Raw genomic sequence first — 55,848 nt, forward strand, 5'->3', positions numbered from 1 at the left:
CCCCCGAGCCCGAAGCGACCTGGGAACCCGAACCCACCCCCGAGCCCGAACGGATCGAGGCCGCGACCCCTCAGGCGTACGCCGAGCGGCAAGGACAAGAAGCCGTGCGGCCGATCTTCCACGAACCGGTAGCGGCGGAGCCCGGCGCCGGCCGGTGGCGGTTGCGCAAGCGACCGGCTCGTCCGGCTGCGCTGCGTCAGGAAAGCGTCGACGCGCCGCTCGTCCAGCGGCTCAAGATCGCCGCGGCGCACGCCCAAGAGCTCGAGCATCTGGTTGCGCAGCTTCCCTTCCTAGCCGACCTCGCAGCGATGGCCGACGGCCTCATCAGCGAGATCGACCGGCAGTTCGTATGCGCGATCGCCTCGGTGTCGGTCCGCCGCGAGGACGGCTACCAGGTCGTCGCCCATCGTGGCCTCAGCCGGGTCGAGGCGGGGATGGTCATCCCCGAGACCCAGTCACTCTTCAGCGACGTGCTCAAGACCGGCGAGGGGATCCTCATCCAGCCGATCGACTTGGCTCAGGGGCTCGTTGCCGGCATCGGTGGCGCCCGAACGGAGGCGATGATGGTGGTCCCGGCCCTCGTGAACGATGAGTGCGTGGCGATCGTCGTGGTCGGCGGGGATCAGTTCACCGAGCTCGACCTCGACCACCTGTCCGATCTCGCGGCCGAAGCTGCGCCGGGTCTCGCGGTGGCGCAGTTGCTCGACCGCCTCCGCGGTACGTCCTCGGACTAACTCCTCGGGAGAGGGAACCGCTCGCACCCAGACGCCGGCGCGTTCCGCACGAACGTGACCGCCATCTCTTCTTCGCGCTCGACACGCCAGTCGTCGGACCGACGGAGAAGCTCGGAAAGCGGATCGCTCGTCGGGCGGATGAGCACGTGCGTCGTGCAGGACTGCTCGAGAGACTCCTCCCACCCGGGCAGGCCGGCGATCGTCCGCGCGTAGCGCAGCGTCTGCTCTCTTCCGTACATGTCGACGCGAGTGTCATGATAGACACGGACGTCAGGCCAGGCCGTATCGATCAGGTATCCCGCCCAGAAGTCGTACGCGAACACGCGAACGCCCGGGCGGTTCAATGCCTCCAAGGAGTCGAAGGGGTATTCCTCGGCGTCCACGATGTCCTGAGGACGGTCCGAGCGCGGGAAGTCCGCAGCGACGACCATGACGAGCGCGCCGAGGGTCACGACCAGAGCAACGGCGCCGACCAGGGGGGACGCCTGCGATGCAGGTCTCGGCGGGCGCTCAGGACGCATCGCATCGAGCGCGCCGGGAAGGTAGCGCGCTGCCACCATCCCGAGGACGATGGCGGACACGGCCAGGTTCCGCGCAGCCTGGAGCCCGAGGACGGTGAACGAGAGCGCGAGCGCGAGATCGGTCGGGTCCGGCCGGGTCGGATGCATCGCCAACGCCGCGACGGTGATCAACAGCAGGACCATCCAAAGGATCGTCGTGATCTCGTGGAAGTCGGGCGAGGCCCACTCGGTTACGAGTTGGCTCACGTCCCGCACCAGGCGGAATGCGTGCGCGATGAGTTCCGGCCCTCGCGGATTCGCGAACGTCGCGACCGAACTCGCGAGTGCGACCAGCCCGAGACGTTTCGCCCAGTCCCGGTCTGCCCCCTCCCAACGCGTCGCCGCCTTGAGCGCCTCGGCCACGCATACCACGGCAACGGTTCCCACTCCGAGGATCACCATCCCGTGCAGGTTCGCCCACACCGCCGCCATCGGTACGAACCACCAGATGGAGCGATCGTGCCGATCCAGCAGGCCGAGCAGCACGACGAAGAGAAGGAACGAAAAAAGGTTCGGTCGCTCGGTCCAGTTCGCGCCCCCGGCGTAGGCGACGAGGCCGAACAAGGCCCACGTGCCCATGCCCTCCCCCATGCGCCGATGGATGAGTCGCGCGACGAGCACGTAGACCGCTGTAAGCATGACCGCGGACCAGAAGAAGATCCCCCACAGTCCGAACAGATCGCGCAGCGCGTGGAGGATGACCTCCGAGCCCCACTCCTGGACAACCCACGCCTTTCCCGGGACCGAATACGAATACGGGTCCGCATGCGGGATCGCGTCGGTGGCGAGGATCAGCCGGCCGGTGCGGATATGCCACCACAGGTCCGGGTCGGCGAGCCGCTGGGAAAGCATCTTGGCGGGCACCGAGGCCAGGACCGCGATCGCGACCACGCGCGACGGAGTCAGCCGGCTGGCGGCGCTGTCGTTCATGCAGCTTCCGATGCGGGTGTGAACAGCGGGGGGTCCGCCGGAGCGAGGCGACTTCCGATCGCGAGCATGATCGTCGCGACGAAGGCTACGCCGACCAGGAGAGTGAGTCCCGGAAGCGGATGATGCAAGACGTTGTCCCACGCCCGTCCGATCGACGTGTCGGCGAACGTAGTGGCGAACAGAACCGCGTCCCAGCGGTCCCGGCTCTCGACCGCGCCCCAGGTCATGGTGAGGATCGAGACGGCCCCCAGACCTATCGCGAGCGGGCGGAGTCTCGGGAGCTTCGCGAGCGCGTACGCGCCGAGGACGACGAGGAACGGAACGATCTCGAGCTGGAGGCGATAGCCGAATTGGTTGATCCCCCCTCCCCAGTCGTCCCACTTCGAATAGAAGAGGAGCGTCGCCAGACAGGAGAAGCCGAGGGCCGCCAGACGGAGCTCTGTGTCACCCGACGCCTTGCGGAGCGCAAGGATCCATCCAACGACCCCGAGCGCGAGTACCGGGGAGTAGACGAACAGCCCGCGCCACCAGCCGACGGTTAAGCCGACGAAAGACGTCGGCGCATCGGCGTTGAACCCGATCCCGGTGTGCGAGTACCCGCCCGAGAGCCACGTGCCCCAGATCCATCGGTTCGACACCAGGAACGCGGCCATCGGAACGAACGCGCCCGCGGCGTATGAGACGAGACCCCTTCGGTCCCGCGCGAGGTAGACGAGGGCGATCACGACGAAGGGGATCGCAAGCGTCGGACGTACGAAGGCGGCTGCGCCGAAGCCGGCTCCGGCGATCAACGGCCCTCTCTTCGTGCGAGAGAAGAGACCCGCGATTCCGATACATTCGAGGAAAATGGCGGGACCCTGTTGGAAGAACGCCATCGAGGCAACCGGCCACATCGTGGTGCCGAACGCGAAGGCGATCGCGGCCGCGATCGCCAAGCGCTGCGGGACCAATCGAAGAAGGACGAAGAGAAGAACGACCACCGACGCGGCGACGAACGAGATCCCGACCGCTCCCTGAAGGAGATCCTGCGATGCTCCGGCTCGTACGAGCCAGACGTACAGCGGAGCCGTGATGAGGCTGATCCCAACGCCGTAGATCGTGTACACGTGCCCGTCCCGTTCGACCACTTGGGCTCTCCGCCCGGGGTTCTCCTCGTACCGAGCGATATCGATGTCTCCGTGGAGAACGAACGACCGGGTCTGGAGGCTGTTCAAATCCGTGTCCGTGATCGCTCGCCGCGAGTACGTGATCGCGTAGAAGGCCACGAGCACGCCGAACAGCGCCAAGAATCCGAGCACGCTCCGCCGGCGCAAGCTCTTCACAACCGCGCGGCCGGCTTCTCGGTTTCCTGCCGTCCGCTGACGGGATCGGCCGCGAGCGCCGGCGTCGACCCGAACAGAGGCGTGCCGGTCTGAGCTTGGATGCCCTTCGTGAGCCATGCGAAGAGTGCGCAGACCCCGGCCACTCCACCCAAGCGCAACAAGCTGTTGAGTGGCTGGTCCAGAAAGACGATCCAGGACTGACCCAGCGACGACTCCTCGAGGGTGTCCGCGTACAGGACGCCGTCGAAACCGAACTTGTGGGGGCCGGCCCCGAACGTCATCGTCATGATGGATAAGGCCGCCAGCGGCATGGCGATCGTTCTGACCCGCTCGCTCCGCGACACCGCGTAGGCGGCGAGGACGACGAGCAACGGAACGATGTCGAGCAGGTAGCGGTAGCCGAACTGGTTCAACCCGTTCCACCACGTGCTCCATTTCGAGTAGAAGAGGAATGTCGCGATCGCCGACAACGCGAGGACCACAAGGCGCTGCTCGACGGGACTGCGGAGCCGCCTGAGCGCCATCACCGCCCCGACGAATCCGAGGATGAGCACGGGCGAATAGACGAACATCCCTCGCCACCAGCCGAACGAAAGGCCGAACAGGGCGCTCGGCATCTCGGCATCGAAGGCGATCCCCGAATGCGCGTAGCCGCCCGTCAGCCAACTCCCCCAGATCCACCGGTTCTGGATCAGCATGCCGGCCAGGGGCGCCACGCTTCCTAGCGTGAAATAGCCGACGGGACGCTTGCCGCGCACGAGGTAGTAGAGGCCGACGAATGCGAACGTGATCCCCGTCGTCGGCCTGATGAAGGTCGACGACGCGAACGCGAGCCCGGCCACAGCGGGCGCCCGCGGCTTCTCCGAGAAGAGCGCGATGAGGCCTATCAGTTGGAACATCGCGACCGGGGCATGCTGATACATGGCCATCGACGCCAACGGCCACATCGTCGTGCCGAAACCGAAGACGATCGCTCCGGCGATCGCGAGCCTGCGCTCGACCAGCCGCGACAGGAGCACGTACATAAGGATGATCGCGGCGGCAACGGACGGGATCGCGACGGATGCCTGCAGGAGAGAGGTGGACGCGCCCATGCGCGTGAGCACCGCGAAGATCGGCGCGGCCACCAGGCTGACCCCGACGCCGTAGATGGAGTACAGATGCGACCCGCGCTCACGGGCGAAGTATTCCGTGTCGTTGAAACGCGGATACCGGTCCAGATCGATGTCCCCATGAAGGACAAGGGCACGGGTCTGGAAGCTGTTGAGCTCGGTATCGGTGATCTGACGGAACGTGTACGTGGCCGCAAGGAACCCGACCAGGACGACGAACAGGAGCACGAACGCCGAGCGTGGCCGAACCGCCGGCGCTCTCATCGGAGTGAATCGTATCCGCAGGTCGAGGAGCTGGATGGGAGGACGGCCGACCCATATCGCAGAGGGCCCGAACTCCTACAGACGGGGAAAAACCCGCCGATACACTTACTGATCCTTGGGGGTCGGTGATCGATGGCGCGCACGGTGCGTTCAACTCTTACGCCTACGTCGGCGGCGGGGAAGCTCTTCCTCGCGAGCTTCCTAAGCCTGTTCCTCGAGCTCGCACTCATCCGGTGGATCCCCGGCACCGTCCACATCGTGGGCTTCTTCACCAACCTCGTCCTGATCGGCAGTTTCCTCGGTTTGGGTATCGGCATGGCCCGCCCCGCCCCCGAGGGCGATGCCGCCTGGAGGACGTTCTTCCGACTGGCGGTCGTCGTCGGCGTGCTCGGACTGATCCACGTGCTCAACCCCGAGGTGGCTCTCCCCCAAGGCGGGGATTACGGCCTGAACGAGGCGTTGCTCGACGTGGGCATCTCCATCCCCTTGCCGTTCGTGTTGATCGCGGTGTTCGGGATGGTCGCATGGTCGATGATCCCGCTGGGACAACTCGTGGCCTCGCCGTTCGACAAGCTCGAACGGATTCAGGCCTATTCGATCAACATCGGCGGGAGCCTTGCCGGGGTCGTCGCGTTCTCGATCCTGGCGTGGGCGCAGCTGCCCCCCGAGGTCTGGTTCGCGGTGGGCCTCGGCATCCTGTTCCTGATCGACCGAAGGGTCGGCAATCTGGTCCCTGCGCTCGTCGTCGTCGCGGTCCTTTTCGCGTTGCTCGTGAGCGACACGAACCGGTTCGCCAACGACGTCAAGTGGTCGCCGTATTACAAGGTCATCACGCGACCGGTCGTCGAGGGGGGCACGCTCGACCAGGGATTCGTGATCGACGTAAACGATCAGTTCCTGCTCTCGGGTCTCGATCTACGCCCGGAGGCGTCGCTCGACATGCGCGCGCCACTCAACGTCGCGGCCGACGTCGAGATGCTCAAGTCCTATTACTCGCTCCCCTTCCAGCTACGGCCGGTGAAGCGAGTGCTCGTGCTCGGGGCCGGCGCGGGGAACGACGTCGCGGCTGCTCTGCGCAACGGCGTCGAGCACGTGACGGCGGTCGAGATCGATCCGCTCGTGCTGAGCCTCGGGAAGGCGCACCATCCGGAACGGCCGTACTCCTCCCCCAAGGTCGAGACGGTGCTCAACGACGCCCGCGCCTATCTGAACCGGACGGACGAGAAGTTCGATCTCATCATCTTCGCGACGCTCGACGCCCACGGGCTCCTCTCCGGCGCAGCCAACGTGCGCCTCGACAGCTTCGTATACACGCGCGAAAGCCTCGAGTCCGCGAAGGAGCACCTGACCGACGACGGGCTGCTGGTGCTGTCGTTCGGGCCGTTCCGCGACGACATCCAGCTGCGTCAATACGCCATGGTTCGCTCCTTGTTCGAGCAGGATCCGATCTATCTGAAGCATACGAACCGTCACCGCACGATCGTCGCAGGAGACATCGACGCCCTGTCCCCGGCGGAATTGCCTTCGGAGTGGCGGAGGATCACCGACGACGAGATCGCGCGTGACCTCGAGCGCTTCCCGTACGCGTTGCGCCCGGCGACCGACGACTGGCCGCACCTGTACATCCGCGACAAGCACGTGCCGACGGAGTACCTCGGCGTGTTCGCCGGCATCCTGTTGCTCTCGCTGCTGCTCGTTCGCCGTAGCTTCCGCGGGACGCGCCGGCTCGATGGGCAGTTCTTCTTCCTCGGGGCCGGCTTCCTGCTGATGGAGACGAAGAGCGTCACCGAGTACGCGCTTCTCGTCGGCTCGACGTGGCAGACGAACTCGCTGGTGTTCACCGTCATCTTGACGACCATCCTGGTCGCGAATCTCCTCGTCCTCACGCGCGTGCGCAAGCCACCGATCGGCGCGCTCTACGGTCTCGTGATCGCCACGCTGGCGATGACCTACCTATGGCCGATCTCGCGGTGGGGTCTGGCGCCGGGCATCGGCGCGTACGCCGCGGCGGCGGTCTATCTCGGCGTGCCCATCTTCCTCGCGGCCGTGATCTTCGCTACCGCGTTCCGCAACGTGCGGCTCGGCAGCGAGGCACTCGCCAGCAACCTACTCGGGGCGGTGCTCGGTGGCGTGCTGGAGTACCTGTCGCTCGCGCTCGGCATCCGCGCGCTCAGCCTTCTCGCAGCCACGATGTACCTCGCTGCGTTCGCGTTCTGGGTGAGGCCTCGACGCCCGAGCACTCCGGGCCGCGCTCGATCCGTCGTCCGCTCCGCAGCCCACCCTGGCGGATCGGTAGCTCGCGCCACCCCCACACGCCACGCCGGCGCCGTAAGGATTCGGCGGCGGTGACCCCGGCCAGGCGGGTTGCGCTCTCGTGTGCTACAGCGGCCGTCGCCATCAGCGCGGTCGCGGTACTCGCGACCCTTTCCGTTCGGGACTGGCGGGTCAGCACGCTCGTACGCATGTCGGCCGAGGAGCCGATGGCCCGGCTCGCCCGCGAGACCGATCCCGGCTTCGCGTTCGTCCACTTCGAGGCCCACTACGACGGCGTCTACTTCTACGCGATCGCGAACGACCCGTTCGCCCGCGGAGAAGCGCACCGTCTGATCGATGCCGCTCCGTATCGCTACGGCCACGCCGGCTACGGCTGGCTCGCATGGATCGTGAGCTTCGGACGGGCGAGCGCGGTGCCGGCGGCACTTCTGGGATTGGGCCTCGCGGGCATGGCGATCGCTGCGTACGTGTCGAGCCTCCTCGCGCGCGAACTCGGATGGTCCGGCTGGTGGGGGCTCGTCGTCGGGCTCTCGCCCGGAGCGATCTTCGCGGTCACCGTCGACACCAGCGAGCCGGTCGCGATGGCGGCGACCGCGCTGGCGCTGCTTGCGTGGACGAGACGCCGGTGGGGATGGGCCGGGATCGCGCTCGTCGCGGCGTGCTTGATCAAAGAGCCGCTGCTGCTGGTTGCGGCTGGACTCGGCGTTTGGGAAGCGCTGCGCGTGCTGCGGGGGCAGCGCTCTCCCGACCTGCTGCGGCGAGGGCTCGCGATCGTCGCGGGGCCCGTGAGTTTCGGGGCGTGGGCGATCTATCTGCGAGCCACGTTCGGCGAGTGGCCCTTCAGCCATCCATCGAACGAGTTCCTGGTATTCCCGTTCACGGGATGGGCGGACAGCCTCCGCAAGGCCGCCGATCTGGCCATGGGGTCTTTCGACCAGTCGCAGATCGGAAACGCCGCCGTGGCGTTGCTCCCCGTCACCGGCGCGGCGCTGCTGATCGGCATGGTGCGAGCAGGACGGCTGCGGTCCGAGCTGGATCCGATCTTCCTGCTCTACGCGCTGCTGATCTTCAGCTTGAACTGGCTGGGACTGCTCTACCCGAAGGACCTCATCCGGGAGACGACGATCCCGATGGCCCTCCTCCCGGCGGTGATCGCCTCGGTCCGCCGGTCCGGGCCCGGGGAGGGATAGCCGCCTCAGGCCCCGAACCTACCTCGTACGGATCCGGGGGAGGGCGCTCACGTGCCGAAACGAACCTTCATCGCGGTCGCGCTGATGCTTGCCGCCGTCGCTCCCGCCGCCGCCGACGAGCCGCAGTCGATGAGCGACGCCGACGTGTACGCGAGCGTCGGGGAGACCGAGGTGGTGCTCGGCAACGCGACCGTCGAGCGCCGCTGGCGGCGAGACGCGCTCGTCACCACCGCGGTCGTCGACAAACGTCCCGGCGGCCGGACGTTGGGCGAGCATCCCGATTTCTCGCTGCTGCTCGACGGCCTGTCCGTCGCCAGCGACCGCTTCACGATCGAGGACGTGACGCTGTCGACGCTGTCGCGAGGCGGACTCCGCATGACGTTCTCGCTGACGCTCGCGGGACTCGTCGGATTCGAGCGCGTCGTCGAGGCGTACCCCGGCGTGGCCGGATTCTCGAGCCGCACGACCGTCACGCCGCTGTTGCCGCTCGCCGTCTCCGGCTACACGCTCGACGAGGTCGCGGCGGGAGCGGGCCTCACGCCGACGATCCACGCGTTCAGGGCCGGCGCGGACTGGCGAGACGAAGGGTGGAGCCCGTTCTCGATCGGCGACGCGCACCTGGGGGACTGGCACGTGTCCGAGACCACAGGCGCCGGACAGGCGCTGAACGCGCCGGGCGAATGGCTCTCGGCGTCCGGAGCCGACGGTCGCACCGTGTTCATAGTGATGGAGCGGCACGACTACGCCTCCTCGCGCATGGCCTACGAGGGTGGCACCGCGAGCGCGGTGGTCGACCTATCCCGCGACATCGTCTACACGGGCCCGTTCGAGGAGTCGATCCACGTCGAGAACCCCACTCCCCGGCCGGCCCGTCACCGCGTTCTCGTTCCGGGCCGCACGGTCGAGCTCGAGCGCGCCTTCACCGGCTTCGGCTCCGACCTCGACGACGAGCCGTGGCAGTTCTACCGCTACCTAACCGGCCACCGGCTGATCCCCTATCAGAAGGCGGTCACGTTCAACACGAACCAGGTGGACGACAACGCCATCTCGACCGGCGCCAAGGACGACGTGGACTTCGCACGCTTCGAAAAGCTCGCCGACGCGGCGCGAGAGATGGGTGTCGAGACCTTCATATTCGACGACGGCTGGCAGGCGACGTCGGGCGATTGGTGTCCCGACTCGCCAGACTGTCCCGAGCCGCGCTCGCCGCGGTGGCCACCCCGCTTCCCCGACTCGACCTTCACCGCGGTGCGGCAGGAGCTCGCCGGCGATCCTTCGACCGGCGCCGACGACATGGCGCTTGGACTGTGGATGAATCCGATGGAGTACCACCCGGCCTCGGCCGCGTTCGAGAACAGCCCGAGCTGGGCGTGCCTGCCGGTCGGGCTCGGCACGGGGGTCGTCAACCTCGCGCAGCCCGACGACGGCTCGAACGAGGCCGGGATCGGCGTGTGGAACCCCGAGGCGCTCGGCCTGCACCCCGATACCCGCGCGCCGACGAGGTTGATCGACTATATCGAGGAACGGATCCTCCGCATGATCGAGTCCTACGGCGCGCGCTACTTCAAGTTCGACTTCTTGGTGTGGCTCGACTGTCTCGGCGTGGAGCCGGTCGACATGTACGGCTACCGCGAGTCGTTCATCGCGCTTCTCGACCGGCTGCAGGCCGCACACCCCGAGGTGACGTTCCAGATCGACGAGACCAACGACTACCGCCTGTTCCCGTTCGAGTCGGTCGCGCGGGGGCCGTCGTGGTTCCAGAACGGCGGCCCACCGACGCCGCAGCTGCTGCACAACATCTGGAACCTGGCGCCGTACGTGCCGGGCTTCTCGCTCGGCCAGCATGCACTCGGAAACGCCGCCGAGATCGACGAGCGTGGCATCGACTCACTGATGGCCGCGGCGCTCGGCTCGCACATCACGTTCTGGACCGAGATCGGCGAGCAGCTCAGTCCGGCTGAGCGCGCCCAAGTGAAGCTGTGGACCGATTTTTACAAGGCGAACCGCGAAGGGCTCGCGACGTTCACCTATCCTCTGCTCGCCGACCCGCTGGCTGAGGGCTGGACGGCATTGCAGCCCTGGAACCCGGACACAGGGACGGGCTTCCTGCTCGCGTACCGCCAAGGAGCGACCACGGCCACGCAAACGATCGCGCTGCGGGGTGTGCGCGGCGAGGGTTCGTTCGTCCTGACCGCCCTCGATCCCGCGACCGGAACGCAGTCGGGACTCGGAGCCTTCTCTGCAGACGCGCTGCGAGCAGGGATCGGCGTGAGCATCGCTCAGCCGTACGGCTACGCGATCGTTCAGATAGTGCCGGCGTAGCTCCTACGCGTTCGGATCCACGCCCAGCAGGCGCTCCCGATTCACGGCCGTCCGTCCGCGGATGAGTCCGAGCAGCGCCCCCAGCCACGCGAGCAAGCCCAGGAACCACCCGGCCCCCGACGCCCCCAACAGCGATCCGGAGGATTGGCCGGCCGCCAGCAGGATCAGCGGCAGGGTGATCAAACCCGACGCCTGCTGCGCGGCCGCCGCACTCTTCACCTTCGAAGAAACACGAACGACGAAAGACAGTGCGAGCGCGATGAACGGAGGCACTATCCAGAACATCAAGAGCCACCAATCGGCGGTCGGGAAGAACCACCCACCGACCTGTGGGCCGACGATGATGTTCACGACTAAGGCATAGATGCTGAACCCCACGAGCGTCGTCAAGTAGCCGGGGATGAACGACGCGATCAGCTTGCCGAGGTAGATCTCCCGCTCGTCGGCCGGTGAATGCGCAAGGAACTCGCCGGTGCCCTTCTCTCGCTCGCCGACGATCGCGTTCGCGGCCACCGCCGAGGAGATCGTCAGGGGAACGACCACCGCGAGCGGTGCGAACAGGTAGACGGCCATCGCGAACGAGGCTCGCGCGGCCGGCGTGTTCCCGCGAACCGTATCCTGCACGCTCTGCGGGAGGACATCGAGGGTCTCCCCCACCTTACGGATGATCTCGACGTTCTCCAGACGGGAGATCGTGAACAGCAGCACCGTCGGGATGATCACGAAGAACAGCCCGGCCATGATCATCATCGGGATCCAGAAGTCCCTGCTGTCCCGAAGTTGCTTCAGATCGGTGCGAGCGATCACCCACGCGCGGCGCCAATTCACGATGCGTCCTCCTCGATCTCCGCGCCGCCGATGTCGACCGAGTCCCCGTGCTCGCCGCGCTGAACCGCGAAGTACAGCTCCTCGAGCGTCGGCGTGCGCGGCTGGACCCGCGTGAGACGCACGCCGGCCTTGGCGAGCGCCGCGATGATGTCGGGCACGCGCCCGATCTCGTCCAACTCGACGAGCGCGTGGCCGTTCCGCTCGAAGGACACAACGCCCTTGAGACGCTCGACCTTGGCGAACAGCCGGTCGCGGTCCTCCGCGTCGAGCAATACCTGAGGGGGCCAGTAGCGAGCGGCGAGCTCGGCCGGTGAGCCGGCGACGACGCTGCGGCCGCGTTCCATGATCACGACCTGATCCGCGATCCCTTCAGCCTCGAGCAAGAGGTGGGTGCACATGATGACGGTCTTGCCGGTCGTCGCCATCCAGTCGATGTGCGCGAGCACGGAACGCGCGGCTTCCGGGTCGAGCCCGGCGGTCGGCTCGTCGAGCAGGAGTAGATCCGGATCGTGCAGGACCGCTCGCGCGAGGGCGAGGCGGCTCTTCATCCCCGTCGAGTAGCCGCCCACGCGCAGATCGAGCGCGTTGGAGATGCCGAAGCGCTCGGCCGCTTCAGGGATCCGTCCCTGACCGACGCCGAACAGGTCGGCGGCGTAGCGGAGATTGTCCCGGCCGGTGAGCCGGTCGTAGAGCGCCGGCTTCGCGGAGACCACCCCGCACCGCTGGCGGACCGCTTCGCCCTGTAGGAGCGGATCCATCCCGAAGACCCGAACCGTCCCGTTCTGCGGCCGGAGCGCGCCGGTGATCAGGCGGACGGCGGTGGTCTTCCCGGCCCCGTTGGGGCCCACCAGAACGGCCACGGAGCCCGGAGGGGCGACCAGGGTCAACTCGGCTATGGCGAGAACCCGCCCGAACGAGCGGGCGACGCCTTCTAGCTGGACGACGGGGGTTTCGCTCACGCGCAGACGGGTCCTCGGTTCGGGCCTCCGAGCGTACCATCGGCCTCTTAGGGCGGCCTCTCAAGGGCCGGATCGCCGGAGATTTCGCGTCCTAACGGATCAGCAAGACGCCCTGGAGCGGGATCGGGGTGACTCGATCCGGGTCCGGCTGCATGCGCAGGACGCCCTGACCGCTCACCTCCAGCCGGAAGGTCACGAACTGGGCCTTGGTCTGGTACTGAAGGCCTTGCCCGGCGAACCGGAAGGGGAAGGCGAAAGGCGTGAAGAAGGTGCCCTCGATATCGAGCAGAGCCTGCCCCCCGATGAGGTGCTGGGTCTCACGCTCCGACCACAGGGCAAGGTCCTCGAAGAACCCTGCCTCGGGCGCGATCCACGTGAGACCGCCGCTGCCGGCGCCGAGATCGACGCGACCGTTGTCGACGTACACCATCGTTCGCATCAGGTTCAGCGTCGCGAACGAATCCTTCTCGAAGTTGCCGACCGCCTGGCTCTGCTCGGTATCGCCCTTGCGGAAGTAAACGTAGCCGTCCCACGACCCCGTTGTATCGGCGCAGGAAGAGACGTTCACGCAGAGCTTCCCGGTGCTCGATCCGACGTTCACGGTCCCTTCGAACACGACGTTCGAGGGCGCTTGGAAGATGACTTCGTTCGCGAGGTCGAGCTGGCCGCAGCTCACGTACCAGTTACCAGGAGGTATCACGATGCTCGGCGAGCTCGGTTGGGTCTTGCACGTCGGGAAGTAGGAGTCGGCCGAGGTGAACCCCGCCGGGATCCCGGTCGCTCCGATCGCGTTTCGAAGATTGTCCATGTGCGGAGCCTCGGTCGCTGCGTCCCGGCAAGGAGCGACCGCCACACCGTAGTACGCCGGATAGGAAGACTTGCAGTTGTACCGGTGGTCGATCGGCGCTCGCGTGATGCGATGGCCTGCGATCGGGCGCGGTACCAGCCGGCATCCCGTGACGTCGATGTCCTCGAAGGCTTGGCCCGGGTTCTGACCCGGCATGAGGGCGAAGCTGAAGATGAGCCCGTTGTTCACGTTGCAGTCGAGCTCGCTGACGCCTCCGGCCTGGATCTTGGAATTCTGGGTGCCGAACGCATCGATGGAGAAGTCCTGGGTTGCCTGGGTGCACTTCCGCTCCGTGGGGGTGCCGCCGCTCACCTCCGACGCGCTCGAGTCGACGGTGATGATGCCGGGGAAGTTCCCGACCGGCATGACGAAGACCTTCGCCTGTCCCGAAGCGACCAGGGCCTTACAGCCGGTCGGATCGAGAAGCACGAGCGAAACGAGGCCGTCCAAACTCTTGCCGGCGGTCGCTCGCGCCACGGCCGGCGGCCTGCTCGTGCCCTGCGTGGCATTGAGGACCCCGCCGAACAGGTACGTCCTTGTTCTTTGGACCTCTACGGCGATCCGCTGACAGGGTGAACCGTCGATCGCGACGTCCAGTCGTCCTTGCATGTACGGAGAGCCATCGGGCACAGGATTGATGATCGTCACCTGATACGGCGGAACTTGCACCACGGCGGCTGTCTCGGGCGTCGTGGCGCCACAGAATGGGACAGAGGCGAACGCCGCGCACGCGCTGGCCGGGGTCGGTACATTGCCGAGGCCGCGCGTGTTGGCCACGAAGTACTGATAGGCCGCGACGCATCCTCCGTAGGGATTCCCGCCTCCGACCGGATCGAGGGCCATCGCGCCGGCCATCGCTGCGAAATCCCCCGTCGCCTGACCCGCGCGCGCGTCCGCGCGCAACGCCGCGATGTCGATGACCAGGGCCACGAGGGTGAACATCGCGACCAGCAGGACGGTCACGAGCACGGCACTCGCTCCCCGTTCCTCGCCCAAACGAGCGAAGATCCCGCGCCTGCTCATGACGGCGGCACCGACTCGTAGCGCGCGACCGCCTCCGAGGTGAGCGTGAGATCGGTGCTCCACAGCAAGGCGTCGAATTGCGAGTTGCGCCGCACGACGACCTGGACGCGTCGCTCGTTGCCGTCGCTTCCTCGCCCGTCGTCGAAGCACCACGTCGCCGGCGTGCCCGTAGAGCCGTTCGTGTACACGGCGGCGCCGGCACCAGATTTCTCGCGCTTGCGCGTCTGATCGGTGGACGAGCTGATGGGCGACCCGTACCCGATATAGGCAACGCAGATGTACTGACCCGGCCACGTTTCGGCAAGGTCGCCGGCGGCCGAGGCCATAGCGCGTTGGGCCACCGACTCGAACCAAGAGTTCGGGACGCCCGCGCTCCCCGTCGGAAGCGTGGCGGCGTGGCGGACGCCCTCACGCGCGGCGTCCGTCAGCGCGATCTTCCGCGCGTAGGCCAACCCGCCGGAGAACATCCCGAGCACCACCATCAGCAGCAACGGGGCCAGGAGGGCGAACTCGACCGCAGAGGCCCCTCGCTCGCTACTGAGGAGTCGTTCTCCTCGGCGGCGGCCGGCAAACGTCGCGTGTGGCGTCCGAGCCGACATCGGCACATTCCCCTGCTCTCGAGGACTCGCTTTTCCGCTTCTTCAACGTTCGTCATCCACCGATAGTGACGGCCTTCCCGCTTTCCGTGGGGACTGCCGATCTATCGGACGGGACGAAGCGTCGCGAATCCCCCAGGGTTCGTCGACTCCCGTTGTTCTCTCAACGAAACGACCGAACGCAGCAAGTGTCAATGGCCACACACCAAGTAGTGAGGTTGCCGTGCGTGGCCTTCGCCGCTTCTACCGCTTTATCCTGGTCGGCGGCCTATGGCGACGACGCTCTGCCCGAAGGGCCGGAACCCGATCCGATCGAGGGCCCGGCCGATGGGGACCGCCACCCATTCCGATAGCCGGATCGTCATCCGGGTCAGCCGGGTCCGCCCGAGCAGCCGGATGAAGACGAACCACCCGACGGCACCGATCGGGTTGAAGTAGCGGACCTGGTCCACCTCGATCCCGGCGCGGGACATGACCTGCGATAGCTGCCGGCGCGAATAGCGGCGCACATGGTGATACCGGCGGTCGAGCTTCCCATAGAGAGCTGCGTGCGCGGGGACGAGGATCGCGATCCTCCCGCCCGGTTTCACGAGGTCGCGGATCGAGCGCAACGCGGCCTCGTCGTCCTCGATGTGCTCGAGCACGTTCATCGACACCGCCATGTCGAAGGCCTCGCGTCCGGCCAACGTCTCCACCCGCGAGCGAACGACCTCGACCCCCGGGAGCGCAAGCTTCTCGATGCGATCGGCCAGCCCGCTGTGCGGCTCCACGGCCACCACCTTGGCGGCGCGGGTCGCGAGGAAACGCGTGAAGTTCCCGCTGCCGGCTCCGACCTCCACGACCGATCCGCCGACCGGCTCGAAGGCCGAGAGCACCCACCGCTGATACCGCACGGCGCCGGCCAAGAGCTCCAGATCGAACTGCTCGTCGCGCGAGATCTTCTGATCCACGGGCGGGATTGTACGGGCTGAACGGCGAACCTCGGCGCCGACCGGTGAACCCCTTGTAGGGTCGAACCGTAAGCTCATGCCGAAGGGGGATGGGAGGGTGATGCGCAGACGATGGATCCTTCCGGTGCTCGCTGCCGCGGTCGTGTTCGCGCTCCCGATACTCTCCGCGACCGCTGGTTGCCATGCCTTCTCGTTCACGGAAACCACCTACACGGTCAACGAGCAGGCAGAATCAGTAACCCTCACCGTTGAACGCGACAACAACGTTGCGGACAGCAGCGTTAAATTCCATACGGTCGACGGCACCGCGAAAGCGCCCCAGGACTACAGCCAGGACTCCGGAACGCTCGAATACACGGGCCAGGATCTCCAGAAACAGTTCCAGATCAACATCGTGGACGACGCCTCGGATGAGCAGAACGAAGTCTTCACCGTCGACCTGGACGGTGGAAGTGGCTGCGGCGCCGTGAACTTTCAGTACGACACCGCCACGGTGAGGATCCTCGACAACGACGAGAAGCCGATCGCTCAGCCAACGCCGACGCCTACCCCGACTCCGAAGCCGACACCGACCAAGACGAGCACTCCGACGCCGAAGCCTTCCACGGCGAGCGCATCGCCCTCGCCGACACCGAGCTCACCCAGCCCGACCGCGACCGGCTCGCCCATCGCCGCAGCCGGCCCCGGCGACGGGGGGCTGTCCGGCGGAGCGCTGGCCGGCATCGTGGCCGCAACGGTCGCACTCGGTGGGGTCGCGGCGTTCTGGGTTCGCCGCCGTTTCCTGATCTAACCTTGCTTTTTGGGTCCCCTTCTCCCGTATCCTGAAGGCTCGGGGTCGGGGGCGGGGGTCCTAACGATGCGAACGAATCGACGGATGCTTGTTTTCCTGGCAGCTTCCGTCGCTGCCCTCTCGCTGGTCCCGGCGGGTCCCGCGTGGGCATGCGGCAAGGCTTCGTTCTCACCGCAGAGCTACACCGTCGGCGAGAACGACGGTTCCATCACGCTGACGATCGCCTTGGTTCTGAACAACCCCGAGTCACGCACGCGCACGATCGGTTATCAGACGAAGACGGGAACCGCGAAGAGCGGACAAGACTTCTTCGCTAAGACGGGTTCGGTCACGTTCTCGCCCGGCGACCACTCGAAGACGTTCACCGTCAACATCAAGAACGACTCCACGAACGAGCCCACCGAACGCTTCGAAGTCGAGGTCAAACCCGGGCCGACCAACGGCTGCATCGAGCCCGGCCCCGACGCGACTGTCACGATCCAAGACGACGATCCAAAGCCGAAGCCGTCGCCGACGCGAGACGAAGGATCGGACCCGCCGCCTTCCGATCCCGAGCCCGATCCGTCCACGGGATCCGCTCCGGATCCGGTCGTTGCCGAGCCGTCGGTCACGGCCTCGGCTTCGCCGACACCCTCGCCCACTCCGTCGACATCCGCATCGAGCACCGCGTCACCAGCGGTGTCCGCTTCTGGTTCCTTCGGCAGCGGAGGTGGCCTGTCCGCCTTCGCGCTCGCCGGCATCGCGCTCGGCGCGATCACGATCGGTTCGCTCGCGGTGGCCGGGGTGCGCCGGCGATTCCTGGTTACTCAGCCGCCGAGCTGATCGTCGCCTCGATCTCGCCCTTGCGGGCGTCGAGCTCGTCCGCGAATCGCTCGTCGGCCGCCGACGCCTCGTCGGGATCGATCGCTGCGAAGTCGATCACGCCCATCTCGGCGTAGGCGCGCTGCACCTTCGGGCCCCACAGCCCGATGTCCTTGATCGTAGGCACGATCCTCGTGAACAGAAGCTTGCGGAACTCGACCATGATCGGCGCGTTGTCGACGTATTCTTGGAAGTCCTCGTCCGGGAAGCCGAGCCGCTGCCAAACCTCTGCGGCTTGGAACCGATCGCGCATCAAGAACGAGGCTTCGACGACGAACTCCTCGCGCTCGTCGCGCTCCCTCTGCGTGAGCTGCGGATAATAGTCCTTGAGCGAGAGGCGGCCGAACGCGACGTGCCGCGCCTCGTCCTGCATCACGTACGCGTTGACCGCGCTCGCCAGCGGGTTCGCCGAGAAGTCGCGGATCAAGCCGAACGCGGCGAGTGCGAGCCCCTCGATCAGCACCTGCATACCGAGATAGGTGAAGTCCCACCGCGAGTCGCGGATGACTTGCTCGAGCATCTCCTTGAGCGGATCGGTGATCGGGTACGCGAGCTCGAACTTCTCGTGCAGGAGCCGCGAGTACACCTCGACGTGCCGGGCCTCGTCGATCACTTGCGTCGCTGCGTAGAACTTCGAGTCGAGGTCCGGCACGGTCTCGACGATCTTCGCGGCGCAGATCAGCGCGCCCTGCTCGCCGTGAAGGAACTGAGAGATCTGCCAGGCCTGGCCGTGGTGGCGGAGCTCAACGCGTTCCTTCGATGTCATCTTGTTCCACAGATCGGTCCCGTAGATGCCGAGGTACTCGTCCGCGAGCTCCATCGGGTTCTCGGGATCGAGATCCTGCGACCAATCGATCCGGACCTCGGCATCCCACTGCTTCTGCTTTCCCTTCGAATACAACGTGATGAGACGGTCGCGCATCTCGTCGTACTCCCAGTTGAAGACGGTCTCGAAAGAACCGTTGACCGCCCACCCCGTCTGCTCCACCGGAAGCGTGTAGATGCGCCGCGTCGTCATGGGGCCCTCCCGCCGTGATCCTCAACGGATGATACCCCGCCTCCGTCGTGGACCTCCTCATATCCCCTGCGCCCAGCCTCTCTCAACGCTTTCGCTACGGCGCGCCCTTCTTTCGTGATCCGCCGACCGCTCGCGGAAACGAAGTCCGTAAGTCCCTTGGCGTCGAGGTCCCTCAGCGTTCGGAAGAACCCACCTTGATCGGCCAGGAACGCCGAGCCCGGCGCGTGCCAATAGCCCGTTGGCGTCGACGCCGCGTCGATGAGGAACTCACAGGCGAGCTCGCTCAAGTCCAAAGCGTCGAGATCGACGTCCGCTTCCGGTTGCCGTCGTCCCGCGCTCGTAACCGGAGCCCGTTCTTCGAACTCGATGATCACGTGCTCGGGGAGCGGCACCAAGAGAGCGACCATGCGTCCGCGTCTACTCACGACGAACGCCTTCCCGTCGCGTTCCACCTCGTCGATCAACTCTCCAGTCGAGCGCGAGAGCTCGCGGATCGCCACACACCTCGCGGCCGAGGTCACATCCACCATTTCGTTCCTCCTCGTGTGTCTCCGAAGGATGTCTGACAACACGACGTCGTTCTGTCAGACAACGGCGGAGAGTACATGGCCCCACCGACACGGATGAGTATTCCGCGGAGCCGGTTGAGGGCATTGCTACGATGAGCCGGTTCCGCTCGACCGGGAGGACTCACGCATGCCTGCGGTAGAAGCGCGCGGTCTTGCGAAGCGCTACGGCGACTTCGAGGCCGTGCGCGGGATCGACTTCAGCGCCGAGGAGCGCACGTGCTCCGGCTTCCTCGGCCCGAACGGGGCCGGGAAGACGACGACGATGCGCATGATCTCGTGCATCTCGCCGCCGAGCGCGGGCACGCTGGAGGTCCTCGGCATGTCGGTCACGGAGCGCCAGCGCGAGATCAAGGCACGCATGGGCATCGTCCCCCAGGAGAACAACCTGGACGACGAGGTCTCGGTTATCGAGAACCTCCTGATCTACGCGCGCTACTTCGGGATCCGGGCGCGTCAGGCGGAGCCTCGCGCGACCGAGCTGCTCGAGTTCGTCCAGCTCTCCGACAAGCGCGACTGGAAGATCCCGCGACTTTCGGGAGGGATGAAGCGGCGGCTGCTGATCGCGCGGGCTCTCATGAACGAGCCGGAGATCCTCATCCTCGACGAGCCGACGACGGGACTAGACCCCCAGGCGCGACACCTCGTGTGGGAGAAGCTCCGGACGCTCAAGCGCGGCGGCGTTACGTTGATGCTCACGACGCACTACATGGAAGAGGCCGCGCAGCTCTGCGATCGGGTCGTCATCATGCACGAGGGAAAGATCCTCGTGCAGGGATCCCCGCGCGAGCTGGTCGCCGCGCACACGACCCGGCAGGTCGTCGAGGTGTTCGAGCCGCCCGAGGAGATCCACGCCGCGCTGACCTCGCTCGACAGTCTCGCGGCGCACGTGGAGCGGCTCGCCGACCGCTGGATCTTCTACACCGACGACGGCGACGAGATGCTGGGCAAGGTGCGAACGCTCGCGATCGATCCCGGAGCGGTTTGGCTGCGCGGCGGCACCCTCGAGGACGTCTTCCTCGCGCTCACCGGAAGGAGGCTCGTGGAATGACGGTGGCCCACGTCTCGCTCGGTCACGCGTGGGGGTACTGGCTGCGGAACTGGGCGATCTTCAAGCACACCTACCGGCTCAGCCTCCTCGCCTGGTTCATCGAGCCCGTCATCTATCTGGTCGCGATGGGCTTCGGACTCGGCGAGTATCTGGAGCGCGTTCAAGGCGTCGAGTACATCGATTTCATCGCGCCCGGACTCGTGGCGCTGTCGGTGATGTACGGCGCGACGTTCGAGACCACGTGGAACACGTACTTCAAGATGGAGCGCGCGCGCATCTACGACGCGGCCGTCTCCGCACCCCTCAGCGCCGAGGATGTCGCGCTCGGCGAGTCGTTGTGGGGAGCGACGCGCGCGGCCATCTACGGCGGTGCCTTCATCGTCATCGCGCTGCCGTTCGGCGTCTTCCATTCCTGGTGGGGGCTCGCGGCACCGGTCGCGCTCGCGCTGGTCGGGCTGATGTTCGCGGTCCTCGGGCTGACGTTCACGTACTGGATCTCGGTGGTCGACTATCTCTCGTATTACTGGACGCTCTTCCTCACGCCGATGTTCATGTTCTCCGGCATCTTCTTCCCGCTCGACCGTCTGCCGGGGTGGGTGCAAGCGCTCTCCTGGTGCATGCCGCTTCGACACGCGGTCGACCTCATGCGGGCGCTGCTGGTCGACGGCGATCCCGGCGCCGCTGCGGGCGCGGCGGCGTGGATCATCGTGCTGACGGGAGGGCTGTTCATCCTTCCGCTCAACCTGCTGCGCCGGCGCCTCGTGCAGTAGATCGACCGCCGGGCTAGGTCATCGGTCAGGGCCGCAGCGGATGCGCGGGGTCCATCCGCCCGAGCGGCGACGGGACCCCCCGCCGCTCCAGGACGCGGATCGCGAGCGGCTCCAACAGACCCACAAGCTCCTCGGCCCTGTCCGCCCCGAGCGCGGCGAACGGAGCGACGGCGGTCCGGTCGGTGTCGTGCTCGATCATCCCGCGGAACTTCCCGCCCGCGTCGGTGAGCATCCCGTCCGTGTCGATGAAGTGGCGCTCCCGGAGCGTTTCCTCCGCGCGCCGCAGGGACGGCTCGTCCCACGCTCGCGTCATGAAGAAGGCCTCGCGCCGGCGATCGGTGAGCCCCATGTACCCGCAATGGAGGTAGAGGGCTTCGACCGGGCCGACGCCGTGCCCGACGAGGACGGCGACGTGGCCGTCGCCGCGGAACTCCCGGAGCACGTTCGCCGCGTAGAACAGAGCGGCGAAGGGGTCCTCCGGCCAGGATTTGGCGGCGTGCGGGGCGGCGATCGGACGACCCTCGGGCGGGCACGCCTCGACGGCCGGACGAAACAGCTCGAGGGCGCGGCCGAGATCCGGGAGGTCGTCTCCCTCGGCCAGCAGGCGCCGAAGCGTGCGCTCGGCACCCCGCAGCCGGGCCGCGTAGACGTCCTCCGCGGGAGCGATCGACCAGTCCACGCTCTTTCGTACGAGCTCCGGGTTGAAGTTGTAGAAGGTTGCAGTGACCAGGTCGGCGGATACTTCGCCCATCGCCGCCGATCGGGAGCAGAAATAGGCGCTCCAGCCATCCACGAGGCCGAGTTTCCCGTATTCCTCGAAGGCGTCCGCGCTGAAGAAGTTCATGGAAACCAGGGGCTCGAGCACCGAGAGGAAGCGCCGGGCGTACGGGGTGGTCATGCCCCGGACGATAGCGGACGAACCGCGCGCCGGGCCAAGACGACGGAGGCCGGAAGAAATGCCAGGTCGCCGGCGTTGGAACCGTTGCGTTGTGTTACCGGCGCCTCATGCGGGAAGGATGGCTTGGATGAGGAGGATCGAGCAGACCGAACGGATCGCGACGGACTACTCCTGGCAAGAGCGCGGCTCCTGCCGGGGAGTCGACTCTGAGCTGTTCTTCCCGGCCTCTGAGGACGAGGCGATGCCAGGGAAGGCGATCTGCGCGACCTGCCCCGTCCGGCTCGCTTGCCTGGCTTTCGCGCTCGAGCGCAATGAACGCTTCGGCATCTGGGGTGGTCTGACCGAGCGCGAGCGCGGCCGGCTCTCCCCGACCGCCCGCGAGCAGATCGTCCGCGAAGCCACCGCCGCGGCTTAACCCCTAAACTGGCGCCCGCATGAGCGGGCCCATCGTCATCGTCGGAGCGAGCCTCACCGGAGGCACCGCTGCCGCAACGCTCCGAGAGCAAGGTTTCGACGGTCCCCTCTATCTCATCGGCGCCGAGCCGCGGGCGCCGTACGAGCGGCCGCCGCTCTCGAAGGAGTATCTCCGCGGCGAGAAGCCCTTCGAGAAGTCCCTCGTGCGGCCGGCCGAGTGGTGGGAAGCCAACGGCGTCGAGACCCGCTTCGGCGCGACCGTCGAACGGGTCGACACCGCCGCTCGCGAGGTCGTCCTCGTCGGCGGCGAACGGATCGGCTACGACAAGGTTCTGATCGCCACCGGTGTTCGCAACCGGAAGCTCGATGCTCCGGGGGTCGAGCTGGAAGGCGTGCACTCGCTGCGAACCGTCGAGGACTCCGACCGGATGCGGGCCGACGCCGAACGCGCGAAGCGGGCCGTGGTCGTCGGGATGGGGTTCATCGGCGCCGAAGTGGCGGCGTCACTCCGCACCCTCGGCCTGGATGTGACGGCGGTCGAGCCGACCCCGACGCCGCTCCATCGCGTTCTCGGCTCCGAGGTCGGAGGCGCCATCGGCGCGTTGCACGCGGATCACGGTGTGCACATGCGTTTCGAGGACACCGTCGTAGCTCTGGAGGGCTCGACCCGGGTTGAGACGGCCGTCACCAAGTCCGGCGCACGGCTCCCGTGCGACATCGTCGTCGTCGGCGTCGGCGTCGAGCCGGTCACCGATCCGGTCGCCGGCACCGACATCGAGCTGGACAACGGCATCGCCGTCGACGAGCGCTGCCGCACGAACGTCGAGGGCGTCTACGCGGCCGGCGACATCGCGAATCACTTCCACCCGCTGTACGGCCGCCGCATGCGCGTGGAGCACTGGCAGAACGCCATGCGCCACGGCGCGCACGCCGCGAAAAGCATGCTGGGATCCGAGGAGCCGTACGTCGAGGTGCACTGGTTCTGGTCCGATCAGTACGACGCCAACATCCAGTACGCCGGCCACCACCGCGAATGGGACTCGCTCGTGATCCGAGGCTCGATCCCCGACCGTTCCTTCCTGGCCTTCTACGTCAAGGACGGCCTCGTCGACGGGATCGCCGCGCTCAACCGCGGCAAGGAGCTGCGCCGCGCGATGGGGATCATCAGGGCCCGGAAGGCGGTCGAGGAGTCCGCGCTCCGCGACGAGTCCGTCGACCTCAAGACCCTCGGCGCGTAACGCGGGCCTTAGAACTCCTTGTCCGCCGTGCCGGTCTCGGTCTTCGACGAAGTCGAGCAAGCATTGCCCGCCCGGTCGGTCGCGGTGGCAGACGGCGTCCAGCTCATGTTCCCGTTGCCCCCGGCCGTGGTCGCCGCGCCGCTCTGCGTTCCGAGCGTGATCGTGATGGAATTGCCCGACATCACCATCGTCGAAGGCGTGCCGGTGGCGCCGAAGGTGCGGTTCGAGGACGTGTAGTCCCCCCGGCGGAGATCAACCGAGCCCAGGGGCAGCTGCGCCGCGTTCGAGGAGTTGTAGATCCTGACCGAGTCGCTCCCCAGCCCGAGGAGCCCGTCGTCGTTCAGGCGCACCACGACGCTGGTCGACAGCCCGTCCCAACCCGACAGGATCGAGTTCGGGTCGATCGGCTCGCTGAACGTGAACGTGATCGCGTCTCCGATATCGGCACGACCCACGATGGAACCGCCGTTCGCGGTCTGGATGTCGGACGCTGCCGGGACGGTGTTGTCGACCACGACAGAGAATCCCGCCTGAGTCTTCGAGTTACCCTCGACGTCGGTCATCGTTACCGTGTACCCGTACGTCCCCTCGCTCAACGTACCGTTCGCAGTCAGCGAGGCGCTGCGCCGGTTGTAGCTCACGCCCTCGACGCTGAAGGACCCGGATGCGAGCGCCACCGCGGTCTGGCCGGTGTCGATCGTGGACACGTCGGCGGTAGCGGTGGAAACGCCGCTCGCGGGGTTTCCACCGTCGGTGATGTTCGCGTAGACGTAGTAAGTGGCACCCTGCTTGATGTAGCCGGCAGAGTACCCGACGGTTTTCGCAACAACGGACTCCGAGGCGGTCGGCGCCTCCCAGTCGGCCTTGGTCGAGAACGTGTTTCCCGTGACGGGACTCGAGTCGCTGAAGAACGCGAACGCCACTCCTGCCGAAAGGCACACCAGAAGCAGCACGAGAAGGATCGCGGCCCGGCGCACGGGTCAGCCTCCCGGATCGCTCCCCAGACCCGGCGTACCCCGTACGAGCTGGTAGGTCGTTGTGGACCAGCCGAAGTCGGTCGAGTCCGACCGGCGGCGGCGGAGTCCGGCACCGACCCGCCGGCTGCGACTCTTCCGGCCCTGGCGATCGATCACCAGACCCACGATCGGAATCAAGATGAGTGCCACGCCGCCAAGAGGTGTTCGCGCATAGCGGATCACGTGGCCGGCCAACGGCACGACGTACTCGACGCGGTGTATCCGCGCGCTGACGACCACACTCTCTGGATCCGGATCGGCATTCGCGTCGCCCTTGGTCGTAAGAGCAACCTGTCCGACCTCGTCGCTGAGGGCGACGACCCGATGGGTGACGGTCTCGCTTTCGCCCCGACGTCGAAAGCTGACCACATCTCCGACCGAGACCGCCTTCGCCTCGACGGCTCTCGTCAGCGCGACCGAGCCGATGGGGAGCGTGCGCCCCATGCTTCCACTGGCCACGATCAGGGACTCGAAGCCGAACAGGGTCGGGACGAATGAAAGCGCGAGGAGGAAGGTCGCGATCGAAGCGGCGGCCCACGCGACCAGGCCGAGACCCCAGCCCATCCACTTGCGCATTGCCTCTCCCCCCTAGCGGTCTCGATGTAGCACCCTGGTGGGCTCGCCATACCGCGAGCCCATCAGGGAGTTCTTACGGGTTGTTGCTCGTCTGCTCGGCGGCGAACGTGAAGGTCGCCGTGGTGGAAAGCCCTTGCAATCCGGTGCCGGCGCCGGACGGGAGCCGCACCTGGAAGCAGAGGATCTCACTGGTGCTGGCGTCGAGCGTCCGGTCGCCCGCCTGGCTGCCCTGCGCGGCGCTCCCGATCGCGCCGGCCGTCAGCGTGCTGTCGTAGAGCGACGTCCCGTCGGCGCCGTAGCCGGCGGTCGTGCAGGTCGTCACTCCGGACTTGATCTGCAATTCGAGCCCGTCCGAGAGCACGGTGCTTCCCGAGATCCCCGTGGACATCGCGTAGCGGAGCTGCAACGTCCCGGCGTTCGAGACGGTAAGCGGCGCGGTGACCGTGTCCCCGGGAGCCATCGCCGAGAACGTCACGAGCGCGGACGTCGGCGACGTTGAGATGTCTACCGATCCGGTCGTGAAGGTGTTGGCGGCCACGTCTTGCGAGTCGGTCCAGACCGCCTGCGTGATCGCCCAAGGAGCACCGGCGAGAACGCCTGCGACGAGCAACAGGATGAAGAAGTTTCGGCGGTTCATGAGCTTTGCCCCTTTTCTAACAAGCAACCCGAGTGAACAACGATTCAGTCCTCGGTTGTCGCTTACCGGTTCTTTAGTTACTGATGGTGCGACCTTCGCAGGCCCCTCGTTCGGCGCATTCGCTCGTTCGGGCCACGGAAAGTGGGCGGAAACGGCCGCGGGAGGGCTGTGAGGCCCGCGCTATACTCCGCGGACCCGTTCCGGGGTGGCGCAATTGGCAGCGCGGCGGACTGTTAATCCGTAGGTTGCGGGTTCGAGTCCCGCCCCCGGAGCCACCGACTACCTGGGTTTTCGCAGGTCACGCCCTTACCCGACCTCCGACCAACCTCTCCTAGCGCACCCTAGATCGCCCTAGAAATTCGTAGCGACAAGGTCCAAACGAGGTCCACCTCGATGGCTATCCTGGGCGGATTTCCTTCCATGTGGAACCGGAACCTCCTGAGCCAGATGCGGGGTCGATCGACGGTCTACTCGGTCTGATCGGGCGACAGCGCGATCTCATCATCGCGGTCGGTACCGGCGGCCCCGGAATCAAAACCGTCGACGACCAGTACCAAGACCGCCGACGACGCATCGCCGCTGGGCTGGCTCGCCTCGGACTCCCGGAGCCTTTCCCATGGCGCAGCTTGTGGGACTGGTACGGGTTCTATTCCGCAAACCTAGCCACGTATCAGGAACGACGGGAGCACATCCGCGAGCTCGCCGATACCGTGCTTCAGGAACTCGAACGACGCCAGACGCAAGCGACGGTCGCCGACTGGGGACAGAGCCAGGAGCCAACGTGGGACTCCCTCGAAGCGCGTCTCACCGGGCTAAAGACCGAGCTCGACGCGGCTGCGTCTCAGGACGACCTTCAGGACGTGGGTCGCCGTGCGCGCGAGACCATCATCGATGCCGCAAACCTTGTCTTCGAAGACTCCATGGTTCCGGCCGGGCAAGACGTTCCACCTGCTGGGGACGCGAAGAACCGCATCGGTTATTACATCGCGGCACGAATGACCGGACCAGCACACGCCGAACTCCGCTCGGTCGTAAAGAAGACGCTGGAATTGGCGCACAAGGTGACCCATTCGTCAGGCATCACACGGGTCGATGCCTTCGCCGCAGCGCAGGCGACCGTGCTTGTTGTCCGCACGCTCCAAGAGATCCAGCGCGATTGACTGAACCTCACCCGGCGTCCGCGTCACGGTCGCCCGCGCGGTTGAACATCCCGTGTGGCCCCCACAACCAGAGCCGCCATTCGCCTTGCTCGATCGGCGTCACCGATTCGCCTTCGGAGTTCTCGCGAATCCAACGCATCCGACCCGGCTTCACTCCTTCCGCAAGCGTCAGCGTCACGTCCACTTCGCACACCGCCGGAGCGTTGAAGTCAAGCGCAACGACCTCGAAATGTTGAAGATCGAATCCCTCGAACTGGGTCCGTATTTCACCTGCCATCTTGTTCACGGACGACTCGCTGAGTTGACGGGGCACCATCGTGGCCATGCGGCCGAGGTTCTTCTCGCGCCAAGCCGCGAGGTATCGCGAGGCCGCAACGAAGACCTCGTTGGTTTCAAAACCCGCGTCGCCGGGGCGCACCGTAGATGGCGACCACGCATCGTTGGCTTTCTGTGCTTCGACGCTCTTGCGAACCTGCGCCAGCGATTCACGCAGTTTCGGCGGCTCCTTCTTCGGCTCCGCTTGTTTCGCCCTGCTCCGCGCCCAGTCCGCCACCGCGAACAAGCGATTCCTTGCCTTCGTCGCAACGACGACGTTGTTGTAGTTGACGACCATGCCGTGGACGATTCCGTGGCGCTGAAGTTCCGACATCTCCTCCGTAACTAGCTTCTTCGTGCTCTTGATGAACGACCGATGCGCATGGCTAAGACCCCGGTGATGGCCCACCACGTCGTCCCACGCGGTCACCTCCTCCTCGGTACGAGCGTGCAGGCCGCGCCGCTCCGCGTCGACGTCGTTCACGAAACCGTCCATCACCGAAAGGAGAACCAGCGTGGTCGCGTAGAAGCGCCCCTCCGCGTAGTCCTGGGCCGCGAGGCGCACAAGGTCGAGTCGCGGTTGCATGGCGGGTAGGCTCCGCAGCCGCCCGATCATGAACCCCAACGTGTCGGGGTCGCGGTAGATCTCGATGAACTTCGCCTCGGCGCGTTCGGGATCGGTTTCCGAATCCAATATGTCCTCGACGACGTCCATGTTTAGCGGGTCAAGGAATCTTGTCGTCCGCGCGGAACACTGCCGTGTTGGGCTCACCCATTCGTGCCTCCCGGGTACAGCACGCCGGGAACGGGAGCCCCGGGGAAGGGGTATGCGGAGGGGTCCGCCCCGGGGGGCCCTGGCCACGATCGGTATGAGTGCATTGCCCGGAGGTGCCACCCCCGAATGGGCATTGACTTTTTGTTTTGGCGGGAGCATAGTCCCGAGGGCGGATACCACCGCAGATCGGAGAGCGCCTCCAAATAGGCGTCGGGGCCTTGTCGAAGAGATCTGGATCTCTCCGGGTTCACGCGCTAATGCTCATACTTGGAGTGCTGGTTGCGTGTGGTCAACCCCAAACCCCGTCGACGGCACCCTCGGCAACCGAGACGGAGGGTACGGATCCCGTTCCTACGTTCCCACCCGTCGAACAGGGGGACGGGGAATACCCAATCTACCGGGATCCGCCTGTCCGACTCACTGCGGGGAGATACGACAGCGCCTTGGATTCGCCTGCCGAACATCAGGCCGGTGAACAAGCACAAGAAGCTGACGCATCGAAATCGCGCTTTCAGGGGTGGGTCGCTGGCATCTACGTAGCCCAGTTCCCCGACCCGAAGGAGGTCCAACTCTTCCCATGTGAGCGCGAAGACGTCGAGGCGCTGGGTCGGCCGAAGGACGAAGATGAGCTTCGCACGAGTCCGTTCTGGTTCGACCCTCCGTCGTACCTGCCCCCCGGTACCTTCGACTGGACGTATCCAGGAGGCGATGCATGCGGATCCGAGCCGGCATTCGGTATCTGGCGCGAGTTCCTGGTTGATGGAGGAGCGGAGATTACGATTGGTCGGTCATGGCGGCGCTATTTCCGTGGGGACTTCTCGGAGGACCGCGTGCAGAGCGGCTCGATAAACGGGCTTCCTGCTGTCATCATTCCCCCCTTCACCGCAGAAGGATATGGGGACTCCCACATCATTGTGCGGGACCCTTCTGGCGGGACGATCCAAGTCAATGGTTTCCAGCTCCCCTTATCGGAACTCCAGAAGATTGCAGAGGCTCTGGTTAGAGACCTGACCTAACCGACCTTCGAAACAGGCAGGGGGATGAAGATGCGGGTGCGCTCAGTAGTCACGATCGTTGGTGCTCTTCTCCTTTTGGCAACTCTTTCGACGGCGCCAGCCCATGCGTCCCACCTCCGCTGGCTGGACATGAAGCCTCCCCGTGGGGAGTTACGATGGCGACGCGCACATGAACCAGGGATACCACGATCCAGAGGTCGGTGTGGACTGGGATGACGAAGACGGGGACGGAACCTGCTGCGGCGTGGGGCGCAACGTTTACTTCAATGCATGGCTCTACCGTGATGCCGCGACCACGCAGACGACGCTTTGGATCACGTACTATCAATCCAATACATCGAATTGCACGCGCTTTCGGGCGCGGCTTTACGAGTACACGGATCTGAGTCGGATCATTGGCCACATGAATTATCGCCACGCCTATGTCGACAACCCACAACCAGCCCACGGATGCTCGGCCAACTCTGGCGGAATAGCCTGCCGGAACACGGTTGGTCAGATCCAAACCACCACCCAGAGGAATCAATCGGGTGACACATGCGGCTGGACCGGTCCCCACCTTCACTCCGGCCACGCTACTTCAGTCTGGGGCGACTGGAGTTCGAATGTCGGTTCTCCGCCCGGCGGCATCCCGGCGAATGGTGGCGGCCCTTGGACATATCACAATCCCGGATATGAGGGCGCGGTTACAGAACGAAGCGTCCAATGGTGTAATCCAGCTGGCACATGCTGAACCTGGCTGTGGCTTCTTTCTTGCTGAGACGGAACAGCCCGGCCTCCTCAAGGCCTACAACGACTCGTTCACCCAACGCGTCCAGGTTTGGCGCGTCCATTCGATCCTCCGCCAGGCCTCCGAGTACGCCGTCGAACAGCGATGGATCGACCTCAACCCAGCAGCGATCAAGCGTTATCACCCGGCTCGGGTAAGGCGTCGCCGCAAGACCAAGCTCGTTCCCTCGCGGGAACATGTTGAGAAGCTCCTCGCGGCTGCGTACGAGCAGGATGAGTCCTGGGGCTTCTTCGTGTACACGCTGGCCACGCTCGGTCTTCGCTGCGGCGAGGCGTGCGCGATGCACTGGGAGAACGTCGACTTCGAGACACACGAGGTCGAGATCGAATGGGCCGTCGCTACGCCCAAGACCGGCTGTCGCGAGCTCGGCCAGATGTTCCTGAAGGAGCCGAAGGTTGGAGAGTCGCGGACCCTGCCCATCGGATCCGAGTACTTCGAACGCGCCGCATCCCTCCGCAAGGAGGCCGGTCTCGTGTTCCCCAACCCGAAGTCTCGGGAGTCGTTGCGACCCGTTCAGGCCTCATATGGGGCCTGCCCACCGGGTCTTTGGCACCCGAACGAAGCCACCCGTCGCTTCCGCGCGATGCGGACCGCGATCGGTCTCCCGGCCTACACCCCGCACAGCCTCCGCCATTTCGTGGCGACCCAAGCACTCATCAAGATGGAGGGCCGCTCCCTCAACCAGGTCGCCGAGTTCCTGGGTCACAGCCCACGGATGACGCTGGAGCTTTACGGATGGACGCTGGATCGCGAGGCTCTGAAGCACGTCGGGGAGACGGTGATGACGCTGGTGGACATCGACGGGATATGGCGCCCAGAGACCCGCGATCCTTAGCGATCGAATCGATCGTAGCAACCGCTCACTGTTTGGAGCCGGGGGCTCTCTTTCGGGAGAATGCCGGCATGCGATATCGGGTGTTGGTTCGGCTCAAGGCCGACCGGGTCGTCGAGCTCGACGCGAAAGACGCCGACGAGGCCTTCCAGAAAGCAGAGGACGCGGCGTTCCCCGGCAGGCACCGGCGCGACAAGGTCAAGACCATGATCGCGCCGGGCTTCCCCAAGAAGTCCACCAAGCGCAAGACGAAGCCGAGCGTCGGCGTCCCGACCTGAACATGGGCGAGGACCTGCTCGATATCGCCGACCGCCTCTGGCGGGGCGACATCGGCATCGAGCAGCGCTTCCCGTTCGCGGCTGGGGGCGAGCGCGCCGAAGTTGCCGACCGGACTCTGTTCACGGCCTCCTTCGCCAACGTCAGCGCCTTCGACACCGATGAAGGACTCGTCCTGGTCGACACGGGCGCCGTCTTCGTCGCGAAGAGCGTGTTCGACGTGATCAGGACTTGGACGAAGGAGCGTCTCCACACCGCGGTCTACTCGCACGGCCACGTCGACCACGTGTTCGGCGTGCCGGTGTTCGAGGAGGAGGCCAGGGAGCGCAACCTCCCGATGCCTCGTGTGGTCGCGCACGAGGCGATGCCGGCACGGTTCGACCGCTACATCCTCACGGCGGGTTTCAACGCCTGGATCAACCGCCGCCAGTTCGGCGTCGACGCGCTCGAGTGGCCGACCGAGTATCGCTACCCCGACGTGACCTACCGCGACACGCTGATGCTCGACGTAGGCGGCGAACGCTTCGAGCTGCATCACGCGCGCGGCGAGACCGACGACCACACCTGGACCTGGGTGCCCGGCCGCAAGGTGCTGTGCACCGGCGACTTCATCATCTGGGCGTCGCCGAACGCCGGGAACCCGCAGAAGGTGCAGCGGTACCCGCGCGACTGGGCGGCCGCGCTTCGAGACATGGCGTCTGTGGGCGCCGAGGTGCTGCTTCCCGGCCACGGCCTCCCGATCGTGGGCGCGGAGCGGATCCGGACGACGCTGACCGATACGGCCGCGCTGCTCGAGCACCTCCACGACGAGACGGTCCGCATGATGAACGACGGAGCCCGGCTCGACGAGATCATCCACGCGGTGCGCGCGCCGGAGCACCTCATCACGCGGCCGTACCTGCGCCCGGTCTACGACGATCCGGAGTTCATCGTTCGCAACGTGTGGCGCCTCTACGGCGGATGGTTCGACGGCAATCCCGCCTCGCTCAAGCCGGCGCCGGAGGCCGCGCTCGCCCGCGAGCTCGCGACGCTCGCCGGCGGCGCGCGCGTCCTGGCGGAACGCGCCCGGGCGCTCGCGGCGGCAGGTGATCTGCGTCTGGCGGCTCATCTCGCGGAGACGGCATCGCTCGCCGATCCCGGCGACGCGCAGCTCCACGCGATCCGCGCCGAGGTCTACGAGGCCCGCGTCGCGGCCGAGCCCGCACTGATGGCGAAGGGGATATTCGGCTGGGCGGCGCGCGAGTCGCGAGCCCGCGCGTCCGAACCACAAGACCCGAGCCGGTAGCATGGGCGCATGGACCTGACGCCGCTCGCGATCCGCGACGCGACCACGAAGATCCTGCTCGTCGTCATGGACGGACTGGGCGGCTACGCGGACGCCGAGCACGACACCGAGCTGGAAGAGGCGCTCACCCCTCACCTCGACGCGCTCGCGGCCGAGGGGATCACCGGCCTCGTCGAGCCGGTCGGGCCCGGCATCACGCCCGGCTCGGGGCCCGGCCACCTGGCGCTTTTCGGATACGACCCCGAAGAGTTCGAGCTCGGACGCGGCGCGCTCAGCGCCGCCGGTCTGGAGTTCGACCTCAAACCGGGCGACGTCGCGGCGCGGGGCAACTTCGCAACGATCGCGCCCGACGGGACGATCATCGACCGGCGCGCCGCTCGCATCCCCGATCCCGAGGCGTCCGTGATCGTCGAGCGTCTCCAGCGCGAGGTGAAGCTCGGCGACGGGGTGGAGGTGTTCTTCGTCCCCGAGCGCGAGCACCGCGTGCTCGTGGTCCTGCGCGGCGAGGGCCTCGATCCCCGCATAACCGACACCGACCCACAGCGGATCGGCGTTCACCCGCTCGTATCGATGGCCGCCGAGCCGTCCGCGGATCGCACCGCCGAGTTGATCAACGAGCTGTCGAACCAGGTGCGCGACCTCCTCAGTGGTGGATCGAAAGCCAACGCGCTTCTGTTGCGCGGATCCGACTCGCTGCGCGAGATGCCGTCGTTCGACGATCGGTACGGGCTGCGCGCGGCCGCCATCGCGATCTATCCGATGTACCGCGGGATCGCGAGGATCCTCGGGATGGACGTCCTGGCGCGAACGAAGGATCTCGCCGAGCAGATCGCGGTCGCTCGCGAGGCGTGGGATCGATACGACTACTTCTTCCTGCATCACAAGTACACGGACTCCGCGGGAGAAGACGGCGATCGGCGACGCAAGATCGCGGCGATCGAGGACCTCGACCACGTCGTACCGGAGCTTCGCTCGCTGAACCCCGACGTGATCGTCATCTCCGGGGACCACGCGACGCCGACGCAGATGGCCGCGCACTCGTGGCATCCGGTGCCGACGCTGCTCTGGTCGACGAAGGGACAGCGCGACGAGGTCGACCGGTTCGGTGAGCGTTGGTGCGCGCGGGGCGCCCTCGGCACCCGCCCGACGAAGACGCTCATGCCGGTGATGCTCGCGCACGCCGGGCGCCTGCGGAAGTACGGGGCCTAGCGCACCATCCCCGGTATCCGGAGCTTCCCACCCGGCGGCACCAGCCAGGCGAACAACGCGTAGCCCAGCGCGGGGAACAGCGCGAACGCCGAGGCCGGGCCCGGCCCGACCAGGACCGCCAGTCCGCCGCCGGCGATGCTCGCCAGTGCCTGCCCGCCGAGCAGCATGCCTTGCAGCAGTCCGAATGCGGTCGCGCGGATGTCCGCGGGCAATCGCGTGCCGACGACGGCGTACGCGGGGATCACCATGGCGAACACGACTCCGATCGAGAAGTACCCGGCGGCCGCCCAGTAGTTCGGCGGCTCGATCAGGAACCACAGGATGCCTCCGGCGGTTCCCAGCATGATGACGAGCGCCGAGGTTCGGAGCAGATCATCCGGCTCGCCCTGGCGGCGCACGAGAACCGACGCGAGGATCGTGCCCACCGGCACCGTCGCGGCCAGGATCCCGATCGCCGCGTCGCCGTAGCCGCTCAGGTTCTCCCGCACGTACACCACGACGAGCGCTTCCGCGACGATCGCGCACGAGGCACCCACGGTCGCGAGGCCGGCCGCGCGCCGCAGATACGGGTCGCCCAAGATCGTTCGTGCGCCGGCCTTGAGGCTCGCCCCCACCGAAACGATGGGCCGGCCGACGCGACCCCCGGCGAGGAATCCGAGCAACAGAGCCGAAAGCCCGAAGGTCGCCGCGTTGACAACGAGCGCGCCCTCCGCGCCGACGGCGACGACGAGCCCTCCGCCGGCTGTGTATCCGAGCACGAGCACCACCTGATAGGTGATGTTGCTCAACGCGAGCGCATCGCCGTAGTGCTCCTCGGAGACGACCTCGGGTAAGAAGGCCGCCCGGGCGGCCTCGAACGGAGGCGTCGCGGCGGCCCCCAAAAACGCCAGCACCAGCAGGAGCCAGGCGGGTTCGACCGCGAGCATCACGAGGAACATGCCGCCGCGAACCAGATCGGCGACGATCATGACCGTTCGGCGGGGGAAGCGGTCGCCGAGCGCGGCCAGCGCCTGGCCGAGCCCCACCCAGGGAAGCAGTCCGACGCCCGTCACCGCCGCGGTGAGCAGCTTCGAGCCGGTCCGGTTGTGCACGAGGACGGCGAGCGCCACCCGTGCCGCCCAGTCCCCGAGCTCGCTGAGGATCTGCGCCGACCACAGCAGCCGGAAGTCGCGATGCTGAAGGGCTCGGAACAGGCTGCCCGTCCTTGCGCTCATCCCCACGTCTCCCGACCCCGTAGTCGATGGTCGCGGTATCTTCCCACGGGCGGGGCTACTCCCCCGCGAGGCCGGCAGGGACGCGGAGCGCAGACATCGAAGACTCTCGGATGAAGTCGTCGAGTGTGGCACGGCCGGCCGTGGTTCTGCTCGTCCTTGCCCTCGTGGCCCCGGGACTCGCCGGTGCCGACCATCCGCTGGGCAACATCCCCTGGAGCACCCTGCTACCGCCGCACCCCGGCGTGACCGCGCCCGCAGACCCCGCGATCCCTTGCGGCGAGCACCCGACGCCGGCGTGCGTCGATCAGGTCATCGACGACATGGTCGTGAACTGGGAACCATGGGACGCGTCGTGCGACCCGCGCGCGGTGTTCGCGCTCACCTACCTGCTCACCACCGAGGCGTTCCGCGAGACGATCGAGGACACGGGCTTCTTCCAGGACAACGACGGCATCATCAACCTCGATCGCGTGTTCGCGGACCTCTTCTTCGCGGCCGTCGACGGCTATGAGAACGGAACCGCCCCGCCGGCATGGAAGGTCGCGTTCGATGCGGCGACGAGCGGACGCACGAACGCGGTGCAGGATGTCTTCCTCGGCATGAACGCCCACATCCAGCGCGACCTCCCGGTGGCGCTCGCCGCGGTCGGTCTCGTCCAAGCCGACGGAGCCAGCCGGAAGTCCGATCACGACGCCGTGAACGAGATCCTTTCCGATGTCCTCGACCACATCGAGGACGAGATCGGCCGGCTCTACGATCCGATGGTCGCGCTCGCCGACGCGAAACCATCGCCGGTGGACGAGGTGGGAGCCCTCGAGCTGCTCAAGTCATGGCGCGAGGGCGCGTGGCGGAACGCCGAGCGTCTCACGCTGGCCCGCTCGAACGCAGAGCGAAACGTGGTGATGGCGCAGATCGAGGCCTACTCGACGATCTGGGCGACGGTCATCGCGGGCCCGGACTTCAGCTGGTACGAGGCCCGGCGCTTCGCGTACTGCACGGCGGCCCACCAAGCGACGCAGCCGTAGCGAGCGCGCGTTACGGCGGGTCCCTGCTTCTCGCGTCGCCTAGTTGCTCCAGGTCGACAGCGGCCCGGCCTCGAGCGCGAACGCTGCTTCCCAGACCGCCGCAAGGGCGAGCGGCCCGATCGAGCCGAGCTCGGCGAGGCGGTCCGTTGCGCTCGGTCCGTATCCCGAATCCGCGATCGTGGTCAGATTCAGGGAGCGCGACGAGACCGCGGGGTAGGTCCTGGCAGCCGGAGCGAAGGGCTCACCTTGGTAGGAGACGTTGCGCGGCGCGCGGGTGCGGAGCGCCTTCGGTTCCTTCTGCGATCCCATCCGGTCCTCCGTCGATCCTCGTCGTCCCGGTCGCCCCCGAAAACTGGAGCGAGGCCCCCGTTTCCGGGGGCCTCTCCCTGCAAGGAACCGAGGTCCGGTTCCACCCCCCGCAGGATGCAGGTACTCCCCCGCTGGTTTCGGAAAGTGCGTGTTGCCTCAGGTATTCCATCGGAAACGAGGGGGCCCTCAACAGTTGCACCTGCTTCAAACCGAGATGGGACGGATGCACTATTCCGGGGGGTGCTATTCGCCCCCGTCAGCCGGTCTGGCGGGCCCGTTCCTCGACCGCGACGCGGAAGGAGCGGAGGAACGTAGCCATCGTCGCCTCGGTTGCCAGCGATGCGGCCTTCGCGTCCGATAGGTCGATAACGGTGGACGGCAGCGCGTATGAGCCTTCGACCAGCATCTCGCACGCGCGGGCCGAGACGCGCCTGACCACGATCCGCCCGGCGTAAGACGACGGAACCCAATGGAAGCCTGCGGTACGCCAGCGCAACGGTACGACGAGCTCGTCCCGGTCATCACCCGGAACCGCCGGAAGGAGGTCGACCGTGAGCTGCCGGCTCCCCGGGCGCGAGGTCAGGCGAAGGGAGCGTCCGGCGGCCGCCTCCCCCGCGTGGGTGGCGATCCGCAGGAATGCCACGACCCAGTCGGCCGGCCTGACGGACAAGAGCTCCGCCAGCTCGTCGAACGGCCTGTCGATCCGTACGGTCCCCGTTGGCGACATCGTTTCCCCGAAGACGCCCGGTGCCGAGGGCACCGAGTCTCCGACCATTGACGCACCCGCGGCCGGGGGCGGCCAGATTCAGACGCACTATCCGGGGCTAGTACAGATTCAGGCTTGGCGGAGGATGCCCTCACGCACCGCGGTCGCGACCGCCTCGAGCTTGGAGTGAGCGCCCAGTTTGCCGATCACGTTCTGCACATGGTTGCGCACCGTGTGCAGGCTCAGGACCAAGCGTTCCGCGATCGCCGCGTTCGACAAGCCTTCTGCGAGGAATCTCAAGATCTCCATCTCGCGGGGGGTCAGATCCACGCCGTGGCCCTGCTCCTTGCGACGGAGGCGAGGCAGGAGCCGCGCCAGCATCGAGGGCGAGATGAGCGCTTCACCCGAGTGGGCGGCGCGCACGGCGCTCTCGACTTCACCGATCGCCTTGTGCTTGGTGATGAAGCCCGAGCACCCGGCCTCGATCGCGCGAACCAGCACCGCCTCGTCGTCGAAGGAAGTGACCATGACGACCTGCACCGACGGAACCTCGGCCTTGATACGTTCCGTCGCCAGCACGCCGTCACCGTCGGGAAGCTCGTAATCCATGAGGACCACATCGGGCGCGTGCATGCGAACCGCTGCGCACCCCTCTTCAACGGTTCCGGCCGAGGCGATCACTTCGATATCGGACTCGGCCCCAAGGGCGGCTCGAAGTCCCTGTACGAGCATCTCGTGATCGTCGACGATGACGACGCGGATCGGCAGAGTGGTTTCCATCACCTTGTTTCGTTCGGCTCGCGGAGTGCGCGAGCGTAGCAGCGGAGAGGCCGCTCTCGGTTGCTGAACGGAAAAACCATAGACGAACGGTACACTCTGCGCGTGGTTCCCCCCACACCGCAAGCTGCCGCCTCCCCCTCGCAGCTGCGGCTCCGCCTCTTGCTGCTCGTTCTGCTTGCGGTGTTGCCCGCGCTGTTGCTCGTCGGGATCAGCGCGATCCGCAATCGGAACACGCTCGCGGAACAGGTCGAGGAGAACGCGCTTCGGGTTGCCCGTTTGTCGGCAGCCGGCCACGAGGCGGCGATCGAAGGCGCGCGACAGTTCCTCACCGCGCTCGCGCGTGTCCCGGAGGTGCGGTCGGGCAGCGCATCACGTTGCGAAGCGCTCGTGCGGGACCTCCTCGTGCAGTTCCCGGATTATCTGAACTTCGGGCTTGCCGATCTTCCCGACGGCGAGCTCACGTGCAGCGCGGTCCCGGCTCGATCGACCGTGACCGTGAAGGATCGAGCCTATTTCCAGCGCGCGGTTCAGACAGGTGGGTTCGCCGTCGGCGACTTCCTGATCGGCCGGGTCACCGGACAACCGGCGCTGACGTTCGGGATCCCGGTGCTCGACGACCGGGGTGGCCCGCGCGCGATCGCGTTCGCGGCGATCTCACTTCAGGTCTTCGAAGACGTCGCCACGAAAGCCGCCTTGCCCGAGGGATCGTCGGTCGTCGTTGTCGATGGCAAAGGGACCGTTCTCGCGCGCGTTCCCGACCCGCTCGGGCTCGTCGGCAAGACCCTCCCGGAGGAAGCGCTCGTGAAAGCGGTTCTCGCGCGTCCGCAGGGCACGGTCGAGGTGGCCAGCTTCGACGGCGTGCGCCGGCTCTACGGATTCACGCGCCTGCAGGGCGGCGGTGACGTGTCCGTCGCCGTGGGCATCTCGAGCGCGGCGGCGTTCGCCGACGTGGATCGCACGTTCTGGTTCGGCGTGACCGGGCTCGCGCTGGTCGGGATCCTGGCAATGATCGCGGCGTGGTTCTTCGGGAGGGCGTTCGTCGTCCGTCCGGTTACGTCCGCTCTGCGAGGTGAGCGGCAAGCCGTCGAGCGTCTCGAGCAGGTCGATCAGATGCGGACGGATTTCGTCTCGATGGTCTCCCACGAGCTTCGCAATCCGCTCGCCACCGTTCGAGGGTTCGGCCAGTTGCTCCGGGATCGGCCCGAGTCGCTCCCCGACGAGCAACGACATCAAGCCTACGAGGTGATCGTGCGGCAAGTGGACCGCATGGCGTCCCTGATCGACAACGTCCTCGACGTGTCGCGCCTCGAGTCCGACACGTTCTCCTACGCGTTCGTTGCTTACGAACCGGCGCGACTCCTCGATGAAAGCGCGGAGGAGGCTCGCGGCGCCTGGCGGCAGCACCAGCTCGTCGTCGACTCGCCCGACGGTCTTCCGACCGCGAAGGGCGACTCCGACCGCTTGAAGCAGGTGCTCCTGAACCTCGTGTCCAACGCCTGCCGCTACTCGGCAGAAGGAACCACGGTGACGCTACGCGCGCGGAGCGTCGGCACGAACGTGCGCATCGACGTCGTCGACGAAGGACCCGGCATACCTGCCGAGAGCCTCGCGCTGCTTTTCCACCGGTTCGCGCGGCTGCGGACTCCAGACGCGCAAAACGTACGCGGCACCGGGCTCGGGCTCTACATCAGCCGTCGCATCGTCGAGGCGCACGGCGGACACATCACGGTCGAGAGCGAGCCGGGCCGCGGGTCGACCTTCTCGGTCGAGGTTCCTATCGACCCACCGCAGCCGGGAACCTAGCGACGCTTCCTACGTTTCGGAGCCGGCCGCGGATCCGGGGCCGGGCCGCCTTTCGCCCGGGCCGCCTGCCGCCGATCGCGACGCGGCGCGCGCGAGAGCTTGCGTTCGCGTATCCGCCCTGCAGCGAACCATCCCGCGCCGATCGCCACCACCGAAGCGCCGGCCGACACCCAAACCCACGGGAACGGCTTCGCGTGGATGGTCTGCGCGGCGACGAACACACCCAAGGCGTTGGTTTCGCCGAACACCTGGAGGCTCGCGGCGACGGGCTGCGCGCTGATCTCGATCCAGCCCTCGCCCTCCTGGTGACGAAGCAGCCGGGTTCCTCCGAGCGCCGAGCGGAGTATCACCGTGCCAGGATTGGCGAGCGCGGCAGGGGCGCCTTCCTTGGCGTAGGTCGCCGTGATCCGGTACGCGTTGCCGTCGTAACGCACTCCCTCCGGAGGCTCGCCGAACGTGGCCGGATCGAGTGGCCGGATCTCGACCAGCACCGCGATCTCCCCGAGCCGCGGCGTGAATGAGCCCTCCCGCAGGGCGATCACCGCTTGACCCTCCGGTGTGATGACCTGGGCGGCCACCGTCCCGATATCGGTCATGGCGGCTTCTTGTTTCGTCCCCTCCGGCGGGATGTTGCCGGTCGCGAACTCCGGAGGCGGCTTGACCCAGCGGTAGGGTTCGATGGGGAGCGGGCCGCTGTCGTACAGGGGCAGGACCGGACCGTTCCCGGCAAGTCCGATCGCGATCACGAGGTAGGCTCCCACTGCGAGGAGCCCCCAGACGAGCCGGCGGGCCCTCACAACAACATCAAAACGTTGGCCGCCGCGTGGGTCACGGCCGGGGCCGTCCACGATCCGGTCGCCCAGCGTTGCCATCCCAAGAGGGATCCGGCGGCAAGATCCACCGGCACGGCTCGCCATCCCCAGAAGGTCACGTGCACGATGGCGAACCCGAACGAAGAGCCGGCGAGGGCGAAGGGAACTCCCCAACGCAAGAGCGTCGCGTAGACGAAGCGGCGGAAGAACGCCTCCTCCGCGACGGCCGCGACGATCGCGGAGCCCAGGAGTACCGCTCCGGGCGGCGGAATGAGGCTCCCGCCCAGCGCACCTCGCGCGATCGCGAAAGCACCGACCCCGAGCGCGACCGTTGCGCACCATAGGCGCGCGTTTGGCCCGGAGGTGCGTTCGATCGCCAAAGGATGAAGCGCTCCGGCGAGGCCCACCACGATCGTGATCGCGGCGAACGCCGGCGAAACCGGGCGCGAGACGAGCGCGATGCAGCCGGCCACGACCGTCAACGCGGCGAGCGCTTCGGTGGGTGATGCGGCGCGCGGCCCAGCCGCGAGGGCCGCGCGCACGGCGCCGACCGTCATGCGGCCGTGAAGGAAACGGCCGCGAGCACGCGCGGACTGAACGGGCCGTGGTCGGCGGCGACGAACTCCACCTGCAACAGATGTTGTCCCGTCGCCACAGCTTTGATGGTCTCGTCGAGGCTGCCGAGCAGCTGAACGACCCTGCCGTCCAGCAAGAGATGGATGTGGCCCTCGTCCGGGTTCAGGTTCGTTGAAACCTGCGGGACGATACGGCCGCCGGTCAGCGCGATCCGCACCCGCACGTCGCCTCCTTGGATGACCGCACCGTTCGCCGGCTCCAGGATCGAAACCGTCGCGGTTGAGCTCAGACGCGCGGACTGAGACGGGGTCGGCGCCGGCTCGGGATCCGAACTCGGACAGGCGGCAAGACCGGCCAGCAGTCCGGCGGCGAGCGCGAAGAAGAGCGGTCGTCTCATGGCAACAGTCAGGGAGTCTATCGGCCGGATGGGTCTTTGGTGGGGTCGTCCTCAGCCTCGTCCCCGGCCCCGTTCTGCGCCTCGACATGCTTGCGGCGCAGCTGAAGAACGAAGAAGAAGACGACGGCCGGCAGGAGCAGGAACAGGATCTCGTCCCACCCGCCGGCGTGTGCGAGCGGCATCACTCCAACCAGTCTAGAGCGGCGATCTCGGAACGGCGCGGTCACTGCGCGACGCCTAGACTTCAACTCATGCGCAGCGCCGCTCGCCTCCTGTTCATTGCTTTCCTCCTGGTCGCCGCGTGCAGCGGGGACGAGCCGGTCGCCGGACCGACGCCGGCCCCCTCGACGGCGACCCCCACGCCGTCCGGCCCGGCCGCGAGTCCGAGCGCACGGACGCCCCGGTTCCAGGAGTACCGCGTCCCCGCCGGCTCGCATCCACACGACGTCGCGCCGGCCCCCGACGGCACGGTGTGGTACACGGGACAGAACGTCGGCGAGCTCGGCCGGCTCGACCCGGCCAGCGGGAAGGTCGACCGCATCGAGCTGGGGGCCGGCTCGCGGCCGCACGGCGTCATCGTCGGACCGGACGGCGCGCCGTGGATCACCGATAGCGGGCTGAACGCGATCGTGCGCGTCGACCCCGCCACCGAGAAGGTCACGGTCTTCCGTCTGCCCGACTCGGCGTCCGACGCCAACCTGAATACGGCGACGTTCGATGCGAACGGCGTCCTTTGGTTCACCGGTCAGGCCGGCATCTACGGCCGCCTCGACCCGGCGACGAAAGCCATGAAGGTCTTCGACGCGCCGCGCGGGCGCGGTCCGTACGGGATCGCGACCACGCCGGCCGGCGACGTCTACTACGCGTCGCTCGCGGGAAGCTACGTCGGGAAGATCGACGTGGCGACCGGGAAGGTGACCGTGCTCGAGCCGCCGACCAAGGGTCAAGGCGCGCGACGTGTCTGGTCGGACTCCGATGGACTGATCTGGGTGGCCGAGTGGAACGCCGAGCGGCTCGGCATGTACGACCCGGTCGGCAAGGAGTGGCGCGAGTGGAAGCTCCCCGGGAGCGGACCGATGCCGTACGCGATCTACGTGGACGACCGCGACATCGTCTGGCTCACCGACTTCGGCTCGAACGCCTTCGTCCGCTTCGACCCTGCAACGGAGAAGTTCACGACGTTCAAGCTGCCGAGTGCCGGTTCCTCGGTGCGCCAGCTCCTGGGACGGCCGGGCGAGGTGTGGGGCGCGGAGTCCGGTAACGACAAGCTCGTCGTGCTCAGGACCTAGAGCGAGGCGGATACCATCGCGAGCCGCTCGAGGCTCTTCTCCATCTTGCGGGCCACCTCGCGGTTGCCCGCGTAGCGCCTCACGAGGCCGCGAACGTGCCCGGCAGGCTCCTGCTGCGAGACCAGGCGCACCAGCGTGCCACCGCCTTCCGCCTCCAGCCACACGGAGAAGATCGTCTCCGAAGCGAACCGGGGCGCCGGCTTGCCGTTCAGGCGTTCGGCCTCGTGCTTCCATGAAAGCAGGCGGCCGGGCTCGTACGCGGTCACGACCTGATCGATCTCGGACCGCTTCGCTCCCCACCGTCCGGCGATGCGCTGGCGGCGACCGATCCCGGCGCCTTCGAGAACCTCTGCCCGCTCGCAGAAGGCGAACCACATCGGCATGCGCCGGACGTCCTCGACGATCGCCCAAACCGCGTCCGGCCGGGCAGGGACCACCGCTTCTCGCTCGATCTCGATCACGCGCCCTCCCGGTCGTCGTCTTGTCACGATAGTCCCATCGAAAGCGGCCTTCCCGGAAGCTCCCCGAACCCGGACGGTCCGCCGGCCGTATCCTTGGCCGGGGATCAATGGAGCCGCAAGTGTTCGCCCTCGATGGGGAAGCCGGGGTCCGCGCCGCGTACCGGGCGCACGGCGCCGAGCTCTTCGGGTTCGCGCTGCGCGCGCTGAGGGATCCGGGGCTCGCCGAGGAGGCCGTGCAGGAGACGTTCCTGCGGGCGTGGCGAGCCGCCGATCGGTTCGACCCCGAGATCGCACCGCTGCGCGCCTGGCTGTACTCGATCATCCGCAACGTGGTGGTCGACCTCACCAGAGCGCGCGCGGCACGGCCGCAGATCGTGCAAAGCCCGACGGTGGTCGACCTCCGCGAGTCGGAGGGCGACCCGTTCGACCGGGCACTCGTCGCGTGGCAGGTCGAGGAGGCGCTGCGCAAGCTCGGCGAGGACCACCGGCGCGTGCTGATCGAGACGTACTACCGGGCCAGGCCGTACGCGGAGGTCGCGGCGGAGCTGGGGATCCCCGAGGGGACCGTAAAGAGCCGCGTGTACTACGCGCTGCGAGCGCTGCGGCTCACGCTGGAGGAGATGGGGTGGCAGGGATGACGACCGAAGGGTGCCGGCCGTGGCGGGAATCGCTCGGCGCATACGCGCTCGGCCATCTTCCGACGGACGAACGTACCGCTCTCGAGGCGCACGTCGACGGGTGTGCGGCGTGCGACGCGGAGCTCCGGGAGCTGCGGCCGGTCGCCGAGGCGTTGCCGGCGGCTGATCCCGCCCACCTGGGCGCGCGTCCGGCTCCGCCGGCCGACCTGGGCGAGCGCGTCGCGGCGAGGATCCGCGCCGAGCACAGCTCGCGCGTGCGGCGCCGCTGGAAGATCGCAGTTGCGGGCGTCGCGGCCGCGGCAGTGCTCGTCGCGACGACGCTGACGGTGTCGGCGGTGCTCCGTGAGGACCGCCCCGACTACGAGGTGTTCCGGTTCCCGGTGCTGCCCGCCGGCGTGGAGGCGAAGGCCTACCTGTACCCGCCCAAGGAGGGGACGCCGGGCGTCGAGGTGTGGCTCGAAGTGGACGGCCTGGAGCCGGGCGCCCGATACGCGGTCTGGGTCGAGCGGCGTTCGACCGGCGAACGCGTCGGATGCGGGACCTTCCGCGCGGTGGACGGCGCCGCGCACATCGTCCTGCCTTCTGAGGTCGACCGCGGCGACACCGGAGCCGTCGGCGTCAGCACCGCCGAAGGCGAGTTCGTGATGATCGCTCCCGTCACGTAGCCTTCGTCTGGATGGATCTTCGCTACACCGACGAGCAGGAAGCGTTCCGGGCCGAGGTTCGCGCCTGGCTCCGCGCACACGTTCCCAAGGAGCGTCTGCCGACCGTCGGCACCCGCGAAGGCTTCGACGCGCATCGCGCCTGGGAGCAGGAGCTCGGCCGCGCCGGGTACGGAGCTCTCCACTGGCCCGTGGAGTACGGCGGCCGCGGCGCCGACGTCGTGATGACGGCGATCTTCGAGGAGGAGTACGCGATCATCGAGGGTCCCCCGCGCATCACCGTTCTGGGACGCAACCTCATGGGCCCCACGCTGATGGTCCACGGGACGCCCGAGCAGAAGGACCGGTGGCTGTCGCGGATCCTGTCCGCCGACGACATCTGGTCGCAGGGTTTCTCCGAGCCCGACGCAGGAAGTGACCTCGCCGGGCTGAAGACGCGCGCCGTTCGCGACGGCGAAGACTTCATCGTCGACGGACAGAAGATCTGGACCTCGTACGGAACGTTCTCCGACTGGATCTTCGCCCTCGTCCGGACCGATCCGGAAGCGCCACGCCACGCCGGCATCACGTTCCTCGCGATCGACATGCGCTCCCCCGGCGTCGAGGCCCGGCCGCTGGTGCAGGTCGACGGCCGCGCCGGCTTCGCCGAGGTTTTCTTCACCGACGTTCGCGTGCCTGCGACGCAGGTGATCGGCGAGGTCAACCGCGGCTGGGACGTCGCGATGGCGACCCTCGGCTTCGAGCGCGACGCCCCGTCCGCGCCCGCCGGCCGCTTCGAGCGCGACGTCGCCGAGCTGGGCTCGATCGCGCGGGCGCTGGGCCGCGATTCCGACGCAGGCGTCCGGGACACCATCGGGTCGCTGTACGCGCAGGCACTCGCGTACCGGTGGCACACGATGCGCACGCTCACCCGGCTCGCGCGCGGCGAGCGGATCGGGCCCGAAGGCTCCGTGACGAAGGTGCTCTGGTCCGAGCTCGAGCGCGACACGTTCGCCGCCGGACGCGAGCTGCTCGGGCCGTACGGCGAGGTACTCTCGGACGAGGCCCCGCAGACGGACCCGCTCCGCTGGCATTCGAAGTACTGGTTCTCGCGGGCCGCGACGATCTACGCCGGGACCAGCGAGATACAGCGCAACATCATCGCCGAGCGCGTGCTCGGCCTCCCTCGGAAGTAGCCGCCGTGGATTTCGATTTCTCTCCCGAGCAGCTGGCCGTCCGCGACCTCGCGCGGGAGCTCTTCGAGAAGGAGTCGCCGCCGTCACGTCTGCGCGAGCTCTGGAGCGGTGCCGAGCGGGATCGATCGGTCTGGAAGGCGCTCGGCCAGGCGGGCCTGCTCGAGATCACGGACCCGGTCGACCTTGTGCTGGTGCTCGAGGAAGCGGGGCGCGCAGCGCTGCCCGAACCGATCGCGGAGACACTCGCGATCGCGGCGCCGGTCCTCGCCGAAGCCGGGAGCGATTGGGTCCCGCGCGTCGCGTCGGGTGAGGCGATCGTGGCCGTCCAGCTCGGCGGCGCGCCGTTCGTCGTCGACGCCGGCGACGCGGATCTGCTGCTGCTGGAGCGCGACGGCGAGCTCCACGCGCTTCCTCACGATGCGTTCACGGCGACCCCGGTCCAGTCCGACGACAAGGCTCGTCGTCTTTACGCGGTGAACGCGCACACCGGATCCGAGACGCGGATCGCGGGCGATGCCGGCGTCGCGCTCGATCGCGGAGCGGCAGCCGTGGCGGCGGTCCTCAACGGGATCTCGATGCGCATGCTCGAAATGACGCTGGAGCACGTCAAGACCCGAGAGCAGTTCGGGAAGCCGGTCGGCTCGTTCCAGGCGGTGAAGCACAAGCTGGCGAGCGCGCACGTGCGTGTGGAATCCGCGCGCGCGGCGGCCTGGTACGCCGCGTTCGCGATCGGAGCCGGGCTGCCCGACCGCTCGCTCGCGGCGTCGGTCGCCAAGGTCGTCGCCGCCGAGGCCGAGGCCATCGCGAACGCTGAAGCGCTGCAGTGCCACGGCGGGATCGGTTTCACCTGGGAGCACGACCTGCACATGTGGATGAAGCGGGGGAAAGCGCTGGAAGCGTCCTTCGGCACCGCTGCCGAGCATCGCGCGCGCGTCGCGGCTCACGTTCTTTCGGAGCAGGCCGATGCCTGAGGCGCCTCCGTACCCGCCGGGCCGCTCGCTGCTCGAGGGCAAGACCGTGCTCGTCACCGCGGCCGCAGGAGCGGGCATCGGGTTCGCGACCGCGAAACGCTGCCTCGAGGAGGGCGCCCGCGTGGTCCTCTCCGACAAGCACGAGCGGCGTCTGGTGGAGGCGTCCGATCGGCTGGCCGAACTCGGACGGGTCGCCTGCTCGATCCCTTGCGATGTCACATCACAGGACGATGTCGACCGGTTGTTCCGCGGAGCCATCGAGGCGACCGGCGGGCTCGACGTCGTCGTGAACAACGCCGGGCTCGGCGGTACGAAGGACATCGCCGAGATGACCGACGACGAATGGGCCGTCGTGATCGACATCTCTTTGAACGGAACCTTCCGGTGCACGCGAGCGGCGCTGCAGCACATGATCCCTCGGGGCGGCGGCGTGATCGTGAACCTCGGGTCGATCCTCGGCTGGCGAGCGCAGGCCGGACAGGGGCACTACGCGGCCGCGAAGGCCGGCGTCATGGCACTGACCCGAGCCGCCGCTATGGAGGCAGCGCCGCACAACGTCCGCGTGAACTGCGTGGCGCCCTCGTTCGCGGAGACGCCGTTCCTGTCGAAAGTGGTCGCGGAGGAGACGCTGGCCGAGCTCCGCGCCCGCGAGGCGTTCGGCCGGGCGGCCGAGCCGTGGGAGGTCGCCAACGTGATCGTCTTCCTCGCGAGCGACTACTCCTCGTACATGACCGGAGAGGTCGTCTCGGTCAGCGCGCAACACCCCTAGCGGCGACCATCCCTCGGGCGGTGACCTTCCAGCCGCCGCCCGCCCTGCTCTCGATCAGATCACGATCCTCGAGCCTGTGTCGCGGGCCGTGCATCCGCATCTCTTCCGTATCTCGCGGCATCCACCAATGCGGCGTCACAGCGGCGATCTCGACGAGCATGAAGCGCTCCGCTTCCTCGAGCTCCGCGATCTCCTCGTCGGAGACCTCGCTGACGAGCGCAGCCGTGCCCGTGAACCGAGGCGCAACGTGGACGCGTTCGAAGTCGCCGGGAACGTAGTCCTCGGGGATAGGCCCCAGATATGCGACCGCGCGCCCGAACCTGCTGATCACAACGCAGCGCCCGCTGCGCTCCACCTCGTCGAGCAACGCCGCCGCGTGGCGGCCCAACTCCCGACTCGTCACTCCTCGTGTTACGTCTCCCATGACTGCCTCCTGCGCGTGCCTGCCATGCCTGACGTGCCTGACATGGCAGGCATGTCAGGCTCAGGATCGAGAGTACGTCGCGGGTGTGACAGCTACGCGCCGCGCCGAGCTCGGGTTGAAAAACTAGAACGTGTTCTATAGGGTGAGGCGCATGGAATTCGGCATCTTCTTGCAGGGCCATGTGGCCGCGCGGAGCCTCGCCAAAGACCCCAACTTCGAGCACACCTCGCTCATGAACGACGTCGCGCTCGCGAAAGCCGCCGACGATTCGGGGTTCAAGTACATCTGGGTCTCCGAGCACCACTTCCTCGACGAATATTCGCACACGTCGGCGTCCGAGGTTTTCCTCGCCTACCTGGCCGGCGTCACGCAGCGGATCCACCTCGGCTCGGCGATCTGGAACATCTCCCCCGCCGTCAACCATCCCATCCGGGTGGCAGAGCGCGTGGCGATGATGGATCACGTCTCCGACGGCCGGTTCGAGTTCGGCGTCGGGCGCGGAGCCGGTTCGCACGAGGTGACCGGCTTCATGATCGAGAGCACCGACGCCACGAAAGCGATGTTCGAGGAGACGTTCAAGGAGTTCGCGAAGATGTGGCGCCAGAACGAGTACTCGTTCAAGGGCGACTACTTCGAGGTTCCCCCGCGCAATGTCCTGCCGAAGCCCTGGCGCAAGCCGCACCCACCGATCTGGCAGGCGGCCGGCAACCCGCCGACCTACGAGAAGGCCGCGCGGTCGGGCGTCGGCGCGATCGGGTTCAACTTCTCGGCGGCGAAGGCGATGGCGCCCGTGGTCGAGGCGTACAAGAAGGCGATCCCCCAAGCCGAGCCGATCGGGGACTACGTCAACGACAACGTGATGATCACGAACTCGGTCGTGTGCCTCGAGGACGGCCGAAAGGCGCGCGAGGTCGCCGCCGGGATGGGGAGCGGCCGCCTCCAGAGCCTCGTCTTCCGCTACCACGACACGTTCCCGAAGCCCGAGCACGTCCCGGCCTGGCCGAAGACGCTCCCCGAGCCCGACCTCGAGCAGGTCGAGTGGCGGGTCAAAGAGGGCTACATGCTCTGCGGTGACCCGGACGAGGTGCTCGAGCAGGTGCGCAAGTACGAGAGCGTGGGCTGCGACCAGGTCGTGTTCGGGCTACCGATCTCGATGCCGATCGAGGCCGCGATCGAAACGGTCCGTCTCTTCGGCAAGCACGTCATCCCGAAGCTCGACCCCGACCCGGTCCACCGCACCACGCGCTTCCGCGACGCAGCGGCCGGCGCCTAGCTCTACTTCGACGGCTTGATGTTCTGGTTGAACCGGAACAGGTTCTCCGGGTCGTACTGGGCCTTGATCTCCGCCAGCCGGTCGTAGTTCTCCTTGCCGTACGCGGCGACGATCCGGTCCTCGCCCTCGTTCCCGATGAAGTTCAGGTACACGCCCTCGGAAGCGAACGATCTCATGTCCTTATTGAAGCCGCGCGCCCAGTTCCTCCAGAAGTCATCGTCCGCCGCGTCCGGCCAAACCGCGAACGGGTGGGTGAGCCACGGCGTCTTGCGGCGCGCCATCGGGGTCTCGTCCGGGGATACCCGAGCGACCGCGCCACCCCACGGGAAGAAAGCCAGCTGCGAAGGCGACGGCTTCATCTGACGGCCGTACTCGACGAACTTGTCGATCGCCGCATCGGGGAACGAGTCGTGGTACGCGGCGGTCCAGTAGTTCCGGTGGCCCGGCGGATCGTCCAGCATCTTGTTGAACTCGGAATAGGGCGCCGGCATCACGAGCTCGACGTCGCGGCTTCCGAACTCGAGGATCGAAGCCATCACTTTCCTGCCTTCTTCGGGGTCGCCGAACCAAATGCCGAGCACGCCGGTCAAGATCGTGCCCTGAAGGTTTTCGGGGACGATCCCTTCCATGGGTGGGCCGGTCAGGAACACGCATCCGCCGCCCAGCTCGTCGGGAGCGTCCGCGGCGAAATCGCGGTAGTTGCGGATGACTTCCTCGGCCTTCTCGGGCGTGTACATCAGTAGCCCGACGAGGATCTCCGTCATGGGGTCCAGGCGGAACTCGAGCTGGGTAGCGACGCCGAAGTTGCCGCCGCCGCCGCGCAGCGCCCAGAACAGGTCGGGGTTCTCGTCGGCGCTCGCGCGAACCCGTGAGCCGTCCGCGGTGACGAGCTCGGCGGACACCAGCCGGTCACACGCCAGGCCCATCTTTCGCTCGGCCCAACCGGAGCCGCCGTTCAGGGTCAGACCGGCGACCCCCGTCGTCGAGACCCGGCCGCCGGTGGTTGCCAGGCCGTGCTCGGCGGTTGCCGCGTCCAGCTCGCCCCAGATCGCGCCGCCACCCACGCGCGCGACGCGCTTGTCGGGATCGACGACGACCTCGTTCAAGCCGCGGAGGTCGAGCAGGATCGCGTCGTCGGCGATCGACATGCCGGCCACACTGTGTCCGCCGTTGCGGACCGTGAGATCCACACCAGTGTCGCGCGCAAGGGCGATGACCGCGGCGACGTCGTCGGCGTCCGTGGCTTTGGCGATCAGGGCCGGCTTGCGATCGATCATCGAGTTGAAGATGGCCCGGCTGTCGTCGTACGCGGCGTCGCCCGGGACGACCGTGGTGCCTTTGAACTTCTTGCCGAAGGCCTTGAGCGCTGCAGCGTCGATCGCCATCGAGATCCCCTCCTCAGAGCATCGTCCGGAGCGCCTTGCGGTCGATCTTTCCGACCGGCGTCAGCGGGACGGCCGGCACGATGTTCACCACCCGCGGGTACTTGTAGCCACCGATCTTGCCCTTGGTGAAGGCGATCAGCTCCTCCGGCGTCACCTCCGCCCCCGGGTTCAGCGAAACGAACGCGACGACCTCCTCGCCGAGCTTGGGGTCCTTGCGCCCGACGACCCCGGCGAGCGCGACCGCCGGGTGCTCGAGGAGGCAATCCTCGACGTCGCGGGGGAAGACGTTGAAGCCGCCCCGGATGATCAGGTCCTTCTTGCGGTCGACGATCTTCAGATAGCCGTCCTCGTCGAACGTGCCGATGTCTCCGGTGTAGAGCCAGCCGTCCTTCAGGGTCGAGGCCGTCGCCTCGGGCGCCTTCCAGTAGCCCTGCATGACCCCGGGCGAGCGCGTCGTCACCTCACCGGGCTCGCCCGGCGCCGACGGGGACCCGTCGTCGTTGCGCAGCACGACCTCGTAGCCGGGGATCACCTTGCCGACGGTCCCGAGCTTGGGGGCGTCGGGCGGATTCACCGAGATCACCGCGCCCGACTCCGTGCAGCCGTATCCCTCGCAGATCTTGACACCCGGGACGCGCCGCAGGAACTCCGCCGCGATCTCGGGAGCGAGCGGGGCCGCGCCGGAGGTTAGGTATCGCAGGGACGACAGGTCGTACTCCTCGAGCGGCTGGCCGAGCAGGATCTGGATCATCGACGGCACGACCGTCCCGCGCTGCACCTTCATGTCCTGGCTGAGACGCAGCCACTCGACCGGATCGAACCACTTCATCAAGATGCCCTCGCCGGGCTCCACGCTGTGCAGCGAGACGACGCTCACGATGAGCCCGAACGAGTGCGACAGCGGCAGCGGCACGAGCACGCGCGCGACGCCGGGGACGAACGAGGCCTCGTTGGCGGACTTCCCGCAGTACCAGAGGTTCTCGTGCGAGAGCATCACACCTTTGGCGCGCCCGGTCGTGCCTCCCGTGTACATCAGCGCCGCGAGATCGGAGTCGTCGCGGAGCACGATCTCGCCGGGCGCGGCGTCCTCGAGGGATCCCAATGAGATCACGCCGTCCTGCTCGGGCCCGAGCGAGATGATCCACTTCAGCGTCGAGACGCCCTCGGCGGCTTTGCGCACGTTGTCGAGGAACTCGGGGGTCGTGACGATCGCGGTGGCTTCCGAGTCCTCGAGGATCCGCCGGACCTCGTCGGGCGGGAGAAGGAAGATCAGCGGGGTAATCGCGGCGCCGGCGCTCCATAGCCCGCCGTAGACGATCCCGACCTCGGGACAGTTCGCCATGAGGACGGCCACCCGATCGCCGGGCGCGATCCCGAGCTCCCTGAAGCCGGTGCTGAGCTTTCGGGAGCGCTCGAAGAACTCGCCGGAGCGGTACCACTTGCCCTCGAAGAACAGCGACTCGCGATCGCCGTGCCGCTCGAACGACTGCTCGCCGAGACGCGCCAGATTGTGTTCGCCCTTGGCCATGTGCGACCGCCCTCCCCTTGATCGAGGTAGGGACAGGCTACAGAGCGATGCGCTCCCGGTGCCATGCGGCGGTGCCCCAGGCATGCGCGAGCGCCGTCGCCTTGTTGAGCCACAGATGCAGATCGTGCTCGTGGGTGTAGCCGATCGCGCCGTGCACCTGGAGCGACGCGCGACACGCGTTCATCGCCGCGTCGGACGCATAAGACTTAGCCATCGAGACGTACCGCGAGCGCTGCTCGTCGCCGGTCGCGACCGACCAGGCAGCCCGATACACGAGCGGCCGGGCGAACTCGAGCCCGAGCAGCGCGTCGGCGAGCAGGTGCTTGACCGCCTGGAACGAGCCGATCGGCTTGCCGAACTGGTGACGCTCCTTCGCGTACGTCGCACCCAACTCGATGACGCGGGCGGCGATCCCGCACAGGACGGCCGCAGCCGCGAGGGCTCCCCGGTCGAACGCCGCGTCGTCGATCCCGGCGCCGTCGAATGCGAACAGGCGCCGGGTGGCGTCGATCGACGGGAGCCGCTCGAGGTGCAGATCGCTCGGCAGGACCGGGCCGTTCGGGGTCAGGATCAGGTCCGCGACATGCGCGTCGGCCAGCGTCACGCCGCTCATCGCGACGGTCAGGATCGCGTCGCCCGCCGCCACCCGCGGCAGCCACTCCCGGGCGAGATCGCCCCCGATCGCGCGCAGCATCGGAACGCCGACGGCGGCCGTCTCGAGCAGCGGTTCGGGCAGCGCGGCACGCCCCGCCTCTTCCAGCAGGAGCACGAGGTCGATCTCCTCTCCGCCGAGGCCGCCGAATTCCTCGGGCACGGTGAGCCCGACAACGCCGAGCCCGGCGAGGCCCTTCCACAGCTTCGGCGAGCGGCCGGTCGGATCCGTCGTCATCGCGCGCACGTGCTCGGGCGGACACTCCTTCGCCAGGAAGTCGCGAACGGCGCGCTGGAACGCGCGCTGCTCGTCGGTGAACGTGAAGCGCATCGCCCTCAGCCTCGGGGGAGGCCGAGCACGCGCTCGGCGACGATGTTGCGCTGGATCTCGTTCGTGCCGGCGTAGATCGGCCCGGCGAGCGAGAACAGGAACCCGTCGGTCCACGGCCCGGCCAACTCGGCTTCCTCGCCGAGCACGGACAACGCGGTTCGATGCATGCGCTGATCCATCTCGGACCAGAAGATCTTGTTCAGGCTCGTCTCGGCGCCGACCTCGCCGCCGGCCAGGAAATGCGAGACGGTCCAGTAGGTGTGCAGCCGGTACGCCTCGGTGTCGGTGACCGCGCGGGAAACCTCGTCGCGTAGGGACGCCGGGAGCGCAGCCGCGCGGGACCTATACAGCTTCACGAGCCGGGCGGCGGTCGCCATGAAACGGCCCGGCGAGCGGAGCACCACGCCGCGCTCGAACCCGGTCGTCGACATCGCGATCTTCCAGCCCTCGCCGCGCCCGCCGAGCGTGTTGGCAACCGGAACCTGCACGTCGTCGAGGAAGACTTCCGCGAAGCCCGCCTCGCCGTCGAGCTGCGCGATCGGACGGACCGTGACGCCGGGCGCGTCGAGCGGCACGAGGAGGTAGGACAGCCCGCGATGCCGTTCCGAGCCGGGCTCGGTCCGGAAGATGCCGAACATCCAGTCGGCGAACGCTCCGCGCGAGCACCACGTCTTCTGCCCGCTCAGAACCCACTCGTCCCCGTCGAGCGTCGCGCGCGAGGTCAGCGACGCCAGGTCGCTCCCCGAGTTCGGCTCCGACCAGCCTTGGCACCAGACCTCGTCGGACCGCGCGATCTTCGGCAGGTACCGCGCCTTCTGCTCGGGCGTCCCAAACTCGAGCAGCACCGGCCCGAGCAAGAAGATCCCGTTCTGATTCACGCGGCCCGGCGCGCCGGAGCCCCAGTACTCCTCCTCGAAGATCAGCCATTCGATGAGCCCGGCGCCGCGACCGCCGTACTCCTCGGGCCAGTTGACGACCGCCCAACCGGCGTCGGCGAGGCGTCGCTCCCACTCGCGGTGCGCTTCGAAGCCTTCGGCGGTGTCGAACGACGGCAGTGGCTCGCGCGGGACGTTCGCAGAAAGCCAGGCGCGCGCCTCCGAGCGGAAGGCGTCCTGGGCCGGGGTGAAGGAAAGGTCCACGGGAGGCTAGAGTGTATCTGACGGGTCGTCAGATACCTTCGGGCGTCCGCTCGACCGGCGCCTCTACTCGGTCGTATGGTTGGAAGGGCACGGGCGACCGAGGGAGGCGCAGATCATGGCCTACACCATCAAGGGCGAGTACGTCGTCACCTGCAACTGCAATCTGATCTGTCCCTGCGGTGTCGACGGAACACCTACGTCGAAGGACGGCCAATGCCACGGCGGGCAGGTGCTCCATGTCGCCGAGGGGACCAAGGATGGCGTCGACCTCGCCGGCGTCGACATCGGCTGGGTGTACCACATCCCCGGCAACGTAACGGGGGGAAATTGGACCATGGTGCTCGTTCTCGACCCGAGCGTCTCCGACGAGCAAGTGAAAGCGGTCGAAGACATCATCCAGGGCAAGGACGGCGGACCGTTCGCAGACTTCGCGCCGCTGATCGGCACCTTCAAACCGACAGAACGCGCCCCAGTCTCGTTCACCGGCGGTAAAGAAGCGAAGGGCTCGATCGGTTCGAGCTCATTGGGCTTCACGCCCGTCCTCGGTGCGGACGGGAACCCGACGACCATCAAGAACGCGATGTTCGGATTCGCGCCCGAGTACGAGATCGGCAAGGGATCCGGCTCGGTCACGGCCGGGGGCATCTCGTACGACGCGATCTACGGCGAGCACGCGGCCTTCGAGTTCGCCAGCTAGGACGACGCCACAGCGTTACCCCGCGCTAGCATCTCCGGGCGCTCGACCGGGGAGGCTGTCATGACGTATCGCGTCATCCAATGGAGCACGGGGAACGTCGGCCGTTACGCGCTTCGCGGGATCATCAACCATCCAGAGCTCGATCTCGTCGGGCTCTGGGTGCACTCCGAGAAGAAGGCCGGCATGGATGCCGGCGAGCTGGCCGGCGTTGGGCCCGTCGGCGTCATCGCGACCAACGACGCCGAGGCGCTCCTCGCGCTCGACGCCGACGTCGTCGTCTACAACGCGACCGGCGACCTCCGTCCGCACGAGGCGGTCGAGGACACCGTCCGCATCCTCGATTCCGGCAAGAACGTCGTCGGAACGGCTTTGGTCCCGATGGTCTACCCGCCGAGCGCGCCCGAGCAGATGCGCGACCCGATCCAGGAGGCGTGCCTGCGGAACAACGTGTCGTGCTTCACGTCGGGCATCGACCCCGGCGTCGCGAACGACCTGCTGCCGCTCGTGATCACGGGGCTCGCCGAGCGGATCGACTCGGTGCGCGTGCAGGAGATCCTCAACTACGCGACCTACGACCAGCCCGAGGTGCTCTTCCACACTATGGGCTTCGCGAAGCCGCTCGATCACACGCCCATCCTTCTCCTGCCTGGCGTGCTGTCGCTCGCGTGGGGCTGCATCGTCAACGTCATCGCCGCCGGACTCGGCGTCGAGCTCGACGAGATCCGCGAGGTCGTCGTCGAGAAGGTCCCCGCGCCCGAGACGTTCGAGGTCCCCTCGGGAACCGTCGAGAAGGGCACGATGGCGGGATTGCGGTTCGAGATCCAAGGCATCGTCGGCGGCGAGGTGCGCATCGTCGTCGAGCACATCACCCGCCTGCGCGAGGACATCGCGCCGCACTGGCCGCCGCCGCCGGGCAAAGGCGGCTACAAGGTGCGCCTCGAGGGGTCGCCGACGATCACGCTGACCCTCGAGATGGAAGGCGACGGCGGCGACGAGAACTCGGGCGGATTGATCGTGACGGCCACGCGGCTGCTGAACTCGATCCCGGCCGTCGTGAACGCGCCGCCGGGCGTCCTGAGCGCCCTCGATCTGCCGCTGATCACGGGCAAAGGCTTGATGCGCTGACCACCGGTCCCCGCCGCTTAGTGCGGATGATGGATCTTGAGCGGCGAATGCCGCGCGATCATGTCGAAGTCGCGGTCGTTGTGGAGGATCTCCGCTCCGGCGCGGATCGCTGGGACGGCGACGAGACAGTCGGTCATCCCCCGCAACGTCTCCCCTGCCCGGCGGCACGACTGGAAGATGTATGCCGCGGCTTCGAAGTCGGCGAGGCCCGCAAGCGTGAGCATGGGGAGGTTGACGAGCCGCTCGCGGAGCACGCCCCGAGGAGGTCCCGGTTCCGCGCCTGCGAGAAGCTCCATCACGACGA

The 55,848-nt window shown here is 67.4% G+C and carries 57 protein-coding genes and 1 tRNA gene (1 of these 58 only partly in view); 28 read left to right on the top strand and 30 right to left on the bottom strand.

The features are described 5' to 3' along the window. Positions 1-734 (top strand): GAF domain-containing protein (locus tag WEB06_08885; protein ID MEX2555734.1); only part of this gene is annotated, 734 nt, incomplete at its 5' end. Here the strand turns inward: WEB06_08885 and WEB06_08890 are convergent. Genes WEB06_08890 through WEB06_08900 form a run of 3 tightly spaced genes read right to left on the bottom strand, consistent with a single transcriptional unit; the run spans position 731 to position 4,922 of the window. Then, positions 731-2,224, bottom strand: coding sequence for a hypothetical protein (locus WEB06_08890; GenBank protein MEX2555735.1), 1,494 nt, complete (start codon positions 2,222-2,224; stop codon positions 731-733). The genes WEB06_08885 and WEB06_08890 overlap by 4 nt on opposite strands. Next, positions 2,221-3,546 (bottom strand): hypothetical protein, encoded by a 1,326-nt coding sequence (locus WEB06_08895; GenBank protein MEX2555736.1) that lies wholly within the window; start codon positions 3,544-3,546, stop codon positions 2,221-2,223. The genes WEB06_08890 and WEB06_08895 overlap by 4 nt, the downstream gene beginning before the upstream one ends. Next, on the bottom strand, positions 3,543-4,922 hold the full coding sequence (locus WEB06_08900; GenBank protein ID MEX2555737.1) for a hypothetical protein: 1,380 nt from the start codon (positions 4,920-4,922) through the stop codon (positions 3,543-3,545). The genes WEB06_08895 and WEB06_08900 overlap by 4 nt, the downstream gene beginning before the upstream one ends. Before the next feature lie 132 nt (positions 4,923-5,054). Here WEB06_08900 and WEB06_08905 point away from each other — a divergent pair, with 132 nt between their 5' ends. The 3 genes from WEB06_08905 to WEB06_08915 are packed head-to-tail and all read left to right on the top strand — an operon-like array spanning position 5,055 to position 10,708. Next, on the top strand, positions 5,055-7,271 hold the full coding sequence (locus tag WEB06_08905) for a methyltransferase domain-containing protein (protein MEX2555738.1): 2,217 nt from the start codon (positions 5,055-5,057) through the stop codon (positions 7,269-7,271). Next, positions 7,268-8,386, top strand: coding sequence for a hypothetical protein (locus WEB06_08910; protein MEX2555739.1), 1,119 nt, complete (start codon positions 7,268-7,270; stop codon positions 8,384-8,386). Before WEB06_08905 ends, WEB06_08910 begins: the two co-directional genes overlap by 4 nt. 51 nt (positions 8,387-8,437) lie before the next feature. Further along, on the top strand, positions 8,438-10,708 hold the full coding sequence (locus WEB06_08915; protein ID MEX2555740.1) for a hypothetical protein: 2,271 nt from the start codon (positions 8,438-8,440) through the stop codon (positions 10,706-10,708). Positions 10,709-10,711: 3 nt separating this feature from the next. Here WEB06_08915 and WEB06_08920 read toward each other — a convergent pair whose 3' ends face one another. The 5 genes from WEB06_08920 to WEB06_08940 all read right to left on the bottom strand — a co-directional run bounded on the left by WEB06_08920 (position 10,712) and on the right by WEB06_08940 (position 15,911). Continuing rightward, the gene (locus tag WEB06_08920; protein ID MEX2555741.1) at positions 10,712-11,536 is read right to left on the bottom strand and encodes an ABC transporter permease subunit; all 825 of its coding nucleotides are present in this window, start codon (positions 11,534-11,536) and stop codon (positions 10,712-10,714) included. Beyond that, positions 11,533-12,495, bottom strand: coding sequence for an ABC transporter ATP-binding protein (locus WEB06_08925; protein MEX2555742.1), 963 nt, complete (start codon positions 12,493-12,495; stop codon positions 11,533-11,535). The genes WEB06_08920 and WEB06_08925 overlap by 4 nt, the downstream gene beginning before the upstream one ends. A 91-nt stretch (positions 12,496-12,586) precedes the next feature. After that, positions 12,587-14,365 (bottom strand): Tad domain-containing protein, encoded by a 1,779-nt coding sequence (locus WEB06_08930; protein MEX2555743.1) that lies wholly within the window; start codon positions 14,363-14,365, stop codon positions 12,587-12,589. Beyond that, a complete protein-coding gene (locus WEB06_08935; protein MEX2555744.1) occupies positions 14,362-14,964 on the bottom strand; it encodes a TadE/TadG family type IV pilus assembly protein in 603 nt (200 codons plus the stop codon). The genes WEB06_08930 and WEB06_08935 overlap by 4 nt, the downstream gene beginning before the upstream one ends. A gap of 248 nt (positions 14,965-15,212) precedes the next feature. Further along, positions 15,213-15,911, bottom strand: a complete 699-nt coding sequence (locus WEB06_08940) for a class I SAM-dependent methyltransferase (GenBank protein ID MEX2555745.1) — start codon at positions 15,909-15,911, stop codon at positions 15,213-15,215. A 100-nt stretch (positions 15,912-16,011) separates the two neighbouring features. Between WEB06_08940 and WEB06_08945 the strand changes: the two genes are divergently transcribed. Beyond that, positions 16,012-16,701: a Calx-beta domain-containing protein gene (locus WEB06_08945; protein MEX2555746.1), complete on the top strand. Its 690-nt coding sequence runs from the start codon at positions 16,012-16,014 to the stop codon at positions 16,699-16,701. An 84-nt stretch (positions 16,702-16,785) separates the two neighbouring features. After that, entirely contained in the window at positions 16,786-17,523 is a 738-nt protein-coding gene (locus WEB06_08950; GenBank protein MEX2555747.1) for a Calx-beta domain-containing protein, read from the top strand. Here the strand turns inward: WEB06_08950 and WEB06_08955 are convergent. Together WEB06_08955 and WEB06_08960 are read right to left on the bottom strand one after the other, a co-directional pair. Next, on the bottom strand, positions 17,504-18,580 hold the full coding sequence (locus WEB06_08955) for a ferritin-like domain-containing protein (GenBank protein MEX2555748.1): 1,077 nt from the start codon (positions 18,578-18,580) through the stop codon (positions 17,504-17,506). The two genes, WEB06_08950 and WEB06_08955, sit on opposite strands and share 20 nt — an antisense overlap. Beyond that, positions 18,577-19,107 (bottom strand): type II toxin-antitoxin system prevent-host-death family antitoxin, encoded by a 531-nt coding sequence (locus WEB06_08960; GenBank protein MEX2555749.1) that lies wholly within the window; start codon positions 19,105-19,107, stop codon positions 18,577-18,579. The genes WEB06_08955 and WEB06_08960 overlap by 4 nt, the downstream gene beginning before the upstream one ends. Before the next feature lie 169 nt (positions 19,108-19,276). Between WEB06_08960 and WEB06_08965 the strand changes: the two genes are divergently transcribed. Continuing rightward, entirely contained in the window at positions 19,277-20,197 is a 921-nt protein-coding gene (locus WEB06_08965; GenBank protein MEX2555750.1) for an ABC transporter ATP-binding protein, read from the top strand. Beyond that, the gene (locus WEB06_08970; GenBank protein ID MEX2555751.1) at positions 20,194-20,967 is read left to right on the top strand and encodes an ABC transporter permease; all 774 of its coding nucleotides are present in this window, start codon (positions 20,194-20,196) and stop codon (positions 20,965-20,967) included. The genes WEB06_08965 and WEB06_08970 overlap by 4 nt, the downstream gene beginning before the upstream one ends. A 25-nt stretch (positions 20,968-20,992) precedes the next feature. Here WEB06_08970 and WEB06_08975 read toward each other — a convergent pair whose 3' ends face one another. Next, positions 20,993-21,865, bottom strand: a complete 873-nt coding sequence (locus tag WEB06_08975) for a hypothetical protein (GenBank protein MEX2555752.1) — start codon at positions 21,863-21,865, stop codon at positions 20,993-20,995. A gap of 127 nt (positions 21,866-21,992) precedes the next feature. Between WEB06_08975 and WEB06_08980 the strand changes: the two genes are divergently transcribed. Both WEB06_08980 and WEB06_08985 read left to right on the top strand, forming a co-directional pair. Further along, positions 21,993-22,280 carry a WhiB family transcriptional regulator gene (locus WEB06_08980; protein MEX2555753.1) on the top strand — a complete coding sequence of 96 codons (288 nt, stop codon included), beginning with the start codon at positions 21,993-21,995 and terminating at the stop codon, positions 22,278-22,280. A gap of 19 nt (positions 22,281-22,299) precedes the next feature. After that, positions 22,300-23,517 (top strand): FAD-dependent oxidoreductase, encoded by a 1,218-nt coding sequence (locus WEB06_08985; GenBank protein ID MEX2555754.1) that lies wholly within the window; start codon positions 22,300-22,302, stop codon positions 23,515-23,517. A gap of 8 nt (positions 23,518-23,525) precedes the next feature. Here the strand turns inward: WEB06_08985 and WEB06_08990 are convergent, their stop codons facing one another. The 3 genes from WEB06_08990 to WEB06_09000 all read right to left on the bottom strand — a co-directional run bounded on the left by WEB06_08990 (position 23,526) and on the right by WEB06_09000 (position 25,746). Next, positions 23,526-24,494: a hypothetical protein gene (locus tag WEB06_08990; GenBank protein ID MEX2555755.1), complete on the bottom strand. Its 969-nt coding sequence runs from the start codon at positions 24,492-24,494 to the stop codon at positions 23,526-23,528. 3 nt (positions 24,495-24,497) lie between these two features. Beyond that, positions 24,498-25,109, bottom strand: coding sequence for a signal peptidase I (locus WEB06_08995; protein ID MEX2555756.1), 612 nt, complete (start codon positions 25,107-25,109; stop codon positions 24,498-24,500). A 73-nt stretch (positions 25,110-25,182) separates the two neighbouring features. Then, entirely contained in the window at positions 25,183-25,746 is a 564-nt protein-coding gene (locus WEB06_09000; protein ID MEX2555757.1) for a TasA family protein, read from the bottom strand. Positions 25,747-25,945: 199 nt separating this feature from the next. Here WEB06_09000 and WEB06_09005 point away from each other — a divergent pair. Both WEB06_09005 and WEB06_09010 read left to right on the top strand, forming a co-directional pair. Beyond that, positions 25,946-26,021, top strand: a tRNA-Asn gene (locus WEB06_09005). Positions 26,022-26,168: 147 nt separating this feature from the next. After that, positions 26,169-26,906, top strand: coding sequence for a hypothetical protein (locus tag WEB06_09010; GenBank protein MEX2555758.1), 738 nt, complete (start codon positions 26,169-26,171; stop codon positions 26,904-26,906). Between the two features lie 7 nt (positions 26,907-26,913). Here the strand turns inward: WEB06_09010 and WEB06_09015 are convergent, their stop codons facing one another. After that, on the bottom strand, positions 26,914-27,936 hold the full coding sequence (locus WEB06_09015; GenBank protein MEX2555759.1) for a hypothetical protein: 1,023 nt from the start codon (positions 27,934-27,936) through the stop codon (positions 26,914-26,916). A gap of 503 nt (positions 27,937-28,439) precedes the next feature. Between WEB06_09015 and WEB06_09020 the strand changes: the two genes are divergently transcribed. The 5 genes from WEB06_09020 (at position 28,440) to WEB06_09040 (ending at position 33,404) form a co-directional block, all read left to right on the top strand. Further along, the gene (locus WEB06_09020; GenBank protein ID MEX2555760.1) at positions 28,440-29,012 is read left to right on the top strand and encodes a hypothetical protein; all 573 of its coding nucleotides are present in this window, start codon (positions 28,440-28,442) and stop codon (positions 29,010-29,012) included. 674 nt (positions 29,013-29,686) lie between these two features. Beyond that, positions 29,687-30,637 carry a site-specific integrase gene (locus WEB06_09025; GenBank protein ID MEX2555761.1) on the top strand — a complete coding sequence of 317 codons (951 nt, stop codon included), beginning with the start codon at positions 29,687-29,689 and terminating at the stop codon, positions 30,635-30,637. A 68-nt stretch (positions 30,638-30,705) separates the two neighbouring features. After that, on the top strand, positions 30,706-30,912 hold the full coding sequence (locus WEB06_09030; GenBank protein MEX2555762.1) for a hypothetical protein: 207 nt from the start codon (positions 30,706-30,708) through the stop codon (positions 30,910-30,912). A 2-nt stretch (positions 30,913-30,914) separates the two neighbouring features. Beyond that, entirely contained in the window at positions 30,915-32,195 is a 1,281-nt protein-coding gene (locus WEB06_09035; protein MEX2555763.1) for an alkyl sulfatase dimerization domain-containing protein, read from the top strand. Between the two features lie 9 nt (positions 32,196-32,204). Then, positions 32,205-33,404 (top strand): 2,3-bisphosphoglycerate-independent phosphoglycerate mutase, encoded by a 1,200-nt coding sequence (locus tag WEB06_09040; GenBank protein MEX2555764.1) that lies wholly within the window; start codon positions 32,205-32,207, stop codon positions 33,402-33,404. Here the strand turns inward: WEB06_09040 and WEB06_09045 are convergent. Then, complete coding sequence (locus WEB06_09045) at positions 33,401-34,618, bottom strand: MFS transporter (GenBank protein ID MEX2555765.1); 1,218 nt, start codon at positions 34,616-34,618, stop codon at positions 33,401-33,403. The genes WEB06_09040 and WEB06_09045 overlap by 4 nt on opposite strands. 110 nt (positions 34,619-34,728) lie before the next feature. Between WEB06_09045 and WEB06_09050 the strand changes: the two genes are divergently transcribed. Next, entirely contained in the window at positions 34,729-35,643 is a 915-nt protein-coding gene (locus WEB06_09050; GenBank protein MEX2555766.1) for a DUF5995 family protein, read from the top strand. 39 nt (positions 35,644-35,682) lie between these two features. Here the strand turns inward: WEB06_09050 and WEB06_09055 are convergent, their stop codons facing one another. From WEB06_09055 to WEB06_09065, 3 genes are all read right to left on the bottom strand, one after another. Further along, positions 35,683-35,952 carry a hypothetical protein gene (locus WEB06_09055; protein ID MEX2555767.1) on the bottom strand — a complete coding sequence of 90 codons (270 nt, stop codon included), beginning with the start codon at positions 35,950-35,952 and terminating at the stop codon, positions 35,683-35,685. Positions 35,953-36,208: 256 nt separating this feature from the next. Continuing rightward, positions 36,209-36,679, bottom strand: coding sequence for a hypothetical protein (locus tag WEB06_09060; GenBank protein MEX2555768.1), 471 nt, complete (start codon positions 36,677-36,679; stop codon positions 36,209-36,211). A 108-nt stretch (positions 36,680-36,787) separates the two neighbouring features. Further along, on the bottom strand, positions 36,788-37,438 hold the full coding sequence (locus WEB06_09065) for a response regulator transcription factor (protein ID MEX2555769.1): 651 nt from the start codon (positions 37,436-37,438) through the stop codon (positions 36,788-36,790). 102 nt (positions 37,439-37,540) lie between these two features. Between WEB06_09065 and WEB06_09070 the strand changes: the two genes are divergently transcribed. Further along, positions 37,541-39,241: a sensor histidine kinase gene (locus WEB06_09070; protein ID MEX2555770.1), complete on the top strand. Its 1,701-nt coding sequence runs from the start codon at positions 37,541-37,543 to the stop codon at positions 39,239-39,241. Here WEB06_09070 and WEB06_09075 read toward each other — a convergent pair. Genes WEB06_09075 through WEB06_09090 form a run of 4 tightly spaced genes read right to left on the bottom strand, consistent with a single transcriptional unit; the run spans position 39,238 to position 41,208 of the window. After that, positions 39,238-40,038: a hypothetical protein gene (locus tag WEB06_09075; GenBank protein MEX2555771.1), complete on the bottom strand. Its 801-nt coding sequence runs from the start codon at positions 40,036-40,038 to the stop codon at positions 39,238-39,240. The genes WEB06_09070 and WEB06_09075 overlap by 4 nt on opposite strands. Then, positions 40,035-40,610, bottom strand: a complete 576-nt coding sequence (locus WEB06_09080; GenBank protein MEX2555772.1) for a CPBP family glutamic-type intramembrane protease — start codon at positions 40,608-40,610, stop codon at positions 40,035-40,037. Before WEB06_09080 ends, WEB06_09075 begins: the two co-directional genes overlap by 4 nt. Then, positions 40,607-41,026, bottom strand: a complete 420-nt coding sequence (locus WEB06_09085) for a hypothetical protein (protein MEX2555773.1) — start codon at positions 41,024-41,026, stop codon at positions 40,607-40,609. Before WEB06_09085 ends, WEB06_09080 begins: the two co-directional genes overlap by 4 nt. Before the next feature lie 17 nt (positions 41,027-41,043). Next, the gene (locus WEB06_09090; protein ID MEX2555774.1) at positions 41,044-41,208 is read right to left on the bottom strand and encodes a hypothetical protein; all 165 of its coding nucleotides are present in this window, start codon (positions 41,206-41,208) and stop codon (positions 41,044-41,046) included. Positions 41,209-41,277: 69 nt separating this feature from the next. Between WEB06_09090 and WEB06_09095 the strand changes: the two genes are divergently transcribed. After that, positions 41,278-42,315 carry an SMP-30/gluconolactonase/LRE family protein gene (locus WEB06_09095; GenBank protein ID MEX2555775.1) on the top strand — a complete coding sequence of 346 codons (1,038 nt, stop codon included), beginning with the start codon at positions 41,278-41,280 and terminating at the stop codon, positions 42,313-42,315. On the opposite strand, the gene WEB06_09100 is transcribed toward WEB06_09095, so the two are convergent. Next, positions 42,312-42,776, bottom strand: a complete 465-nt coding sequence (locus WEB06_09100) for an SRPBCC domain-containing protein (GenBank protein ID MEX2555776.1) — start codon at positions 42,774-42,776, stop codon at positions 42,312-42,314. The genes WEB06_09095 and WEB06_09100 overlap by 4 nt on opposite strands. A gap of 119 nt (positions 42,777-42,895) precedes the next feature. Here WEB06_09100 and WEB06_09105 point away from each other — a divergent pair, with 119 nt between their 5' ends. Genes WEB06_09105 through WEB06_09125 form a run of 5 tightly spaced genes read left to right on the top strand, consistent with a single transcriptional unit; the run spans position 42,896 to position 46,991 of the window. After that, a complete protein-coding gene (locus WEB06_09105) occupies positions 42,896-43,414 on the top strand; it encodes a sigma-70 family RNA polymerase sigma factor (GenBank protein ID MEX2555777.1) in 519 nt (172 codons plus the stop codon). Further along, on the top strand, positions 43,411-44,079 hold the full coding sequence (locus WEB06_09110) for a zf-HC2 domain-containing protein (protein ID MEX2555778.1): 669 nt from the start codon (positions 43,411-43,413) through the stop codon (positions 44,077-44,079). The genes WEB06_09105 and WEB06_09110 overlap by 4 nt, the downstream gene beginning before the upstream one ends. 11 nt (positions 44,080-44,090) lie before the next feature. Further along, the gene (locus tag WEB06_09115) at positions 44,091-45,251 is read left to right on the top strand and encodes an acyl-CoA dehydrogenase family protein (protein ID MEX2555779.1); all 1,161 of its coding nucleotides are present in this window, start codon (positions 44,091-44,093) and stop codon (positions 45,249-45,251) included. A 5-nt stretch (positions 45,252-45,256) separates the two neighbouring features. After that, entirely contained in the window at positions 45,257-46,222 is a 966-nt protein-coding gene (locus WEB06_09120) for an acyl-CoA dehydrogenase family protein (GenBank protein MEX2555780.1), read from the top strand. Then, positions 46,215-46,991 carry an SDR family oxidoreductase gene (locus WEB06_09125; GenBank protein MEX2555781.1) on the top strand — a complete coding sequence of 259 codons (777 nt, stop codon included), beginning with the start codon at positions 46,215-46,217 and terminating at the stop codon, positions 46,989-46,991. Before WEB06_09120 ends, WEB06_09125 begins: the two co-directional genes overlap by 8 nt. Here the strand turns inward: WEB06_09125 and WEB06_09130 are convergent. Then, positions 46,972-47,415 carry a hypothetical protein gene (locus WEB06_09130; protein ID MEX2555782.1) on the bottom strand — a complete coding sequence of 148 codons (444 nt, stop codon included), beginning with the start codon at positions 47,413-47,415 and terminating at the stop codon, positions 46,972-46,974. The two genes, WEB06_09125 and WEB06_09130, sit on opposite strands and share 20 nt — an antisense overlap. 151 nt (positions 47,416-47,566) lie before the next feature. On the opposite strand from WEB06_09130, the gene WEB06_09135 reads away from it, so the two are divergent. After that, the gene (locus tag WEB06_09135; protein MEX2555783.1) at positions 47,567-48,688 is read left to right on the top strand and encodes an LLM class flavin-dependent oxidoreductase; all 1,122 of its coding nucleotides are present in this window, start codon (positions 47,567-47,569) and stop codon (positions 48,686-48,688) included. A gap of 2 nt (positions 48,689-48,690) precedes the next feature. Here WEB06_09135 and WEB06_09140 read toward each other — a convergent pair whose 3' ends face one another. From WEB06_09140 to WEB06_09155, 4 genes are read right to left on the bottom strand one after another with little or no spacing between them, the layout of a single operon-like run. Next, the gene (locus tag WEB06_09140; GenBank protein ID MEX2555784.1) at positions 48,691-50,073 is read right to left on the bottom strand and encodes an FAD-binding oxidoreductase; all 1,383 of its coding nucleotides are present in this window, start codon (positions 50,071-50,073) and stop codon (positions 48,691-48,693) included. Between the two features lie 13 nt (positions 50,074-50,086). Next, entirely contained in the window at positions 50,087-51,601 is a 1,515-nt protein-coding gene (locus tag WEB06_09145; protein ID MEX2555785.1) for an AMP-binding protein, read from the bottom strand. Between the two features lie 37 nt (positions 51,602-51,638). Then, positions 51,639-52,583, bottom strand: a complete 945-nt coding sequence (locus WEB06_09150) for an acyl-CoA dehydrogenase family protein (protein MEX2555786.1) — start codon at positions 52,581-52,583, stop codon at positions 51,639-51,641. A 5-nt stretch (positions 52,584-52,588) separates the two neighbouring features. Continuing rightward, positions 52,589-53,722 (bottom strand): acyl-CoA dehydrogenase family protein, encoded by a 1,134-nt coding sequence (locus tag WEB06_09155; protein ID MEX2555787.1) that lies wholly within the window; start codon positions 53,720-53,722, stop codon positions 52,589-52,591. Positions 53,723-53,837: 115 nt separating this feature from the next. Between WEB06_09155 and WEB06_09160 the strand changes: the two genes are divergently transcribed. Both WEB06_09160 and WEB06_09165 read left to right on the top strand, forming a co-directional pair. Beyond that, a complete protein-coding gene (locus WEB06_09160; protein MEX2555788.1) occupies positions 53,838-54,419 on the top strand; it encodes a DUF1326 domain-containing protein in 582 nt (193 codons plus the stop codon). Between the two features lie 60 nt (positions 54,420-54,479). Next, complete coding sequence (locus tag WEB06_09165; protein MEX2555789.1) at positions 54,480-55,544, top strand: diacylglycerol kinase; 1,065 nt, start codon at positions 54,480-54,482, stop codon at positions 55,542-55,544. A gap of 17 nt (positions 55,545-55,561) precedes the next feature. Here the strand turns inward: WEB06_09165 and WEB06_09170 are convergent, their stop codons facing one another. After that, a protein-coding gene (locus WEB06_09170; protein MEX2555790.1) for a PIN domain nuclease crosses the window boundary here: on the bottom strand, positions 55,562-55,848 show its 3' portion. The gene runs 115 nt beyond the window's last position; the window shows 287 of its 402 coding nt (coding positions 116-402); the start codon falls outside the window, past its right edge; the stop codon is at positions 55,562-55,564.

This window comes from Actinomycetota bacterium, assembly GCA_040905475.1.
In the GTDB taxonomy this organism is placed as follows: Bacteria; Actinomycetota; AC-67; order AC-67; family AC-67; genus DATFGK01.

Coding starts and splice junctions, on each gene's coding strand:
- WEB06_08890 (MEX2555735.1), bottom strand. CDS start 2,224: ATGAACGACAGCGCCGCCAGCCGGCTGACTCCGTCGCGCGTGGTCGCG.
- WEB06_08900 (MEX2555737.1), bottom strand. CDS start 4,922: ATGAGAGCGCCGGCGGTTCGGCCACGCTCGGCGTTCGTGCTCCTGTTC.
- WEB06_08905 (MEX2555738.1), top strand. CDS start 5,055: ATGGCGCGCACGGTGCGTTCAACTCTTACGCCTACGTCGGCGGCGGGG.
- WEB06_08930 (MEX2555743.1), bottom strand. CDS start 14,365: ATGAGCAGGCGCGGGATCTTCGCTCGTTTGGGCGAGGAACGGGGAGCG.
- WEB06_08935 (MEX2555744.1), bottom strand. CDS start 14,964: ATGTCGGCTCGGACGCCACACGCGACGTTTGCCGGCCGCCGCCGAGGA.
- WEB06_08945 (MEX2555746.1), top strand. CDS start 16,012: ATGCGCAGACGATGGATCCTTCCGGTGCTCGCTGCCGCGGTCGTGTTC.
- WEB06_08950 (MEX2555747.1), top strand. CDS start 16,786: ATGCTTGTTTTCCTGGCAGCTTCCGTCGCTGCCCTCTCGCTGGTCCCG.
- WEB06_08955 (MEX2555748.1), bottom strand. CDS start 18,580: ATGACGACGCGGCGCATCTACACGCTTCCGGTGGAGCAGACGGGGTGG.
- WEB06_08965 (MEX2555750.1), top strand. CDS start 19,277: ATGCCTGCGGTAGAAGCGCGCGGTCTTGCGAAGCGCTACGGCGACTTC.
- WEB06_08970 (MEX2555751.1), top strand. CDS start 20,194: ATGACGGTGGCCCACGTCTCGCTCGGTCACGCGTGGGGGTACTGGCTG.
- WEB06_08975 (MEX2555752.1), bottom strand. CDS start 21,865: ATGACCACCCCGTACGCCCGGCGCTTCCTCTCGGTGCTCGAGCCCCTG.
- WEB06_08980 (MEX2555753.1), top strand. CDS start 21,993: ATGAGGAGGATCGAGCAGACCGAACGGATCGCGACGGACTACTCCTGG.
- WEB06_08985 (MEX2555754.1), top strand. CDS start 22,300: ATGAGCGGGCCCATCGTCATCGTCGGAGCGAGCCTCACCGGAGGCACC.
- WEB06_08995 (MEX2555756.1), bottom strand. CDS start 25,109: ATGCGCAAGTGGATGGGCTGGGGTCTCGGCCTGGTCGCGTGGGCCGCC.
- WEB06_09000 (MEX2555757.1), bottom strand. CDS start 25,746: ATGAACCGCCGAAACTTCTTCATCCTGTTGCTCGTCGCAGGCGTTCTC.
- WEB06_09015 (MEX2555759.1), bottom strand. CDS start 27,936: ATGGACGTCGTCGAGGACATATTGGATTCGGAAACCGATCCCGAACGC.
- WEB06_09025 (MEX2555761.1), top strand. CDS start 29,687: ATGAGGGCGCGGTTACAGAACGAAGCGTCCAATGGTGTAATCCAGCTG.
- WEB06_09030 (MEX2555762.1), top strand. CDS start 30,706: ATGCGATATCGGGTGTTGGTTCGGCTCAAGGCCGACCGGGTCGTCGAG.
- WEB06_09035 (MEX2555763.1), top strand. CDS start 30,915: ATGGGCGAGGACCTGCTCGATATCGCCGACCGCCTCTGGCGGGGCGAC.
- WEB06_09040 (MEX2555764.1), top strand. CDS start 32,205: ATGGACCTGACGCCGCTCGCGATCCGCGACGCGACCACGAAGATCCTG.
- WEB06_09045 (MEX2555765.1), bottom strand. CDS start 34,618: ATGAGCGCAAGGACGGGCAGCCTGTTCCGAGCCCTTCAGCATCGCGAC.
- WEB06_09050 (MEX2555766.1), top strand. CDS start 34,729: ATGAAGTCGTCGAGTGTGGCACGGCCGGCCGTGGTTCTGCTCGTCCTT.
- WEB06_09055 (MEX2555767.1), bottom strand. CDS start 35,952: ATGGGATCGCAGAAGGAACCGAAGGCGCTCCGCACCCGCGCGCCGCGC.
- WEB06_09060 (MEX2555768.1), bottom strand. CDS start 36,679: ATGTCGCCAACGGGGACCGTACGGATCGACAGGCCGTTCGACGAGCTG.
- WEB06_09065 (MEX2555769.1), bottom strand. CDS start 37,438: ATGGAAACCACTCTGCCGATCCGCGTCGTCATCGTCGACGATCACGAG.
- WEB06_09080 (MEX2555772.1), bottom strand. CDS start 40,610: ATGACGGTCGGCGCCGTGCGCGCGGCCCTCGCGGCTGGGCCGCGCGCC.
- WEB06_09085 (MEX2555773.1), bottom strand. CDS start 41,026: ATGAGACGACCGCTCTTCTTCGCGCTCGCCGCCGGACTGCTGGCCGGT.
- WEB06_09090 (MEX2555774.1), bottom strand. CDS start 41,208: ATGCCGCTCGCACACGCCGGCGGGTGGGACGAGATCCTGTTCCTGCTC.
- WEB06_09095 (MEX2555775.1), top strand. CDS start 41,278: ATGCGCAGCGCCGCTCGCCTCCTGTTCATTGCTTTCCTCCTGGTCGCC.
- WEB06_09110 (MEX2555778.1), top strand. CDS start 43,411: ATGACGACCGAAGGGTGCCGGCCGTGGCGGGAATCGCTCGGCGCATAC.
- WEB06_09115 (MEX2555779.1), top strand. CDS start 44,091: ATGGATCTTCGCTACACCGACGAGCAGGAAGCGTTCCGGGCCGAGGTT.
- WEB06_09125 (MEX2555781.1), top strand. CDS start 46,215: ATGCCTGAGGCGCCTCCGTACCCGCCGGGCCGCTCGCTGCTCGAGGGC.
- WEB06_09130 (MEX2555782.1), bottom strand. CDS start 47,415: ATGGGAGACGTAACACGAGGAGTGACGAGTCGGGAGTTGGGCCGCCAC.
- WEB06_09135 (MEX2555783.1), top strand. CDS start 47,567: ATGGAATTCGGCATCTTCTTGCAGGGCCATGTGGCCGCGCGGAGCCTC.
- WEB06_09140 (MEX2555784.1), bottom strand. CDS start 50,073: ATGGCGATCGACGCTGCAGCGCTCAAGGCCTTCGGCAAGAAGTTCAAA.
- WEB06_09145 (MEX2555785.1), bottom strand. CDS start 51,601: ATGGCCAAGGGCGAACACAATCTGGCGCGTCTCGGCGAGCAGTCGTTC.
- WEB06_09150 (MEX2555786.1), bottom strand. CDS start 52,583: ATGCGCTTCACGTTCACCGACGAGCAGCGCGCGTTCCAGCGCGCCGTT.
- WEB06_09160 (MEX2555788.1), top strand. CDS start 53,838: ATGGCCTACACCATCAAGGGCGAGTACGTCGTCACCTGCAACTGCAAT.
- WEB06_09165 (MEX2555789.1), top strand. CDS start 54,480: ATGACGTATCGCGTCATCCAATGGAGCACGGGGAACGTCGGCCGTTAC.